The sequence below is a fragment of the Micromonospora sp. DT228 genome, assembly GCF_049841595.1.
In the GTDB taxonomy this organism is placed as follows: Bacteria; Actinomycetota; Actinomycetes; order Mycobacteriales; family Micromonosporaceae; genus Micromonospora.
Window position 1 is genome coordinate 1 of sequence record NZ_JBNCKO010000034.1, and the last position, 44,735, is coordinate 44,735.

At 70.1% G+C, this 44,735-nt stretch carries 33 protein-coding genes; 16 read left to right on the forward strand and 17 right to left on the reverse strand.

Annotated elements, in window-relative coordinates; genetic code table 11:
• Positions 1–69: 69 nt before the first annotated feature.
• From arsB to ACLQ29_RS34635, 4 genes are all read right to left on the reverse strand, one after another.
• Positions 70–1,146 (reverse strand): ACR3 family arsenite efflux transporter, encoded by a 1,077-nt coding sequence (gene arsB / locus ACLQ29_RS34620; RefSeq protein ID WP_425775576.1) that lies wholly within the window; start codon positions 1,144–1,146, stop codon positions 70–72.
• Positions 1,147–1,347: 201 nt separating this feature from the next.
• Positions 1,348–1,755, reverse strand: a complete 408-nt coding sequence (locus ACLQ29_RS34625) for an arsenate reductase ArsC (protein ID WP_425775577.1) — start codon at positions 1,753–1,755, stop codon at positions 1,348–1,350.
• Positions 1,756–1,993: 238 nt separating this feature from the next.
• A complete protein-coding gene (locus ACLQ29_RS34630) occupies positions 1,994–2,695 on the reverse strand; it encodes a helix-turn-helix domain-containing protein (protein ID WP_425775578.1) in 702 nt (233 codons plus the stop codon).
• Between the two features lie 90 nt (positions 2,696–2,785).
• Positions 2,786–3,163, reverse strand: coding sequence for an ArsR/SmtB family transcription factor (locus ACLQ29_RS34635; RefSeq protein ID WP_425775579.1), 378 nt, complete (start codon positions 3,161–3,163; stop codon positions 2,786–2,788).
• 288 nt (positions 3,164–3,451) lie between these two features.
• Here ACLQ29_RS34635 and ACLQ29_RS34640 point away from each other — a divergent pair, with 288 nt between their 5' ends.
• From ACLQ29_RS34640 to ACLQ29_RS34665, 6 genes are all read left to right on the forward strand, one after another.
• On the forward strand, positions 3,452–3,778 hold the full coding sequence (locus ACLQ29_RS34640) for an ArsR/SmtB family transcription factor (protein WP_425775580.1): 327 nt from the start codon (positions 3,452–3,454) through the stop codon (positions 3,776–3,778).
• The gene (locus ACLQ29_RS34645; protein ID WP_425775581.1) at positions 3,778–4,275 is read left to right on the forward strand and encodes a GNAT family N-acetyltransferase; all 498 of its coding nucleotides are present in this window, start codon (positions 3,778–3,780) and stop codon (positions 4,273–4,275) included. Before ACLQ29_RS34640 ends, ACLQ29_RS34645 begins: the two co-directional genes overlap by 1 nt.
• Before the next feature lie 76 nt (positions 4,276–4,351).
• The gene (locus ACLQ29_RS34650; RefSeq protein ID WP_425775582.1) at positions 4,352–5,767 is read left to right on the forward strand and encodes an FAD-dependent oxidoreductase; all 1,416 of its coding nucleotides are present in this window, start codon (positions 4,352–4,354) and stop codon (positions 5,765–5,767) included.
• A complete protein-coding gene (locus ACLQ29_RS34655) occupies positions 5,767–6,267 on the forward strand; it encodes a hypothetical protein (protein WP_425775583.1) in 501 nt (166 codons plus the stop codon). The genes ACLQ29_RS34650 and ACLQ29_RS34655 overlap by 1 nt, the downstream gene beginning before the upstream one ends.
• Before the next feature lie 397 nt (positions 6,268–6,664).
• Positions 6,665–7,564, forward strand: coding sequence for an ABC transporter ATP-binding protein (locus tag ACLQ29_RS34660; RefSeq protein ID WP_425775584.1), 900 nt, complete (start codon positions 6,665–6,667; stop codon positions 7,562–7,564).
• The gene (locus tag ACLQ29_RS34665; protein ID WP_425775585.1) at positions 7,561–9,192 is read left to right on the forward strand and encodes an ABC transporter permease; all 1,632 of its coding nucleotides are present in this window, start codon (positions 7,561–7,563) and stop codon (positions 9,190–9,192) included. Before ACLQ29_RS34660 ends, ACLQ29_RS34665 begins: the two co-directional genes overlap by 4 nt.
• Positions 9,193–9,525: 333 nt before the next feature.
• Here the strand turns inward: ACLQ29_RS34665 and ACLQ29_RS34670 are convergent, their stop codons facing one another.
• Genes ACLQ29_RS34670 through ACLQ29_RS34680 form a run of 3 tightly spaced genes read right to left on the reverse strand, consistent with a single transcriptional unit; the run spans position 9,526 to position 12,779 of the window.
• Positions 9,526–10,296: a hypothetical protein gene (locus ACLQ29_RS34670; protein WP_357073627.1), complete on the reverse strand. Its 771-nt coding sequence runs from the start codon at positions 10,294–10,296 to the stop codon at positions 9,526–9,528.
• Positions 10,297–10,332: 36 nt separating this feature from the next.
• A complete protein-coding gene (locus tag ACLQ29_RS34675) occupies positions 10,333–11,664 on the reverse strand; it encodes an HEXXH motif domain-containing protein (RefSeq protein WP_425775586.1) in 1,332 nt (443 codons plus the stop codon).
• Entirely contained in the window at positions 11,661–12,779 is a 1,119-nt protein-coding gene (locus ACLQ29_RS34680; protein ID WP_425775587.1) for an FxsB family cyclophane-forming radical SAM/SPASM peptide maturase, read from the reverse strand. Before ACLQ29_RS34680 ends, ACLQ29_RS34675 begins: the two co-directional genes overlap by 4 nt.
• 359 nt (positions 12,780–13,138) lie before the next feature.
• Here ACLQ29_RS34680 and fxsA point away from each other — a divergent pair, with 359 nt between their 5' ends.
• The 4 genes from fxsA to ACLQ29_RS34700 all read left to right on the forward strand — a co-directional run bounded on the left by fxsA (position 13,139) and on the right by ACLQ29_RS34700 (position 19,502).
• A complete protein-coding gene (gene fxsA / locus ACLQ29_RS34685; RefSeq protein ID WP_425775588.1) occupies positions 13,139–13,318 on the forward strand; it encodes an FxSxx-COOH cyclophane-containing RiPP peptide in 180 nt (59 codons plus the stop codon).
• Positions 13,319–13,378: 60 nt separating this feature from the next.
• Complete coding sequence (gene fxsT, locus ACLQ29_RS34690) at positions 13,379–17,215, forward strand: FxSxx-COOH system tetratricopeptide repeat protein (protein ID WP_425775589.1); 3,837 nt, start codon at positions 13,379–13,381, stop codon at positions 17,213–17,215.
• A 12-nt stretch (positions 17,216–17,227) separates the two neighbouring features.
• Complete coding sequence (locus tag ACLQ29_RS34695; RefSeq protein WP_425775590.1) at positions 17,228–18,229, forward strand: hypothetical protein; 1,002 nt, start codon at positions 17,228–17,230, stop codon at positions 18,227–18,229.
• Between the two features lie 94 nt (positions 18,230–18,323).
• Positions 18,324–19,502 carry a hypothetical protein gene (locus tag ACLQ29_RS34700; protein ID WP_425775591.1) on the forward strand — a complete coding sequence of 393 codons (1,179 nt, stop codon included), beginning with the start codon at positions 18,324–18,326 and terminating at the stop codon, positions 19,500–19,502.
• Between the two features lie 15 nt (positions 19,503–19,517).
• On the opposite strand, the gene ACLQ29_RS34705 is transcribed toward ACLQ29_RS34700, so the two are convergent.
• Positions 19,518–21,683 (reverse strand): hypothetical protein, encoded by a 2,166-nt coding sequence (locus ACLQ29_RS34705; RefSeq protein ID WP_425775592.1) that lies wholly within the window; start codon positions 21,681–21,683, stop codon positions 19,518–19,520.
• Between the two features lie 340 nt (positions 21,684–22,023).
• On the opposite strand from ACLQ29_RS34705, the gene ACLQ29_RS34710 reads away from it, so the two are divergent.
• The 3 genes from ACLQ29_RS34710 to ACLQ29_RS34720 all read left to right on the forward strand — a co-directional run bounded on the left by ACLQ29_RS34710 (position 22,024) and on the right by ACLQ29_RS34720 (position 26,021).
• The gene (locus ACLQ29_RS34710) at positions 22,024–23,919 is read left to right on the forward strand and encodes a RyR domain-containing protein (RefSeq protein WP_425775593.1); all 1,896 of its coding nucleotides are present in this window, start codon (positions 22,024–22,026) and stop codon (positions 23,917–23,919) included.
• A complete protein-coding gene (locus ACLQ29_RS34715) occupies positions 23,916–24,428 on the forward strand; it encodes a hypothetical protein (RefSeq protein WP_425775594.1) in 513 nt (170 codons plus the stop codon). The genes ACLQ29_RS34710 and ACLQ29_RS34715 overlap by 4 nt, the downstream gene beginning before the upstream one ends.
• A gap of 715 nt (positions 24,429–25,143) precedes the next feature.
• A protein-coding gene (locus ACLQ29_RS34720) for an IS5 family transposase (RefSeq protein WP_425775595.1) occupies positions 25,144–26,021 on the forward strand; the annotation gives its coding sequence in 2 pieces (ribosomal slippage) (positions 25,144–25,540 and positions 25,540–26,021; 879 coding nt in all).
• A gap of 18 nt (positions 26,022–26,039) precedes the next feature.
• On the opposite strand, the gene ACLQ29_RS34725 is transcribed toward ACLQ29_RS34720, so the two are convergent.
• The 3 genes from ACLQ29_RS34725 to ACLQ29_RS34735 all read right to left on the reverse strand — a co-directional run bounded on the left by ACLQ29_RS34725 (position 26,040) and on the right by ACLQ29_RS34735 (position 32,848).
• On the reverse strand, positions 26,040–28,898 hold the full coding sequence (locus ACLQ29_RS34725; RefSeq protein ID WP_425775596.1) for a glycosyl hydrolase family 95 catalytic domain-containing protein: 2,859 nt from the start codon (positions 28,896–28,898) through the stop codon (positions 26,040–26,042).
• Positions 28,899–29,075: 177 nt separating this feature from the next.
• Positions 29,076–31,967, reverse strand: a complete 2,892-nt coding sequence (locus ACLQ29_RS34730; RefSeq protein WP_425775597.1) for a glycosyl hydrolase family 95 catalytic domain-containing protein — start codon at positions 31,965–31,967, stop codon at positions 29,076–29,078.
• Positions 31,968–32,650: 683 nt separating this feature from the next.
• Positions 32,651–32,848 (reverse strand): hypothetical protein, encoded by a 198-nt coding sequence (locus ACLQ29_RS34735; protein WP_425775598.1) that lies wholly within the window; start codon positions 32,846–32,848, stop codon positions 32,651–32,653.
• 906 nt (positions 32,849–33,754) lie between these two features.
• Between ACLQ29_RS34735 and ACLQ29_RS34740 the strand changes: the two genes are divergently transcribed.
• Positions 33,755–35,431 carry a family 43 glycosylhydrolase gene (locus ACLQ29_RS34740; RefSeq protein WP_425775599.1) on the forward strand — a complete coding sequence of 559 codons (1,677 nt, stop codon included), beginning with the start codon at positions 33,755–33,757 and terminating at the stop codon, positions 35,429–35,431.
• 65 nt (positions 35,432–35,496) lie between these two features.
• On the opposite strand, the gene ACLQ29_RS34745 is transcribed toward ACLQ29_RS34740, so the two are convergent.
• Positions 35,497–38,553 (reverse strand): immunoglobulin-like domain-containing protein, encoded by a 3,057-nt coding sequence (locus tag ACLQ29_RS34745; protein ID WP_425775600.1) that lies wholly within the window; start codon positions 38,551–38,553, stop codon positions 35,497–35,499.
• A gap of 99 nt (positions 38,554–38,652) precedes the next feature.
• Here ACLQ29_RS34745 and ACLQ29_RS34750 point away from each other — a divergent pair, with 99 nt between their 5' ends.
• Positions 38,653–39,228, forward strand: a complete 576-nt coding sequence (locus ACLQ29_RS34750; protein WP_425775601.1) for a DinB family protein — start codon at positions 38,653–38,655, stop codon at positions 39,226–39,228.
• Between the two features lie 79 nt (positions 39,229–39,307).
• On the opposite strand, the gene ACLQ29_RS34755 is transcribed toward ACLQ29_RS34750, so the two are convergent.
• The 4 genes from ACLQ29_RS34755 to ACLQ29_RS34770 form a co-directional block, all read right to left on the reverse strand.
• Complete coding sequence (locus tag ACLQ29_RS34755; RefSeq protein ID WP_425775602.1) at positions 39,308–39,874, reverse strand: hypothetical protein; 567 nt, start codon at positions 39,872–39,874, stop codon at positions 39,308–39,310.
• A 57-nt stretch (positions 39,875–39,931) separates the two neighbouring features.
• A complete protein-coding gene (locus ACLQ29_RS34760) occupies positions 39,932–40,588 on the reverse strand; it encodes a response regulator (RefSeq protein ID WP_425775603.1) in 657 nt (218 codons plus the stop codon).
• The gene (locus tag ACLQ29_RS34765; protein WP_425775604.1) at positions 40,585–41,670 is read right to left on the reverse strand and encodes a sensor histidine kinase; all 1,086 of its coding nucleotides are present in this window, start codon (positions 41,668–41,670) and stop codon (positions 40,585–40,587) included. Before ACLQ29_RS34765 ends, ACLQ29_RS34760 begins: the two co-directional genes overlap by 4 nt.
• Positions 41,671–41,817: 147 nt before the next feature.
• Positions 41,818–43,254 carry a DHA2 family efflux MFS transporter permease subunit gene (locus tag ACLQ29_RS34770; protein ID WP_425775605.1) on the reverse strand — a complete coding sequence of 479 codons (1,437 nt, stop codon included), beginning with the start codon at positions 43,252–43,254 and terminating at the stop codon, positions 41,818–41,820.
• A 93-nt stretch (positions 43,255–43,347) separates the two neighbouring features.
• On the opposite strand from ACLQ29_RS34770, the gene ACLQ29_RS34775 reads away from it, so the two are divergent.
• Entirely contained in the window at positions 43,348–43,947 is a 600-nt protein-coding gene (locus ACLQ29_RS34775) for a TetR/AcrR family transcriptional regulator (protein WP_425775606.1), read from the forward strand.
• Between the two features lie 109 nt (positions 43,948–44,056).
• Here ACLQ29_RS34775 and ACLQ29_RS34780 read toward each other — a convergent pair whose 3' ends face one another.
• A complete protein-coding gene (locus ACLQ29_RS34780) occupies positions 44,057–44,545 on the reverse strand; it encodes a hypothetical protein (protein ID WP_425775607.1) in 489 nt (162 codons plus the stop codon).
• Positions 44,546–44,735 lie beyond the last annotated feature (190 nt).

The following is a 44,735-nucleotide window of genomic DNA, read 5'->3' on the forward strand; positions in this document are numbered from 1 at the left end:
GACGATCATGCGGTGGCCGTCCTCATTCCTGCGGGACCCGAGGTCACCTCACGAACGGCGGCTGCCGTACTAGGCGCTGCCCGCCTGGGTGGGGAAGAACCGACGGCGGGCGGCGAGGCTGACGTAGACGAGGGCGACCAGGACCGGCACCTCGATCAGCGGTCCGACGACTCCAGCGAGGGCCTGTCCGCTGGTGATGCCGAAGACGCCGATCGCCACGGCGATGGCGAGTTCGAAGTTGTTGCCGGCGGCGGTGAAGGCGAGCGTGGTGGTGCGTTCGTAGTTCAGGCCGATCGCCCGACCGATGGCGAACGAGCCGAACCACATGATCGCGAAGTACGCGAGCAGGGGAAGCGCGATGCGGGCGACGTCCCATGGCTGGGCGGTGATCGCGTCGCCCTGCAGGGCGAAGAGCAGCACGATGGTGAACAGCAGCCCGTACAGGGCGACCGGCCCGATCCGGGGCAGGAATTTCGCCTCGTACCAGTCGCGGCCCTTGGCGCGTTCGCCGAGTTTGCGGGTGAGGTAGCCGGCGGCCAGGGGGATGCCGAGGAATACCAGGACGCTGCCGGCGATGTCCCACCCGGAGACCGATAGTCCGGCCTGCTCCAGGCCGAGCCAGCCGGGCAGGACGGTGAGGTAGAACCAGCCGAGCAGGCCGAAGGCGAGTACCTGGAAGACGGAGTTGAGGGCGACCAGGACGGCGGCGGCTTCGCGGTCGCCGCAGGAGAGGTCGTTCCAGATGATGACCATGGCGATGCAGCGGGCCAGACCGACGATGACCAGCCCGGTGCGGTACGCGGGCTGGTCGGGTAGGAGCAGCCAGGCCAGGGCGAACATGACAGCGGGGCCGATGAGCCAGTTGATCACCAGGGAGGAGATCAGCAGGCGTCGGTCGGAGGTGACGGTGTCGAGGCGGTCGTAGCGGACCTTGGCCAGGACCGGGTACATCATGATGAGCAGACCGAGGGCGATGGGTACGGAGATTCCGCCGACCTTTACGCGGTCGAGGGCGTCGTCGAGGCCGGGGATCAGCCGGCCCAGGAGTAGCCCGGCGACCATGGCGGCGCCGATCCACAGCGGCAGGAGTCGGTCCAGCGTCGAGAGTCGGGGTGTGCTGCGCGACGGTGTGGCCAGTGTCGTCATGTGCTTGGTTCCTCTGGTGGTTCCTGGGTGGATGCGGCCGCCCGAAGGGCGGTCGACCCTGCGGCTCCGGTCGGAGGTTCAGTGGGTGTCGTGCATGGTCGGCAGCGTGTGGACGCCGTCGGCCGGTCCGGGACGCGGGTCTCGCCGGTGTGGGGGCAACCGCCCGCAGGCGGTGGGGCCGGCGGGGTGAGGTGCGAAGGGTCAGGCGGCGGTGCGCAGCTCGCCGAGGAGCTTCTCCACCCGCGCGCGGATCTCGTCGCGGACGGGGCGCACGGATTCGACACCCTTGCCGGCGGGGTCGTCGAGCTTCCAGTCCTCGTAGCGCTTGCCGGGGAAGACCGGGCAGGTGTCACCGCAGCCCATTGTCACGATGACGTCGGAGGACTCCGCGGTCGCGTACTCCAGCAGCTTTGGCGTCTGGTCGGTGATGTCGATGCCGACCTCGCGCATGGCCTCGACGGCGGCGGGGTTGACGGTGTCAGCGGGGGCGGAGCCGGCGGAGCGGACTTCGACGGTGTCGCCGGCGAGGTGGCGCAGCCAGCCGGCGGCCATCTGGGAGCGGCCGGCGTTGTGCACGCAGACGAACAGGACGCTGGGCTTGTCGGACATCACGAGCCTTCCTTGCGGTACGGGTTGCGGGGCCGGTTGACCGACACCGGACAGGAGTCGCCGGCGGGGTGCGGGCGGGATCGCTGTTGTGGTCCGAGCAGGCGGTAACGGCGGGCCGGACGCGACGGATTCACCAGGCCCCGATACGTCTGGTCCGCCCCCACGTGTCGCGCCGTCGTGCTCATGCGCTGTGGTTGGGTGCCCGGATCGCGCTCGGTCATCGCACAGGGCGCTGGTGTCAGTCATGACGGCCTGGCGACCTCATGGTGGTGGTGACGATGGGGGCGACGCGGTCGATGCGGGTGGCGAGGTCGGCGAACGCGGCCTCGAACGCGGCGTCGGTGTCGACGCGAACCGGGTCGGGCACCGACCAGTGCAGCCGGGGTCGGACCGGGGCGGTGAGTTCCTCGTGGGCGTTGTCGCAGACGGCGATGAGCAGGTCGTCGTCACGCACGATGTCCGCGACGTGCGCGGTGTTGGTCGCGTCCAGATGCAGCCCGTGGCGGTGGGCCACGGCGACGGCGCGCGGGTGCACCCGCTCTGCCGGCTGCGTTCCGGCCGATGCCGCGCAGGTGTCGGTGCGCTCCGACCAGAGGGCGGCGGCGAGCTGCGAGCGGGCGGAGTTGCGGGTGCAGACGAACACCACCCGACCCACGCCGGCCATCGGTGCCGGGGTCAGCGCGGTCAGGGCCTCGGGCTGCAGCTGCAGGTAGGTGCGACGGCGGTCTCCCTCGGATCGGCCGCGGACGACCAGACCGGCTTCGCTGAGGACCTTGACGTGGTGGGCGACCAGATTCGTTGGCATCTGAAGGTCGTGGGCGATCTCGCCGGGGGAGGCGTCGCCCAGGGTGAGCGCGTCGACGATCGCCAGGCGCGCCGGGTCGCCGAGAGCGGCGTGGATCCGGGCGCGCCCCTGTAACGAAGAAAGCTCAGTAGTCATTGACTCAACTATTATTGAGCAACTGTGGAGCTGTCAAGCGGCATCGAGGCGTGGGCCGATGGAGCAGCGGATCGTGGCGCCGGCGGCCGTCTATGAAACGGTCGCCGGGTTGACGGTGAGCAGCGCCGCGAGTTGGCGCAGCACCGCCGGTCGGGCGCGGTAGTACACCCACGTGCCGCGCCGCTCGGAGTCCACGAGGCCGGCCTCGCGCAGCGTCTTGAGGTGATGCGAGATGGTCGGGCCGCTGAGGCTGAAGGCGGGGGTGAGGTCACACACGCACGCCTCGCCGTTGTCAGCGGAGGCGATCATCGACATCAGCTGCAGCCGGACCGGGTCGCCGAGGGCCTTGAAGGCCGGCGCGAGCACCGCGGCGGTCTCGGCCGGCACACGGTGCTGCGCCAGGGGCTGGCAGCAGAACGCCTCGGCGGTCACGTCGGCGAGGGTGGGAGGGCCGGCTTGCTTCGACATTTCTCTAGGTTGACATCCCTCTAATCATTGTGCAACCGTCTGTTTCGACAGACGTCAAGATAGTGGGAAATTGGAGGAGATCATGTTCAGGCTCACGCGCCGACCGAGGGCATCCACCGTCGGTGTCCGATTTTGCGACTCCTGTGCCGAGGTCAGCACCGCCGAGCAGCGCGCGCAGCGCCGCTTCGACGCGGTACGGGCCGCCCACGCGAGCTTCGGCCGATGATCGCCGCTCGCGGTTGATAGGCTCAATCGTCTATCGGCGATGAACGATGAAGAGGTGGTGGGGTGGCCGAGCTACTCGATCGGACGACGGCGCAGACATACGCGTCGTGGTTTCGGGCCCTCGCGGACCCGACCCGGGTGCAGATCGTCGAGTACCTTGCCCGACACGCTCAGGCGATGAGCGTGGGGGAGATCGTCACCGCGATCGGCCTGGCGCAGTCCACCATCTCGCAACACCTGAAGATCCTCACCGAGGTGCGATTCGTCCTCGTCGAGCCGGTCGGCACCGCCCGGCACTACCGGATCAACGACGCCTGCGTCGACTGCTTCCCCTCCGCCGCGGACGTGGTCATGGGTCGACCCGCCCCCAGCCCGAACGGAACCTGCTGATGGCCGACATCACCGTGCGCCCCCTGCGGGACGACGACGCCGAGCGGGTCCTGGCCATCTACCAGGCCGGACTCGACGCCGGCAACGCCAGCTTCGAGACGACCGCACCGACCTGGCCGGTGTTCGACGCGGCGAAGCTACCCGCGCACCGCTTCGTTGCCGTCGACCCCCACGACACGGTGCTCGGTTGGATCGCGGTCGCACCCACCTCGGCCCGCGCCGTCTACGCCGGGGTGGTCGAGCACTCCGTCTACGTCGACCCCGCCGCGCAGGGCCGCGGCGTCGCCCGGCTGCTGCTGGACACGCTGATCGCCTCCACCGAAGCTGCCGGCATCTGGACCATCCAGTCCGGAGTCTTCCCCGACAACGCCGCCAGCCTCACCCTGCACCAGCGGGCCGGCTTCCGGATCATCGGCATGCGCGAGCGGATCGGCTGCCACCACGGCCGCTGGCGCGACGTCGTCCTGCTCGAGCGACGCAGCCCCGTCGTCACCTGACCAACCCAGCCCCTGCGCGATTTGGGGCCGTCTACCCGCGTGATTCGACAGTTATCAACACAGAGGAGTTTGCTCGATGAGCACCCTGAACGAGCTACCCGTCGTGGTCATCGGCGCCGGCCCGGTCGGCCTGGCCGCCGCCGCGCACCTGCACGAGCGGGGCATCGCCTTCACCGTCATCGAAGCCGGCGACACCCCCGGCGCCGCCGTGCGGCAGTGGGGCCACGTGCGGGTGTTCTCCCCATGGCGGTACAACATCGACCCGGCCGCCCGGCGCCTCCTCGACGACGCCGGTTGGGTCGGCCCCGACCTGGAGGGCCTGCCCACCGGAGCGGAGCTGGCCGGCACCTACCTCCAGCCCCTCGCGCAGCTGCCACAGCTCAAGCCGCACCTGCGCTATGGCACCCGGGTCGAGGCGATCAGCCGCCTGGGCCTGGACCGGCTGCGCACCGCCGGCCGTGAGTCCACGCCGTTCCTGATCCGCCTCGCCGACGGCGACGAACTGCTCGCCCGCGCCGTCATCGACGCCTCCGGCACCTGGGGCACCCCGAACGTCCTGGGCGCGTCCGGCCTGCCGGCCCGCGGTGAGAGCACTGTCGCGGCGTTCCTGGAGCACGCGTTGCCCGATGTTCTCGGCGCGGCCCGGGAGCGCTTCGCCGGCCGACACACCCTCGTCGTCGGGGCCGGCCACTCCGCCGCGAACACGCTGCTGTCCCTGGCCGAACTGGCCGAAGCCGCGCCAGACACCGAGGTGACCTGGGCGATCCGGACCACCTCACCGTTGCGCGCCTACGGCGGCGGGGACGCCGACGCGCTGCCGGCCCGCGGTGCCCTGGGCTCCCGGTTGCGCGCGCACGTCGACGCCGGCCGGATCCGGCTGCTCACCGGCTTCTCCGTGCACGCACTCACCCCGACAGACGGCCGGGTCACTGTGGTGGTGCGCCACGCCGACGGCGGCGACGAATCGGTCACCGTGGACCGGATCGTCGCCGCCACCGGCTTTCGCCCCGACCACTCGATCGCCGCCGAGCTGCGCCTGGACCTCGACCCGATCATGGGCGCCACCCGCGCCCTCGCGCCGCTCATCGACCCCAACGAGCACTCCTGCGGCACCGTGCCCCCGCACGGCGTGAACGAACTCGCCCACCCGGAAGCCGGCTACTACGCCGTCGGTATGAAGGCCTACGGCCGGGCCCCGACGTTCCTCATGGCCACCGGCTACGAGCAGGTCCGCTCCGTCGTCGCCGCCCTCGCCGGCGACTGGGCCGCCGCTCGCGACGTCCAACTTGACCTACCCGAAACCGGCGTCTGCAACAGCAACCCCGCCGACACCGCCACCGGCGAGGGCTGCTGCGGGCCGGCCCCCATCGCCGAGCCAGCGGCGCGCGGACTCGCCACCGGCATCTCCGGCGGGCTGCTGTCCACACCGTTGAACCTGGTCACCCTCGACGCCGCCCCCACCAGCGCTCAAGCCGGCGGCTGCTGCAGCTGATGCCCACCACCGCGACGGTGCCCGCCGACACCACAGTCGGCGGGCACCACGCCCACGGCTGGCGAATCGTCGCCGCCCTGGCCATCACCTCCACCGTCGGCTGCGGCACCCTCTACTACGCCTACCCGGTGCTGCTGCGCCCCATGGCCGCCACCCTCGAAACCTCCCCCACCGCCGTTACCGGCGCGCTCACCGTCTCCGTCTTCGCGGGCGCGCTCATGGCCATCCCGGTCGGCAGGTGGCTCGACCACCACGGCGGGCGGGCGCTGATGACTACCGGGTCGATCGCTGCCACCGCCCTGCTCGTGGCCTGGTCCCGGGTGCAGACCATCGGCCAGCTCTACGCCGTCATGATCGGCATCGGCGTCACCGGCGCGATGGTGCTCTACGGCCCCGCACATCAGCGACGCCGACACCTGCTGACCCCACACCCTCGGCCCACGCCCAGCGGCGCGCGATCGTCAAGGCCGCGATGCGCGACCCCCGGTTCTGGATCCTGACCGCAACGTTCATCGCGCAGGGCGCGGCCACCAGCACCATGACCGTCCACCTCGTCGGCTACCTGATCAGCCGCGGCAACCCCGCCACCTTCGCCGCCACCGCCACCGGCCTGCCTGGCGTCCTGTGTCGGTCACTGGCCGGCTCGTCCTCACCGCCGCCCGCCGACACCTACGCGTCACCACGATCGTGGCCGCCGTCTTCGCCACCCTGGTCGATACCGCGGCTGCGGCTGGATGAACCGCCGCTGTCGGGATCAGCCTCGCTGAGCGTCCGGAACCGTCCTGAGTGTCCACGCGGTGGCTTTCTGCCGGGTCAATGCGGGAGTACGGTGGGCTCTGGTGTGCCGGGAAGTCTGGTCGGCGGTCATATCCGTGTCGGCTGCTGAGGACTTCCGCCATGAACGATCTCGCGTTGCGTGCCATCAATCTGACCAAACGGTACGGCCGTTTCACGGCGCTCGACGACCTGTGCCTTGAGGTGCCCGCTGGTGAGGTGTTCGGGTTTCTCGGTCCGAACGGCGCGGGCAAGTCGACCACCATTCGCCTGCTGCTGGGGCAGGTCCGTGCCACGGCGGGGCAGGCATGGGTGTTCGACAGCGACGCGGCGGATGTCGCCCGAGCGCACCGGTCGTTGGCGTACGTGCCGGCCGATGTGGCGTTGTGGCCGCAGCTGACCGGTGCGGAGATCCTGCACCTGCAGGCGCGTACCGGGCCGGGCGTCGATCTGGCGTACCGGGATGAACTGGTGCGGCGGTTCGCGCTCGATACCAGCAAGCCGGCGCGTGCCTACTCGACGGGAAACCGGCAGAAGGTGGCGCTCGTCGCGGCGTTCGCGACCCGGGCGCCGCTGCTGGTGCTGGACGAGCCGACCAGCGGCCTCGATCCGCTGATGGAGCGCGAGTTCCGGCTCGCTGTCGCCGAGGCCCGTGACCGTGGGCAGACGGTGTTTCTCAGTTCGCACCAGCTGGCCGAGGTCGAGGCGGTCTGTGACCGCGTCGCGATCCTGCGGGCCGGCCGGCTCGTCGAGATCGCCACCATCGAACAGCTCCGGGGTCTGCATCGCGCCGAGGTGACCGTGTCGTACGTCGGCGTACCCCCGCCAGGTCTTGATCTGGTTCCTGGCGTCGACGCGGTCGAGCAGGTCAGCCCTGGGCGGCTACGGTTCTCGCTCATCGGGCCGCCGGCACCGGCGTTGCGGGCGCTCGCCGCGGCCGAGGTCACCGCGTTGGCAGTCCGCGAACCGAACCTCGAGGAGATCTTCCTCGACTACTACGGTGCCGCGGAGAGCACCAGATGATCACCAGGACGGTCCCGTCCGCCGTCGGACTCAGCGTGGCGGCCGCCCCCGGCAGAGCCGTCACCAGGCTGGCGCTGCGCCAGCTACGCCGCAGCGGCCTGATCGTGATCGTGCTCGTCGTCGCCCTACCGGCACTCGTCGCAAGCACGTACACAAGCGTCATGGCGGATCCCGCCGCGGCGGGCAGCATTGCCGCGCTCGCGGCCAACCCCGCCATCCGGACCCTGTTCGGCGAACCGATCGCCCTCGATCAGGCTGGCGGCTTCACGGTGTGGCGGGTCGGCACCTTTGTCGCTGTCCTCCTCGCCGCCTGGGCGATCCTGGCCACCACCCGCACCACCCGGGGTGAGGAGGACGCCGGGCGGTGGGACGTGCTGCTGGCGGGACGGGTGCCGCTGCGAGAGGTGGTGGCACGCCATCTGGGCGCAGTCGTGATCGTCCCGCTCGCCGGGGGCGTGGCCGTGGCCGTGGTGTTGCTGCTGGCCGGTACCGATCCTGCCGGCGCCGCCGTGCACGGTGCCGGTGTCGGTGTGCTCGGGTTGTTCTTCGTCGCCGTCGCCGGGCTGGCCGCGCAGGTGTTCCCGACCCGGACGGCCGCTACCGGAACCGCCGTGGCGGTGCTTGGTGCCGCCCTGCTGATGCGCATGGTCGGCGACGGCCTCAGCGGACTCGGGTGGCTGCGCTGGCTGTCACCGTTCGGGCTGCTCGCTCTCAGCGAACCGTACGCGCGGAACCGGATCGTGCCGCTGCTGATTCTGCTGGCCGCCGCGGTGCTGATGGCCGGCGTCGCCGTCGCCGCCGCTGGTCGCCGTGATGTGCGTGGCGGTCTGATCGCGGTCGCTGCCGGTCGCCGCCCGCGGCTGATGCTGCTGTCCGGTGTGGGTGCGTTCGCGGTGCGGCGCATGCTGCGGCCCCTCACCGGCTGGGCTGTGGGGATCGGCGCCTACTACCTGCTCATCGGCTTCACCACGGTGTCGGTCACCGAGTTCCTGACCGGCAACCCGGCCCTCGCCGAGGAGGCGGCGCGTGCCGGGTTCACCGCGCTCGGTGCGGTCGAGGGGTTCGCCGCGACCCTGTTCGCGCTACTCGCGTTGCCCGTCGGCGGGTTCGCGGCGGTCCGCGTGTCCGCCTTCGTCGCGGCGGAGAACAGCCGCATTCTCACGCTGCTGACCGCTCAACCGGTCACCCGGATCCGTCTGCTCGCCGCCGAGATCGCCGCCACGGCCGCAGGCGCGATCGCCCTGGTGAGTATCGCCGGGCTCGCCGTCTGGGCGGGCATCACCGCGACCGGAGGTGACCTCAACCTGCTGGCAGCATGGGGCGGGGCCTGGAACACGCTGCCGATCGTGCTGCTCAGCCTCGGCGCGGCCACTCTCGCCGCCGGCCGGGTGCCGCGGGCGGCGGCCTTCGCCGGATCGTTGCCCGCGACCGGGGGGTTCCTGCTCCTGGTGATCGCCGACAGCGTCGGCTCGCCCGGCTGGGTTCGCGGACTCTCGCCGTTCGCCCACCTGGCGCCGGTCCCGCTGACCCCGGTCGACTGGACCAGCACGCTGGCCATGATCACTCTGGGTGTTGCCCTGGGCGTGGCCGGTGTCCTGGGCTATCGGCGACGCGACCTTCGGGGTTGAGGAGGGACGCGGGTTTCGCGCAGGCGTTCCACCGCACGCCGGGGGTGTCCTGTTGGTAGACGTCCAGGATTTGTCACGGTTGGCATCGGCGGTGTCTCGGCGTCGTGGATCCGCCGGTAGAGCCAGCGCGCAGTTCCGCCGGCAAGCTCAAGGTCGGCCACCGAGGCCGCCTGGCAGGCCGCGAGGGCGTTGACCAGATGGTCGCCCTTTGCTTCGTACATGGAGTCGCCGGTGATTGCCTACGCCTGCGCCAGGGCGGTCAGTAGGTGCCCCATCGTGTGCCCGCGCAACGCCACGCCCGGGGCTTCCCGCGCTCTTCGAGCCGGCGCCCGCTCAGCCAGCCCCGCCCGAGCGCTGGATGAGGTGCTGCACCCACTTGTCGAACTTGCTGCTGGCACCACCGGCCAGGCTGGCCAGGTCCTGCTCGGTCACCGCGCCCCGGTCGGTCAGCGACACGATGAGGCTGCGCAGCCGCCGGTGGTCGTCCGCCTCGGAGGGTTCGACGGGGCCGCCGCCGCCGACCTGCCGTTGCAGGTCCTGGAGGATGTCCATCATCTGCGGCAGTGTCTCGATGACCTGCGAGAGACCGGTTTCGTGCGGGCTCGACGAGCCGCGCAGGTCCTGCAGGGTGAGCGCCACCGACATCGGGGTGACGATGTCGGCGTCGGTGGTGATCGAGTCGATGGCGCGGCCCAACTGTTCCTTGGCCGAGTGCACACTGTCCAGGTCGGTGTGGTCGACCAGGATCGTCCGCATCCCCTGCACGTCGAAGGGGAGCTGTTGGTCTTTTGCCATCAGCTGGACGAAGGGTTTGCGGAGCGCGTGCCGCACCGCCAGTTCGTAGAAGACGTTGGCGTTCTGGTCGGTGAGGTCGGCGATGACCAGGTCGTTCTGGATGATCCGGTCGAGCACCTGCGAGGTGATCAGGCCGGCGCGTTCGATCTCGTCACCCCGGATCGCCTGGTAACCCCGCGCCTCGACGACCGGGCGGATGACGTGTTTGAGGATCTGGTCGCTGCGGCGGCGGATCTCGGAGCCCTCCTGGCCGATCGGAGCGATGACGAAGCACTCACGTCGGCTGGGCTGCCCGTTAGCGTCCCCCATGCGGCACAGCGTAGAGGAGATCGGCAAGCCTCGCTGTCACCCCCGTCGGGCCTCGGCCCGCTCCCAGTGGGCGTGGTGCGCGGCGAGTAGCCGTCCAGCGTCGTCCACCGCGTGGGGAGTCACCGGTTCCGAGGCCCACCGGTCGAGGACCGGTGCCATTCCGTCGACCAGGCGCCTGCCGACCGGGGTCAGGCGTGGCTGCGCGGCCAGCACCCGTACGGTTTGCCTGGCCGCGCGGGTCCAGCGGACGAACTCGACCTCGGCGTGGTGCCGGGCGGCCCGGTCCCGCTCGACGAATCGTTGCCGTCGCCAGAAGCCGGCCACCCCCAGGTGGGCGTACGCGCCGTGCAGCAGGCCCTCCAGGGGGCGGGGGTCGGGTCGCCACGGCGCGTAGAACGACTCATCCGGACCGGGCTCCACCAGGGGGAACAGGTCGGTCAGCGCGGCCAGCTTGAGGTGTTGGATCTCGTGGGCGAGGGTGACCGCCGCCGAGCGGGGATCCGGCGGCAGGGACATCGCCACCGCGCCGAACCCGTGGTGGTATGTGCCGCTGCGGACCCCGGACCGCGGCGGGTCGAGGGGTACCAGCGCGTGTAGCGCCACCGACACCTCCTCGGCGACCGCCCGGTGCTCGTCGGTGAGCAGGCGCCACGCCCCGCGTAGTCGGTGCTGCCACCGGCCCGGGTCGCGCACCGAACCGGCGATCGGGTGGGTGCGGGCCCCGGCCGCCATCGGCACGTGCCGCCAGGTGGCGATGTCCAGCAGCAGCCGCAGCGCCAGCCCGCCGTGGGCGGCGCGCAGCTCGGGGACGGGTCGCCAGCGGTGGCCGGGCGGGTGGTCGTACCCGATCTCGGTCCGCTGCCCGGCGCAGCGCACCTCGGCCCGCCCGCCCGCGCAGCGCACGCGAGCGCGGGTCGCCGTGGGGTCGACCCGCAGGGTGCCGAGGCCGGGCAGGTCCAGCCGGCCCGGTGTGGCCGGGTCGAGCGGCACGTCCAGGTCGGCGTCCGCGCGGGCCCGCACCACCGCGGCGGCGGCGACCGCCGCGAGCAGACCGGGGTACGCCGCCGCTCGCTCGTCACCCCGGCGCAGCAGTGCGGCGGTGCCGAAGGCCCACGCGGCCACCGGGGGATGACCCCACGCCGCCTGGCGTTGGCCCTGCTCCAGGCCACCCACCACGCGGTACGCCGCCTCGACCGCCGCCCGGTCCGGATGGTCCACCCGATGGGTGAGGACGACAAGCGCCCGGACCAGCAGCAGGTTCTTGCTGTGCTGGGCGGCATGCAACAGCTCAAGGGCCCTCGGGCCGCCTCCGCCGGTGGCGAGCAGGTCGAGGACGGCTCGGGGTAGCCGGTGCCCGGCTGTCGTCACCGGTGCGCCTCCCGCAGTGCTGTCACGTCCCGCCGCAGGGTGCTGCGGATGTGCGCGATGAGTCGGTACAGGTCGGCGCAGTAGACCGACGGGTTGTCGAAGCCGCGGCCGGCGTGCCACCGGTGTGTGTAGAGGCCGCCGCCGCAGACCTGGCGCAGCTCGCAGACGCGGCACTGGGCGCAGAGCCCGGCTGCCCCGGCCTGCTGGGCCCGCACGCCGGGCTGGTCGAGCGCGGCGTCGAAGGTGTCCCGGTCGACGTGCAGGTCGGTGCTGCCGGCACTCGCATAGGCGGCGCCGAGGGTGTCGTCCATCTCGATCGCCCCGTCGGTCTCCACCACCGCCACGGCGACCGGGCTGAGCCCCACCCCGGCCAGCCGGGAGGAGCCGCCCAGCAACAGCTGGATGATCTCGTCGAAGAGGCGGACCCGGGTCCGTCGACTGTCGTCGGCGTACCACTCGTCGAAGACGGCGGTCAGCCAGTCCGCGTACGGGGCCTGCCGTGGGTCGGCGGGGCGGCCCGCGGGCGGCGACGACCAGGTGCCGTGCGGCAGCAGGAAGTCCATTATCGGGGGACTGTGGGCCAGCAGGCTGCGGTAGGTGTTGACCGGGTCGTTGCGCAGGTCCACGGTGCACAGCAGACCGTTGAACAGCCGCCGGTGCGATCCGGTCAACTGGTGCAGCGCGGCCTCGACCCGGTCGTGGCTGCCCCGACCGTCCGGCCCTCGCCGGTGCCTGTCGTGCGCGGCGCGGTCCCCGTCGAGGCTGACGCTGATCCCCACGTCGAGCCGGTCGAACAGACGCAGGAAGGGGCCGTCCAGGCGGACGCCGTTGGTCTGCACCGTCATCCGCGCGGGCACCGGGGCGGCACCGCGCCGCAGCAGCTCGACTGCCCGCTCGACACCGGCAACCCCGGCCAGCAGCGGCTCGCCGCCGTGCAGCACGACGCTCACCCCGCCCAGCCGGTGTCGGCGGGCGTGCTCGCCGATCCGCTCACCGGTGCGGGCCAGTGTCGCCGCCGACATCGTCCGGGGTCGGGATCGCCAGCGCTGGTCGGCCATCGCGTACACGTAGCAGTAGTCGCAGGCCAGGTCGCAGCGGCTGTGCAGCTTGACCACGAACTGTCGGAAAGGAGACGGACGCCGCACTGGCGTGGGGAGGACCACCGTGCCGGGTGACGGCCGGTGACCACCAACGGGTCCGGGCATCAGACGCTCCGCCGTCCTGTCGGTCACCGGTCGGGCCACCTGCCAGAGTGGAGCATACATCGACAGATGACGTTCCGGGTGCCACGAATGACCGGCCGGCGCCGGGACGGACCCGTCCTACCTGGTCCGGCCGCCGTCCGGGTGTCGGCCGTCGATGCGGCGCACGGTTATCATGAGCACACTCAGCGGAGCTGGCGACCGGTCAATGTCTGGCCCGGCGGTGGGGCCGACCGGGCGCGGCACGACACGGAGACAGGCGGTGGTCGGTGATGGACACCGAAGAGGACGACCTCCGTTCCGAGTTGATCGACCTGACCGACATGGACCTTGCCGAGCTGGACGCGATCCCGGGCGGTGTGCTCGTGGCCGCACTGGCACGACTCGATCGCCGCGCCGCCGCCGGCGACCAGTACGCAGGCTTCGAAAGCGCCCTCGATGGCGACGACTGACCCCACGGGTGCCGCGACGACGCAGGCAACCCGCACCACCGCCCGGGCCGGGGGAGACCGATGAAGATCAGTAGGGACGAGACGCCGGGTGTCGCCACGATCGTCTCGTTCGTGTCACCCGCCGACGACACCGGCCGCAGCAGCGCGGTGGCCAACGTCGCCTGGATCCTCGCCGGCAACGGCAAGAAGGTGCTCGCCGTCGACTGGTGCCCGAAGACCCCCCGGGTCTACGACTTCCTGCGCCCGGTGCAGGTGGACGCCGTCTCGGCGGCCCAGGAGCTGGGCGAGGACCTTGCCACCGCGCTCACCCCCGCACCGGACGTGCCGCTGGTGCCTCCCTCGACGGTGATCGCGCCGGCCGCGCCCGAGCAGGGCACCCTCTACCGGTACGCGGTGTCCGGCTCGACCGCGACGTTCAGCATGGTGGGGCTCGGCGCCACCACCGAAGGGCTGCCCACCGGGGATGCCGCCCGCATCCGACAGTTGCTTCAGCAGGCCGACTACGACTACGTCCTCATCGACGCCCCGGTAGACCTGAGCGCACCGGGAATCACGCACTGCGCGGTGCTCAGCGACGTCGCAGTGGTCTGCATGCCACCCCGCCGGCTGTCAGTGCAACACGCCGCCGGGCTCGCCAAGGAGCTGCAGCAGCGGGCCGCCGGCGGGATCCGGGTGCTCGCCGCGCCGACCCTGCACGAGGGCCTCGACCCCGGGCACGGTGGTTCCCGTGACTACGTCCGGCAGGCCTTCGGATGGCTGCTGGAGAAGCCGCCGGGTGACACCCTCGGCCCCGCCGCAGCGGGGATCGTGGAGGTGCCGGCGCACAACTACGACACCTTCGACGACGTGCTGTCCGTGCTCGGCGACGAGCCGGACGACGCCAACAGCCCGTTGGCCGCGTACGAGCGGATCACGGAGTGGATCAGCGGGGGCGAGGTCACCCGGGCGGCGCCCGTCGCGCAGCGGATCCGCCGACGTTACCGGCACGCTGTGCTGCTGGACCCGGCGGAGGATCTCGGCGACATCTCCGTGGCGTACGACCCGGTCGACCGGCCCTGGGCGGACTGGATCGGCGGGCAACTGCGCCGCGCCGGGGTCCGGCCCCACCTGCGGGCGGTGCGCCCCGGCGCGCAGCTCGACGTCGCGCCGCACGGCACGGTGCTGGCGGTTCTCTCGCCGGATCTCGCCGAGACCGCCGGAACGGACCTGGCCGGGCTGCGCCCGGACCTGGCCGGCCGGTCGGAGGAGGTCCTCGGCGTGCTGGTGACCGGCGAGGCGTGGCGGGAGCCGTTCGGGCCCGAACGGGTCGTCGACCTGCGCACGGCCGACGCCGTCCGGGCGCAGTCGTTGCTGCTGAGCCAACTCGGTCTGATCGCCCCCGCGCAACCGTCCGGCGACCTGCGCAACGTGCCACGCTTCCCGGCGGACCCGGACCGTCGGGTGCGGTTCAACGTGCCTCCCCGCAACCCGTCGTTCGTCGGCCGCGACGACTATCTTGAGCGGCTGCGCGACCACCTCACCAGCGAGGACGGCCCGGTGACCCTCACTGGTGGGGCGGGAGTCGGCAAGAGCGAGCTGGCCCGGGAGTTCGCCCACCGGTTCGCCTACGACTACGACGTGGTCTGGTGGATCCCCGCCCAGGACCGGGAGACCGTGCAGACCGGGCTCGGTGCGCTCGCCAACGAGATCAAGGCGGTGGACAGCACCGGTGCCGCCGAGGCCGCGCTGAAGGCGCTCTCCGCTGCCGACGGCGCGTTCCAACGCTGGTTGCTGATCTATGACAACGCCGACGACGCCGACGTGCTGACCGGCCTCCGGCCGCGAGACGGTGTCGGCCACGTCCTGATCACCTCGCGGGACGACGGCTCCTCCGGGTTGCCCGCTCCACTGGAGGTCGCCGCGCTGACCGGCGACGAGAGCGTCGCGATGCTGCGCCGGGTGCTCGGCATCAGCACCGAGGACGCCCGCTCGATCGCGGTGGCGCTGGAGCACCTGCCGCTGGCCCTGCGTCTGGCGACCGCCTGGATGCGGCAACGTGCCCTGGGATTGGAACGCGCCGGGGTGCCCAGCCTGGAGGCGGTGGGCCAGGGCGTCCGGGAGTTGCTTGTCGCGCTGGACGGGCAGTCCGACGAGGATCCGGACGAACACATCCCCGGATCGCACACCTCGAGCGTCGCCCGGGTCCTGCGGGTCACGCTGGAGGCGCTGCGCGCAACCCCCTTCGGGGACCTGGCCATCCGGTTGGCCGAGCTGAGCGCCTTCCTCTCCCCGGAGGGCATCGGGCTGCCACTGCTGCGGTCCACCTCGATGCTGACCCAGCTCGCCGCCGCGTCCGGCACCGACATGGACGAGTTGTTGCTCGACGCCGCCGAGGTGGACCTCGTCCTCACCGTCGGCGCCCGCTTCGCGCTCTACGACGTCGACTGGGGGCGCGGGTCGGCGTTGCGGATGCACCGCGCCATCCAGGTGCTGCTTCGCGAGGCCATCCCCGAGCCGCAGCGCCGTGAACGGCACCGGCAGGTCCTCCAGGGCCTCGCCGGCTACGCCCCGACCGACCCGGAGGCCGACGGTCGCCGCTACGCCGACGTCTTCGACGAGCTGCAACAGCACCTCGTCCCCACCGGCGCACTGGACTCCGACGACCGGCAGGTCCGGCACTGGGTCGTCAAGCAGGTGCGCCACCTGTACCTGTCCAACGACAGTGATGCCTGGCGTTCCGCGTTGCTACTGGCCTCCGCGGCCTGCGACCAGTGGGACGGCGGCGACGAGCTCGACCAGCTGACCATGCGGCTGTTCGTCCAGACGGCGAATCTGCATCGGGCACTGGGCAACTATCAGGAGGCGCTGCGCCTTGACGAACGGGTCCTCGGCGAACAGCGCCGCCGCTACGGGCTGCGCCACGTCCACACCCTCGTCGCCGGTCGCGGTCGAGGTGGTGACCTGCGCGGTCTGGGGCGATTCGAGGACGCCCTGGTCGAGGACCAGGCCACCTTCAAGGGTTTCCGCGAGATCGTCGGCGACGACCACCCGAGCACCCGGATGGCGGTGAACAACCTCGGCATCTCGTTCCTGCTCACCGGTGACGCCCCGGAGGCCCTGCGGCTGGCTCGCCAGGAACGGGACCGCCGGATGCTGCTGTTCGGCCCGGAGGACCCGCGGACCTGGCGGGCGTCGTGCCAGGTCGGCACGTGCGAGCGCGAGGTCGGCGAGTACGAGCTGTCCCTGGCCACCCTCAGGGAGGCCTTGGCCCGCATCCACGAGTTGCCCAGCGGCAGCCTCCTCGACGAGTTGCGGGTGCACCGCAGCCTCGCCGTCACCGAACGCCGCCTCGGTCTGATCATTCCGGCCAAGAAGCGAAGCGCCGAGACGTACAGCGGCTATGTCAAGAACCTCGGCGAGGACCACCCCCTCACCCGGGGCAGCCTGCTCAGCCTGGCAGCCGACTACTACCGGGCCGGTGACGCCGGGATCGCCGTGAAGAGCGCGATGCGCTGCCTGCGTGGCTACGAACGGAAGCTGGCGGCGGGACACCCCTTCACCGCCATCTGCTCGGTCAATCTGGGTCTGTTCCAGCGCGGTCTGGGGGAGTCCGACCAGGCCGTCTGGTATGGCGAGCGCGGTCTGCGGTCGCTGCGCGCCAAGCTTGGCGACGCGCACCCGTGGACCCTGGCGGCGAGCACCGCCCAGGCCGGCCATCTGGCCGCCAGCGGCGACCTGGGCAGCGCGCTGTCGACGCAGGAGGAGGCGCACGCGACCGCCCTGAACTACCTCGGCCGCGGCCATCCGGTGACCCGGGACGCCGCCGCGAACCTCTTGGCGGTCCGCGCGCTGCGCGACGGCACTCCCGGTGGTGCCGCCGTCCTGACCGAGACAGACATCGATGTGCCGCAGAGTTGAGGGAGTGACCTGGTGACCGATCCGGAACTGCACGACGTCCTGATCGAGGAGACGGCCGAGCAGGACGTCCCGGGTTTCCGAAAGAAGCGCGACCTCTGTCGGGGGTTGCTGCTCGGTGGCGGCGGCGTCTACCACGTGGCCCACTACACCACCGGGGTGCTCGACTTCGCGCTGGACCTGCTCGCCCACCCAGCCACCCCGGTACCTGCCGACGAGACCACCCCGGAGGAGCGGCGCGAGGTGTACCGCCGCGTCGGCGCCCAACTGGTCTACCGGGTCAGCGAGCTGAACCGTCGGCTGGGCGAGTTGCACAGCGGGGCGCTGATCCGCACCGTCGTGCAGACCCGCACGGGTCTCGTCTTCTGCAACTCGGTGGTGGGCAACGAACACGTGGTCGGCTTCGCCGCCGTGCCCGGGACGGACACCGCGCCGGTGGCCGACCCTGCTCGGGTCAGCGCCGTCGACCAGGCCGCCGCGCACGCCGCGACCGACCTGCGCCGGCTGCTGCGGCAGCGGTCGCAGAACCCGGGCGGCTGGGAAGGTGAGGTGGTCGACGAGCCGCTACCGACAAGCGAGCCGACGGACGGCTTCCAGCCGCACCTGACCGGGTCGTCCACGCCCGACGAAGCGTCCATGGCGGCGCTGCGCCCTGAGCGCCTGCACTACCTGAGCCACTACCGGGCGGGTGAGCAGGCGTGGGCCGTGGACATCCTCGGCCACCCCGACCTGGACACGTTCTTCAACCGGGGCGTCACGGTGGCGGATCGGCGCGACCGCTACCAGCGCCTCGCCGGTGACCTGTCGTTGCTGGCCCTACAGGTGGGCCGGGACCTGCGCCGGGCCGTCGCCGGAGACGTCACCCGGCTGGTGCTCGACGTGGAGATGGGCGCCGTCTACCACTACCGGCTCTCCGCCGACGACTACCTGGTGGGTGTCACGCTGGACCAGGACCGGGTCGCCGTCGCCGACCAGGAGATGGCGGCGGCGGCCCGACGGCTCACGCGGCCGGCCTGAACTCTGCCGGCGGTCCCCGTGGGTCGTGATTGAGGTGATCGCCCAGCGCCGATATCCTCGATTCGAATCAACGGGGGTTCGACGTGTCGGTTGGGTGGCCGTGACCGGACTGGGGAGATCAGCGGCAGTCGTTGCCGCCGCCCTGGCCGGGCTGCTCGTGGCCTGGGCCGGCGACGTGGACGGGCTCGAAGGCGCCCGCGCCTACCTCCTCCTCGCCTCGGTCCTGTTGGCGGTCGGCCTGGTCGGCAGCACCCGGGACATCAGCCTCGCCGAGGTCCGCGCCCACCTGGGCACCGTACTGCTGGCCGTCACCGTCGGCGTGGTCGCCAAGGCCGCGCTCATCGCCGCGGTCATGGTGCTGGTCTTCGGCGACCCCGCGTTCCTGGTCCTCGGCGTCGCCGTCGCCCAGATCGACCCGCTCGCGGTGGCCGCGATGAGCCGCCCCGACCGCACGTCCGCCCGGGCGCGCTCCATCCTGTCCATCTGGGCGTCCTTCGACGACCCGATCACAGTGCTGCTCACCGTCTACGTCTCCGCGTTCGCCCTGGACCTCAGCGGAGGTGGCGGCGGCGCGCTCGCCGGCGCGATCAGCGACCGGCCGCTGGATTTGCTGCTCGACCTGCTCGCCAACGTGGCCTTCGCCGTGGGCGCCTGGGTGCTGTGGCGGCTGCTCCGCGCCGCAGGCCTGCGTGACGACGCCCCCCGCCCCCGGGTCCGTACGGCGCTCAACTGGCTGGCCGTGGCGCTGCTGATCGCGCTGGTCCTCTTCGCCGCCTGGCAGTTCCTCATGCTCGGCGTCGCGCTGGCCGGGCTCTTCTTCCGTCCCCGACTGGGCCCCGTCGTCGGCCGTTCCACCCAGGCGGCGTACCTGGTCGCCACGTTCCTGCTCGGGATGTTGCTCGTGCACGGCGTCGACATCGTCCCCGGCGTGGTGCTCGGTCTGGCGGCCGTGGCGGCGCAGCTGGTGGTGTCGCTGCCGATCAGCCGCGGCCTGCCCACTGCCGACCGGCGCTACCTCGCCTGGGGGCAGCAGAACGGCATCACAGCTGTGATCCTCGCCCTCGTCCTCGAACGGGACTTCCCCGGAACGGTGGGGATCGTGGCGACGGCCATCGTGGTCATCAACATCATCCACGCCCTGGCCACGGCCATGCTGGACCGGCGCCTCCCCGACGGCCCCGGCAACGCCCCACCCGGGCCGGACGCCGACCCGACCGGGCCTCCCCGGATGCGTGACGGCCCGGCGGCGCGGGCACTGGAGCCGGAACGCTGAGCCCGGCCGACGCGCTCAACCGGCCAGCAACAACTGACGGACCCGACCGCCCAGCCCGTCGAAGACCGACCGGGCCTGTGACCAGGTGCGCGATCGTTCGACCGGGTCGCCGCCGTCCTCCGCGCCCGTGCCGGAGGCGGCCAGCCCACTGAGGGTGTCCAACTGGAACAGCGGCAGATACTCGGCGATCCCGTCGTACGTCTCGCAGAGCAGGTCCAACCGCTCCAGGTCAGTCGGTTGCGGACTCGCGCGGTGGCCGTCATACCACTGCTCGACCCCCTCGCGGAACGCTTCGATGAGGCGGCGGAGGACCACCGACGTGCCGACCGCGCGTTGGACGTCCCGGGAGCGCAGCAGCGACCGTAGCGCCTGCCCGCCGTCGGCGCCGCCAACGGTCGCGACCCGGTGCGGGGCGAACGCGTCGCGTAACCGGCGCTCGAACCCGGCGAGCTGATCCAGTGCGGCGACGGCCTCGACGAACATTCGTGCCACCCGCCCCGGCAGCGGTGACGTCACCCCCGTCGACGCCGGATGCTGCCCCGGGACGACGCCCAGCCGCCCGGCCGGGCCGGTGAGATCGTGCCGCAACTCGCCCCGCATCTCGTCGAGCTGGTACGACAGGTGTTCGATGGACCGTTGGGTGTTGCTCTGCTGGCGGTGGATGCGTTCGACCCGTTGGCGCACCGAGGTGAGCGCGTCCGCCCCGATCGCCTGCTCCAGCCGCCGCATCAGCGCCTTGACGCTGCCCGACAGGTCCTCGGCGAACGACTGCGGGTCGTGGACGATCGGCTCGATGCTGAACGTCCCGGCGAGTTCCGCGGCGAACTCCGCGGGCAGGTGACCGACGACCACCAGGATCACCTCGCTGTCCGGAACTGCCGCCCGGATCGCGACGACCCGCCGATTGAGGTCGTCGACCTCCTCGGCCTTGAGGACCGACTCGCTGAGCAGCACGCAGCAGCCGGCGTTGCGTTCCTCCAGGGGGATCCAGAAGTCCACAGGCAGGTCGCGCATCGATCCGACCAGGTGATCCCGCTGGTACGACCAGCCGTCCTGGGTGAGCACCCGCCGCACGTCGGCAGCGACGTCCTGCCGGTTGGCCAGGTCGAACTGGACCCGGACCACCTCGCGGACCATGACATGGGTGACAGGTGTGCCGGCCTGGGAGGCGCGCTGGAAGAGGTGGTAGCAGAGCCGGATCACCCGCCGGGGCACCCCGTCGGCGAGGTTCGCCAGGTATTCGGTGGTCTCCACTGTGAACGGCGCGAGTCGGGCCGTGCCGGACGCGCGCAACTGGGTCTGCCGGATGAACGTGCGGACGTCCTCGCCGGTCAGCGCCGACATCCGCACGATCGGCCCGATCCGCTGCCGTACGTCGGTGCTGAGGAGGTGCAGCATGTCGGGCAACCCGGCGATCACCAGGAAAGCCCCGGCGGAGGTGAACACCCCGAGCAGCCGTTGCAGGCGGGCCATCGTCTCCGGGCCGGGCCGGCCGCCCGCGGTGAGGATCTTGTCGAGCTCGTCGAGGACCAGTACGAAGCGATCGTGTCGTCGACAGTGCAGCAGAGCCAGCACGCCCATCGCCTCGACGGCGGTGGCCTCGACGTCCGCGCTTGCCGTCACCCCGGCGGCGACCAGCGCGGGGCCCGGGGGGTGACCCGAGAGCCAGTCCCAGGCGGCCACCTCGGTGTCCGAGTCGAGCAGCATCGCCAACGCGGTGCCGAAAGCCGGGTTGGTGGTGACCTCAGCGAGGCTCGCCCGCAGCCGTCCGACCAGACCGTCCGCCGAGCGGGTGGGGCCCGCGGGGTCGGGCAGATATCCGGTGAGCAGCTCCCGCACGGTGGCGCGGGACAGCCGGGACAGGAACCGCCGGTGCAGGGACAGGAAGGTGTCCCCGGGCGCGTCCAGGTAGATCGCCTGCCCGGCGGCTCCGGTGACGTTCCGGGCGTGGGCCAGCAGCTCGACAGCGAGGTGGGTCTTGCCGGTGCCGTAGTCACCGACGAGGGCGACCACCGCGCCGACGCCTGTGTGCAGGTAATCGTCGAGCTGGTCGGTCGCGTCGCGGACGGCGGCGGTGACCACCGTGCTCGCGCCCGTACCCTGCTCGGTCACCCGGGCCACGGCCGTCGGCGAGAAGGGATTGACCGGGCCTGCCGCCGGTGGACCTCCGGTTGCGTCCATCTCCGTGATCCTCCGGTAGGTCCGGCCTGGGCGCCAGGTGGCGGGGGACCGGAGGCCGACCCGCTCGTGCGCCCCCTCCAGCCCGTCTAGCAATCGTAGCCTTCGGTGGCCACCCCGGTGGACCGATCCGCACCTGCGCGCTGCGGTGTTCACCTGCAAAAAGGGCCGATCAGCCGGGGTGCCGATGGTCCGGTCGGATCGACTGCGTCGAATACGATGCGGAGTGGCCCGGTCTGGCCCGATCACGAGCCGGTCCGGAGGTGCGCGCGGACGGTGGGCATCGGCCCTCGGTCCGGCGACACTGGTGCGACGACGGTCCCCCGCACGAGGGAGTTGGTCGATGACGGGTCCGGTCCCCGGCGCGTACCGCCCGGCCGGAAGGGCACTGCGAATGGTCTTCGCGGTGATCGGCCTGGTCGCGCTGGTGCTCGGCTACGTCGGCTTCGACCGACTGTTGCGGGCCGAGCCGGGCGCGGGCCACGACCTGTACGACGTGGTCTACTACGACATCCAGCTCTTCGTGCTGGGCGCCGAGCCGTTGCAGGAGCCCGGCCCGTACCCGTGGCAGTTGCAGGTCGCCCGGTTCGCGGCCCCGCTGTTCACCCTGCTCGCCGTGGTGGAGGCCAGCCGACTGCTGTTGGCCGCCGAGATCCGGCGGCTGCGTGCCCGCCGGGCGGGGGGACACTCGGTGGTCTGCGGCGACTCCCAGTTCGCCCAGATGCTCGCCGACCGGCTCTTCACCGAGGGTGAGCGCGTGGTCGTCGTCCGCGCCGAGCCGTTCGGGCCACTGGAGTACCGACGCCGCCGCTACCTGGGGGTCATTGGGGATCCGACGAGTCCCGAGGTGCTGCGCGGAGCCGGCCTGCCGCATGCCCGCACCGTGTACGCCTGCACCGACGACGACGACCGCAACCACGCCATCGCCAACGCCGCGAGTCGCCTCATCCAGGACCGGCGGCAACCGGCCCGGGTCTACGTGCAGGTCCACGACCCGGAGATGTGCCTGTCGTTGCAGGCCAGACGACTGGGTGCCGCTGGTTCCAGCCGGCTGCGACTGGACTACTTCCACGTCGACGACGTCGCCGCCCGGGCCCTGCACCGCCACCACCCCCTGCCCTCGGCGCTCCGACGACCGGTGCGCATCCTCATCGCCGGTCGGGGCAGCTTTCGTCGTGCCGCGCTGGTGGCCAGCGCGCGGCACTGGCAGCTGCGCCAGACCGAGGCACCGGCCGGTCGGCCCCTGCCACCGCTGCAGGTCGACCTGGTCGCACCGGACGCCGCCGCCGAACTCGAACTGGCGAGCGCCCGGCACCCGTTCCTGTCCGGCGCGTGCCAGGTGCGGGCGTACGACCTGGACCTCGACGGTCTGGTCGGGTCGGGGATGCTGCGCCACGGCTACGACCGGCTCTACGTCTGCGCTGAGGACGAGCGGACCGGGCTCCAGTTGGCGTTGGACACGCCCGCCCTCTGGCAGCGGGCGGAGAGCACGGTGTTCGTACCGGTGTACCGGCAGGCGGCTCTCGCCGCCGCGTTCCACGGCGACCGGCGGCACGACCTGCTCGACGAGGTGCACGGGCGGCTCCAGCTCTACCCGGTGCTGACCCGGGCCTGCGACGCCCAGTTGATCGCCGAGGACCTCACCGAACGGCTGGCCCAGCAGATCCACGACAGGTACGTCCAGGCGCGGGTGCGCGCGGGAGTACGCCTGGGCGCGTCCCCCGCGATGGTGGACTGGGCCCGGCTGCCCGAGTCGCTGCGCCGGGCCAACCGTGCTCACGTGCAGGACATCGCGGCGAAGCTGTTGAGCCTCGGCTGTGTGGTGGCGCCTCGACACGGCACCACGGCCGGCACGGCGGACCCGGGCGCCAGCCGGGCCATCGACGACCGGATCGACGAGCTGGCCCGGTTGGAGCACGAGCGGTGGTGTCGGGAGCGACGGGGGGAGGGCTGGCTGTACGGCGAACCGCGCGACGACGCCCGCCGCCGGCATCCCACGCTGCGGCCGTGGGACGAGCTGGCGCCGGACGTGCAGGAGATGAACCGGAACGAGATCCGGGCGCTGCCGGAGGTGTTGTCCGACGCCGGCTTCGAGATGATCCGGCTGACCGCCGACCCGCCCGACCCGCCCGACCCGGCTGCCCCCGCCGACCCGCCGTCGCCGCCGCGGCAGGTAGTTGGCCCGGACGACGCCCCGCGTGCGCCGGGTGACCCGTCGGGCGAGAGGATCGGCGGATGACGCGGGACCCTCGGCCGGTCCGGGTGGGAGTCACTGGGCACATCAACCTGACCCCCGGCACCGAACGGCTCGTGTACGACGCCCTGCGTACCGAGTTGCGCCGGATCAGCGGGCGGCCGGTGCGGGGTGTCACCTGCCTGGCCGTCGGCGCCGACCAGGCGTTCGCGCGGGCGGTGCTGGCCACCGGCGGCGCGTACGAGGTGGTGCTGCCGGCGCCCGACTACCGGGAGCGGGTGATCCCCCCGGCCAACCGCGCGGCCTTCGACGACCTGCTCGGCCGGGCGGACGAGGTCATCCACACTGGATTCCAGCACTCCGGCACGGCGGCCTACGTGGCCGCCAACCGCGAGTTGCTGCGCCGGGTGCACCGGTTGGTGGCCGTCTGGGACGGGGAGCCCGGCTGTCACGAGGCGGCGACCGACCGGACGGTGAGCTGGGCGCGGCAGCGGGACATCCCGACCAGCATCGTGTGGCCAGCGGGCGCCCGGCGAACCGCCACCCCTGCCTGAGGACGCGTGCCGCGCGACCACGTCAGCACTGCCGTCGGCCGCGACCCGGGCCCGTAGGCGCTGCGCGCCCCGAAGCAGCACCCCGAGCAGCCGCGAAAGGACTGCTAGAAAGCGTTTTTGCCTGGATTCGGTCCGTTGCGTAGGACGTCGAGCTGTCGGGCAATGATTTTAGGCCTGTTTCATAAGGGCGGCCGGCCAGTTCTGACGAAACAGGCCTAGGGCCTGTGTCAAAGCCTTCGGTCGAGCCGAGGCGGAGTCCAGGCGGCGATCCGGCAAGGCGGAGATTCGTCCGGATACCGGTGTTGTATCCGGACGAATCTCCAACGCGGCCGGTCGTCGTCTGGGCCCGCCGCAGGCCGGCCAGGAGCTTTGACACAGGCCCTAAACGCGTCGTCCCTCGTCGGCAGCGGTGGGTGGGATCTGGATCCCACCCACCGCTGCCCCGAACCCGCAGACGCGTGCCCCGAGCACCGGCACCGCCACGTGGGCGCCGTCGAATGCCACGTCGACCGCAGCAGGACGAGCAAGCTACCAACCTGCCCCTGCGCGATCTGTAGCTGTCCGAAAGCCCCTAGGGCCTGTGTCGAAGTCGGTGGCGGGGTGCAGCGGTGACAATGTCTCGGCGTGGCGGTGATCGATAAGTAGCGAGGTCTCCGGTAGATGGTTCATCGACGAAGAAGACCATCAGCACGGAGACCTCGTGGCTACTTTAGCGGTGACGAGGCGGCATGACCTGACCGACGTGCACTGGGCAGCGCTGGAGCCGTTGCTGCCTGTGGGACGTAGGCCGGGTCGGCCGTCGGCGTGGACGAAACGGCAGCTCATTGATGGGATCAGGTGGCGGACCCGGGTCGGTGCGCCGTGGCGGGACATCCCGGAGTGCTACGGGTCCTGGTCGGCGGCGTACGCGGTGTTCCGTCGCTGGCAGCGTGACGGGACCTGGGCGAAGATCCTGACCACGTTGCAGGCCGGGGCCGACCAGGCCGGGCGGGTGACGTGGGACGTGTCGGTGGACTCCTCGGTTGCCCGGGCGCATCAGCACGCTGCTGGGGCGCGTAAAAGGGGGATCTGCAGGTCGAGCCGCCGGGCGGGGTGGCGGTCGAGCCGGCCGATCATGCGCTCGGGCGGTCGCGGGGTGGGTTGACCACGAAGGTGCACCTGGCGTGTGAGCAGGGGCAGAAGCCGTTGTCGATCGTGTTGACCGCCGGGCAGCGTGGGGACAGCCCTCAGTTCGTGGCGGTGCTTGACGGTATTCGGGTGCCCCGCCTGGGCGGCGGTCGGCCACGTACTCGCCCGGATCGGGTGTTGGCCGATAAGGCGTACACGTCGAAGGCGAACCGCCGTTACCTGCGCCGCCGCGGGATCGCCGCGACGATCCCGTCGAAGGCCGACCAGGACGCCAACCGGCGTAAGAAGGGGTCGAAGGGTGGGCGGCCACCAGCCTTCGACCCCGAGCGGTACAAGCAACGCCATGCCGTGGAGTGCGGCATCAACCGGCTCAAACGCCACCGCGCCGTGGCCACCCGATTCGACAAACTCGCCGTGCGCTACGAAGCCACCGTGCACATCGCCGCGATCAATGAGTGGCTCTGACCGACTTCGACACAGGCCCTAGATACGTTGAAGTTTGAATCGCTGGTTGGCGCCGGTGCCGGGTGTCCACTGGGAGATGCGGGCACCGTCGGCGGTCGACGCCTGCCACACGTCCATTGCCAGACCGCTTTGCCGGTTGATGAGTCTGACCACCCCGCCGCCCTGGTCGTCGACTCGCCATTGTTGGCTGGCGGCGCTGGATGTGTCGGGTTGCTGGGTGATGTCGGCACCAGTGCTGTTGCTGGCGGCCTGCAGGAACAAGCCGCTGTGCCGCGCCCTGATCCGGAAGTAGCCACTGTCCGCCGACACAAACTCGAACTGCTGGTTCTGTCCGCTGCCGCTCTGCCACTGGATCAGCAACCCGCCGGCGGCGGTGGACGCACCGTTGATGTCGGCGGCCTTGCCGCTGTGCTGGGCCACGAGCCGGTAGTACGCACCAGTCTCGACCGGCCCCGAGTTGACCCCGGACGCGCGGTAGGTGTGGCCGGCCTGGCCGGTGAACTCCACGAGATCGGCCTCGATCCGCGTCGGCTGGACGGCGCTGCCGCTCGTCTCGTCGCGCAGATCGAAGGTGCCGGCGAAGATCCGGTTGCGAACGCGGATGGGTCCCGCGCGGTCGGGAACGACGACGAGCTCGATTCGGCTGCTGCTCCACGTAGCGCCGACGGTGTATCCGCCGCGGCCCCGCAGCCCGGTGACCTGCCCGGTTGGCCAGGCGGATGGTAGTGCGGGCAGGAGGTGTAGTTCGCCGGCGTGGCTGTGCAGCAGCATTTCGGCGATGCCGGAGGTGGCGCCGAAGTTGCCGTCGATCTGGAAGGGCGGGTGCAGGTCGAACATGTTCGGCGCGAGCCGGTCGGTGCGCACCAGGTCGCGGAGGAGCTTGTGGGAGCGGGTGGCGTCTTCCAGTCGTGCCCAATAGTTGATCTTCCACGCGAGTGACCAGCCGGTGCCGTCGTCGCCGCGCAGTTCGAGGGTCTGTCGTGCGGCCTGGTGCAGCTGTGGTGTGCCGCGTTTGGTGATCTGGTTGCTGGGGTGCAGCCCGTACAGGTGGGAGACGTGCCGGTGAGTCCGCTCGGTCTCCACCCAGTCGGCGAGCCATTCCTGGACGTTGCCGCGGGACCCGACCCGCGTCGGTGGCAGGCGGTCCCGGGCAGTCAGTACCTGGGCGCGGTAGGTGGTATCCACGTTGAGGACTTCGGCGGCCCGTGCGACGCCATTGAACAGGTCGCGCAGGATCTGGTTGTCCATCGTCGGCCCCGCGCACACGCTGGCGTTCGTGTGATGACGCAGCTCGGGCGAGTTTGACGGGTTGGTGACGAGGTAGCCGAGCGTCGGGTGGCTGACAAGCGTGTCGAGGAAGAACTGGGCAGCGCCCTTCAGGGCCGGGTAGTTGGCGCGCAGGAACTCGACGTCCCCGGTGAACAGGTAGTGGTCCCAGATCATGGTGGCCAGCCAGGCCCCGCCGGTCTGCCACATCCCCCACAGGGCTTCGTCGACCACTGAGGAGCCGCGCCACGCGTCGGTGTTGTGGTGGGTGACCCAACCCCCCGCGCCGTACTGCGCCTGAGCGGTGCGGGCGCCGGTCACCGTCAGATCTTTGATCATGTCGAAGACCGGCAGGTAACACTCGGCCAGGTTTGTGGTGTCGGCCGGCCAGTAGTTCATCGGCAGGTTCGCGTTGATGGTGAACTTCGAGTCCCAGGAGGGGGCCATCTGGTCATTCCAGATCCCCTGCAGGTTCGCCGGCTGGCTGCCCGGCCGCGAGGAGGAGATCAGCAGGTAACGACCGTACTGGAACAGCAGCGCGGAAAACTGCGGATCGTTGACGCTCGCGTGCTGCGCGATCCGCACGTCGGTGGTCTGGTCGGCCGCCGTCGTGCGTCCCAGATCGATCGACACCCGGTTGAACAGCGCCTGATAGTCGGCCACGTGGCGGCCGCGCAACTGGTCGAAGCCGGTGCTGCGGGCCGCGTCGAGGTGCCGCCGCGCGATGCCCTGGTAGTCGCCGTTGACGGTCCGGTAGTTGACGTAACTGGAACCGATCGACACCAACAGGGTGACGCTTGTCGCGCCGGAGACCCGCAGCGTGCCGCCGGAACTGCTGACCGTGCCGCCGCTCACGGCGGCATTGGCCAGAGCAAGGAACCGGACCTGCCCGGTGATGCCCTCCATGTTGCCGGAAACACCGTCGAGGCCGATCGTGGCGGCGTCCGGGCTGGACACGGTCGTCCGTTGCGGGCTGCTGAACGTGGCGGTGAAGGTGATCGCGTTTGCCCGGTCGGCGGTCAGCCGGATCACGATCACCTGGTGCGGTGCGCTGGCGAACATCTCACGCTGAAACCGCACCCCGTTGAGCACGTAGCTGGTGGTAGTGGTGGCCGTGGTCAGATCGAGGGTCCGCTGGTACTGCGACGCCCCGCTGGCGCTGCCAAAAGCCAGCCGCAGGTCGCCGACCGGCTGGTAGGCCAACTGCCCGACCGGGCTGCCCAGCATGGTCTGGTTGATCAGATCCTGCGCCTGTGTCCACTGATCGGCGAAGACCCGCCGCCGAATCTCCCCCAGGTTGGCCGCACCGCGGGTGTTGGCCGAGTCGTACGGGCCACCGGCCCACACGGTGTCCTCGTTGAGCTGCAGCCGCTCGGTGTCGACATTCCCGAACACCATCGCGCCCAACCGGCCGTTACCAATCGGCAGAGCCCGCAGCCAATCCGTACCCGCCGGCTCGTCGTACCACAACGCCATGTCGTTGGCTGCCAGCACGTTCGGGGGTGCGGTCGACCCGGCCCGAGCGGCTGCGGTCCACCCCGCCGGCAGCAGCATGACACCAGCCCCAGCCGCCCCGGCGCCGAGAAGTTTCCTTCGTGTCACTTCGGACATGTTGTCTCCTTTACGCAGCCGAGCGATGCGGCGGCGGCCCCAGCCGCCCCGGTCGTGACGATCGAAGGGCAGAGAAGCGGAACGTTGACGAGGACGTCGCCTGAGTTTTCGAGGGTGTTACGGAGTTCAACATTCATCAGACGGCGTCGCTGCGACCAGTGCCTCTGACCGTCTGTCTCAGACATCAAGGATCTGCCATTCCTGGCTGATCTCGCCGCTGACCGGCTGCTGGACCGCCCTGGCGCCGTCCGCGGTGGAGCCGCCCTCGACACCGACACACCAGCCATTGCTCACATTGACGAACCGGTAGTATCCGCTTGTCGTCGCCGGTACGAGATTCCACCACTGGTTACGTCCGCCGTTGTCGGCCCACTGAACGAGTGCCGCGCCCTGGCCCGAGCCACCTGGACTGTCCAGGACCTTCCCGCTTTTGACACCGGACAGCCGGAATGAGCCGTCACTGTTGGGCAGCAGCCGCCACTGCTGGTTGGCCGCGCCAGTCCACGGCCACTGGATGATGGTTGCCCCGTCCGTGGTGGAGCCGCCGTTGACGTCCAGCACCTTCGCGCTGCGCCGGTTGACAAGTCGAACGACGCCGCTGGCGGCGGCGGCTGGCAGGCCTACGACGACCTGTATCTGTTGCCCGGCCGTCAACGAGATCACCCGGGCCTGCGGGCCGAGCGGCGAGGTGGTGACCGTCGCCGACGTGGTGATCGATGCCATCCCGCGCCGGCTGATCAGGGTGATCGCCTGGGTGATCGTCGAGGTGAGTGCCACGGTTACCGAGCGACCGGGCAGGTCCCAGGAGAGGCTGTGGATGCGGACCTGGTTGCGTCCGCGGACCCCGGTGATGGTGCCCCTGGCGAGCTGGCTGGGCACGGCGGGCAGCAGCTCGATGATGCCCGGCCTGGTGTAGACAAGCGCTTCGCTGAGCACGGCCGGCAGCGTGTTGGCCGCATCGGCGTTGTAGGTCTCCAGGTTCGGGTTGTGTGCCGTCATCAGCGACCGGAAGATCATGTTGTTGCCGATGATCTTCCGGAGGTTGCTGTAGACGCCGGCACCGTCCTTGAGCCGAGCGGAGGCGAGGGCGCGATGCAGGCTGCCGTGCGCGGAGGTGTTCTCGTCACCCCGCAGCGCCAGCGCCCTGAGAGCGGCGGTGACCAGCCCGGGGGCCTCCTCGGGATTGATCTCGTGCAGGGGCCACGCGCCGTACAGGTGATGGACGTGCCGATGGTTGTAGCGGTCCGTGAGCCCCGGCCAGGACCATTCGGCGAGGGCGCCGCTGCCGTTGACCGTGTAGGGCGGGAGCTTCGTCAGCAGGGCCGTCCAGCGTGCGACACCCTGACCGGCGCCCTGCTCGACACCGAGCGCGTTGGCAGCCTCGACGGCCGCCCGCAGGGCGTGTCTGCCGGCCTGGATGTCGCCGGTGGCGTTGATCGCCAGCAGGACGTTCGTGCTGGCCGGCGAGTTCTCCATCGAGAACGACGGCACGAACACCACACGGCCGGCCGAATCGGTACGGGTCAGGAAGTCCTCGTAGAACAGCGCCAGCTCCATCAGCGCCGGTCCCAGCTTCTCAGCCAGGAACGCCCGATCCCCGGTGACCTGGTGATACTCCAGCAGCGGGTAGAGCAGCCAGTCCGCGCCGCCGGTCCAGCACTGGCCGGGGAAGCCGGGGTCGAAGTGCAGCATGTACCCGTACTCGCCGTCGGTGCGCGATGGGGCCAGGAAGCCGCGGGCGCCGTACAGGTTGCGAGCGTTCGTGCGCCAGTGGGCGAGCTGCCCGAGGATCAGGTTGAAGTAGCCCTGCATGGCATCGCTGAGGTCGAGAATGTTGCCGCCGGCGACCTGCAGGTTGATGTTGGCATCGGTGGTGAAATCGTCTGCCCAGGCGCCATTCCAGGTGCCGGCCCAGATTCCGGTCAACCGCGGCGGCAGTACGCCGCTGGAGCTGATGAAAAGGTATCGGCCGCTGTCGTAGAGGCGCTCCAGCAGGGCCAGATCGATGGTGTTGCGGTTGGCGTTCTGCCGGGCGATCAGCTGGGTGGTCGACAGCTGCCGGTCGGCGGCGGAGACGTTCAGGTCCAGGCGGGAGCGGTCGTACATCGCCGAGTGCAGGCTGACGTGCCGGGTCCGCAGCTCGGCATAGTCGGCGCGCACCGCGGCCAGCGCCGCGTGCAACGGCCTGCTGTCCCAGGCCGTGGGTGACTCGTACCGGTCGAGTTTGGTCAGCAGGACGAGCCTGGTTGCCGCGGTGACGACGATGCTCGACCCGTTCGCGGCTACCGTGCCACCGGTGGCGACGACCCGGGTGACGCCCTCGAAGCCGAACGCGCCCTGCCCGGACGGGTAGGTGCCGCGCAGGTTCAGGTAGCCGGAACCGTCGCTGACGCTGGCCAGGGTGGTGAAACGGACCGAGCCGGGGACGCCCGCGAGGGAGGTGTTGACTCTCAGCGTCGCGTCGATCGATCGGCCGGATGCCGGGCTCAGTTCGTGTACGACGACGTTGTCGGCTCGGGAGGCGAAGGCGCGGCGGGTCCAGGTGCCGTTGCTGTCGGTCCAGGTGGAGGTGACCTCTCCGGTCCGGAAGTCGGTGCTGCGGGCGTATCCGTTGGCGGTGGTCATGCCGGGAGTGCTGATCTGCAACTCGAAGCCGGGGTGGTAGGTCTGGGTCCAGCGCAGGCTCCAGCCGGCCGCGAAGTCCGTGTTGGCTCCGGCGTAGTTCCCGGCCAGTGCCTTGTCTCGTACGCCGGCCAGCCGCCCGGAGATTGCTGGCGGGGTCACGCCCCGGCTGCCGTTGGGCAGCACGAAGCGGTGGTGATTGAAGATCACCTTTTCGAGGGTCGGCGTTCCGTACAGGACGGCGCCGTACTCGCCGTTGCCGGTGAGAAACCCGTCCGTCCAGGTTGTCGCCGCCGTCGCGTCGTAGATCCCACGCTCGGGTAGCGTGACCTGAGGCGCGGCGGCGGCGGCCCGTCCGGCGCCCACGGCCGGGATCAGGGCCGCCGAGCCGGCGGTCAGCGTGGCGGTGGCGAGCAGGCGCCTCCGGCTCACGGGCAGGTCTGTCATCAGAAGTTCCTCTCGACACCGCGCGCCGTCACTGGTTGCTGCGGCGTATCGACCGAGGCGATCGCGGCGTCGCCGGCCCGCCGCACCGTCAAGTCCGGTAGCCGCGACACTCTGCGTCGCGACCGGCAGGGCCGGGGCCGACCGGGAGTTGCCAGGGTCGGGCCGCCCGCCGTCAGGGGCAGGCCGAGCGGCACGGTCGCGGCCAGCCCGCTGACCGACGCCGACAATCGGCCACCCCAGCGGACGTTCCTGCGATGCACGGCAACCTCCGGTGACTCGCCCGGCAGCCTTACGGCTCCGGGTCAAGGCTTCGCTGCCGGAGGTGGTCGAATCGATTCGACGGTCCGCCAGCGTCGTCGGTCACCCGGGCGGGTGAACACGGCCGACACGTAGATGTGATTAACCGGCAACACGGGCGCTGAGTCAAGGATTTAGATCGATCTATCTTGTGTCGAAGCCTGAAATTCAATCAATCCCGACAAAAGCCGCAGCAAAGGTAGGATGAAAGGCCCCCTCGGCATCAGTTCACCCTGGAGATCATCGCGGACGCCGGTCACTTCCCGTGGATCGAGCAGCCCGACGCGTTCGACGCGGTCCGCGACAAGTGGTTCGCGACGCTGTCCGCCTGAAAGCCGGCACCTGATCTGCCGAGCATGACGCGGTGGGCCCGCCATCGGGTGCGTTCACTGGCGGCTCTCCCTGATCTTCGGCAGTGGCGTGCCGTTGTCGCACCGCGCCTTGATCTCGCTTTTGTTGTCCGTGTACAGCAGCACCACGCGGATCTCCCGGGCAGGACCCGATTCGTAATCCGTGACTCGGTAGCCGGAGAAGGGACCGACGTTCGCAACGTGAGCCTGGCCGCCGGTGCAGAGCACAGTCACCAAGCCACCGAGTGCCCGAACGGGTCTGCCCGGCTTCGCGGCCGCCGGTGCCGGTACGGCAGTGGCCGTCGCCGTCATCTGCTCGCCGCTCGGTGGCGCGGTAGGGCCGGGACTGGCCGACGACCCGGCTCCGAGGACAGGTGCAGCCGGCCCAGCCGGAGCGGTGGACGTTCGACTTGGTCCTGAAGTTGGTGCGGGCTCCGTGGAAGTCTGCCGGGGAGTGGGTGCCTCGGTGGCAGGCGCATCGGCGGCGCCCGGTGGGGTGGCGACCGGCGGCAAGCCGCTGCGACAGGGTCTGGCCGGGCAACAGTTCCATCACCACGTACGACACCTGACGCCCGGCAGCATCGGTGTGTTCGCCGAAGTCGTACACGCTCGTCACGTGGGGGTGCCAGAGGCCCGCTGCGGCCCTGGCCTCCGCACGGATGCGTTGTCGTGCGCCTTGCCAGAGCGGACTCGTCGTGGCATGGCGACCTGCTCCGACGCCTGTCACCAACCGTCCTGCACCACCGAAGAGCCCGACACCATGATCAGCCTCGTCGCATCGCATTGATGCTCTTGACACGCTCCAAATAGCACCGTTAACATCACCGAAACGTTGTTAGCGCTAACAGCCACCGGTCGCTGATCCGCGCCGGACGAGACCGAGTCGATGGGCGTGTGCGCCGGCAGCCCAACTGGTCGAGCGGAAATCCCTCTCCCACTCTTCGTGATCACCATCGAATGATGCCTCACATCCAGCAATTGACCACGTCAGTCCGGCCTATTCGTCACATCGGACTGCCCCGTTGTCAGCGCTAAATACGCCCAGACGGAAGGTGGGACCTAATGGTTGTCGAGAGGGCTGCTGGCAATCGACGTCGAGGGTTAGCGGCTATTGGCCTTGCTCTCGTGGTAGGAGTGGGCGTGGGTCAACTGACGCCGATCGTGTCGGCCTCGGCGGAGAAGCCCGCGCCGCCGGCGGCACCCGGCGTCGGGGCTCAAACCCCGTCCGCCAAGGTGCCACTGGCCGGCGTCGACATGGCTCAGACATACGTCAACCCGATCAATTTGCCCGGGATGGCCGTGCGCAACATCGTCGGGACGATGCCGCCTACGGACGAGTTTGTCGCAGACACTTCGCAAATCCCGGCCAGCTTGAACCTGGAGACGTGGACGGCAGCGTCCGGGCGGACTCTCGCGGGCCGATCCACCGCCGGGTTCGCCAGGATATCCGAGAACTCCGCACGTACCGGGGCGGACTGGTCCGCGCTGAACGTCGACGGGACCATCTATCTCTACGCGTCAGGCGCCATGCAGAGCGCGCCGAACAACAACCGCACTGTCTGGTCCACCACCGACTACCTGACGTGGACGCCCCATCAGATGAACCTGGGCCTGGTCGCACCAACCGTCGTGCAGCTCGGCGACAAGTTCTACATGGCCGGCAACAACACGCCGGTCTATCAAGCGGACTCGCCCACCGGGCCGTGGACCAGCATGGGAAGTTTCCTGCGCCCGAGCGGCCAGACGCTGAGCGTTGGCGACGTGCAGTTCTTCCCGGACACGGACGGTCGGCTGTACCTGACGTACAACATCGGCTCGCCGATCATGGGCGCCGAACTCGACCCGAACAATCCTCGGCAACTCATCAGCGACCCGGTCGTGCTGTGGACCTTCGACCCGCGCCAGGAGTGGCAGCACATCGGTGACAACAAGGCCACCTACACGCATGGGTACGTGGAGGGTTCGCAGCTGTTCAAGGTGGGGGACACGTACTACCTCTCGGTCGCGTCCGGTGGTACGGAGTTCACCACGTACGCGACCGGCGTGATGACGTCGAAGAAGCCACTGTCCGGGTTCAAGGTCACCCAGCAGAACCCGATCGGCTACGGAAACAACCACCCGAGTTCGGTATATCCGAACGCTGGGCACGGCAGTTTCGTACTCGACAAGTCCGGCAACCTGGTCTTCTTCTACACCTATGTGATCGCGTACGAGGAGTTCTTCGAGCGGCGACTGGGGATGGACATCTGCACCGTGAATCCCGCCGGTCCGAAACGGGGAGCGATCGATTGCGAGTTGTCCAACACGCCGCAACTGGCCCCGGGGAAGAAGATCTCGGGCCGGGACGACACCGGACTCTACAATGTGGCCACCAACAGCCAGGCGTACTGGGCAAGCAGCTACGCGCCCGGGCGCAACCCGTACTACGGAAGCGACCGCTCCCTCTCCACCTGGTGGGAGCCGGCTGACGGCGACACCGCGCCCACGTACATCAGGGGCTTCGGGACCGTCTTCCACATCTCCGCCGCGCAGATCCAGTGGAAGGAACTCGGACGCGCGTTCACCAAGGACAACGCGGTGCGGTACACGCTGGAGTACAAGGACATCGCCACCAACACGTGGCGGCCCTTGGTCGACAAGAGTACGAACTCCACCGCGTACACGGCTGACTACGTCACCTTCGACCGGGTGCTGACGAACGCAGTCAGACTGAAGGTCCTGGGTACGACCGAGAACGTCAAGGTCGGAGTCCACGAACTGAACGTCTTCGGGGAGAACTACAACCTGGCCGTCGAGAAGGGCATGCTCACTCGATAGTCCGGTCGCTGGGCCGTGCGGTGGGAGCGGGCGAGATCAACAGATCTCGCCCGCTCCTCCCTGTGCTAGGGGTGCCGGTGTGGCTTCCGTACTGTCAATTTCTGGTAATCGGCGGCGTGGGGCTGGTAGGTCGGGTTGCCGGAGTAGGCAACGTGGACCCGGTAGGCCCCGGGCTGCAGATCGGCGGTCGGCAGGTCGACGACGGCCCTACCGTCCGCAAGTGGCACGACGTGCACGGTGCCGCCGAAGGTGACGGTGACCTCGCCGGTCGGGGTCGGAGCGTGGTGCTTGCGCCCGCCCGGCTCAACAGTCACGTTCAATCTGAACGTGCCCCCGCGGACAACCGACGCCGGCGCGGCCTTCGCCTGGACCTTGACGGCGGCCGGGCCGGAGGGCACCCCGAACGATGCCGTACCGGCCGACGCTTTCAGGTAGTCGAAGCCGAGGTACTCGGCCTTGACCGTCCGGGCACCCGCCGGCAGACCTGTCGGCAGCGTGACCGTCGCTGTGCCGTCGCTGAGGTGGGCGATCTTCGACCACGAGCCGATGCTGAGCCGCACCTGACCGCCGGTCTCGAACCCGTCGGCTGCCGTGACTGTCACGGTGGCCGTGGTCGTCTGGGCGCCGTTCGCGTACGGCTCGACCGCCACCTCGGTGGTGGTCGTGACGTCGCTGTTCGGGATTCCGCGGATATCGTTCCACTCGCGGACGGTCAGCGGAATCACGGTGCCGTGACGCGGACGAACGACACCCGCGTTGGTCATCGTGATCGCCTTGGCGTTCCAGGTCGGCGCCTCGACGTTCTCGTGACACGCGGCCTGGTATCCGCCACCGTTCGTGTACCGGTCACCCCAGAGGTAGAACTGGTCGGGGCAGGAGGTGTCACCGGGGTTCGCCTTGAAGATGACCGGCCCCTCGTACCCCTGGTTGGCCACCCACGTCGTGCGCCCCAGAGCCGGCGCGACCAACGTCCAGTTGTCGATGTTGCTGTCCAGGAAGTCGGTGTGCTTCTCCGAGAAGATGTCCGAGCCCTGGTTGCCAGCCTCGTTCTTGGTCACCCGGTAGTAGTGGTCACCGACCCGGATCGCGGTCGTGTCGATCCGCGACAGCGGGGCCGGATCCTGCCAGACCCGGGGAGCGGAGAACGTCTGGAAGTCTCGCGTCGTGGCATACCACATCTGCGCGTTCCCCTGACCGGTGCGGTTCACGGGGTCGCTCCACAGTGACTGCGCCCAGAACACGACGTAGGCGCCGATCTCCTCGACCCACAGCGACTCTGGCGCGAAGGCGTTGCCCGCGTTGTCGGGCGCGACCTTCACGTGCCGCTGAGGGGTCCAGTTGACCAGATCGTGCGACTCGAACACCTCGATGTACTGGGTGTCGTTGATGGCGTATCCACCCTGGTCGTACCAATTCAGGTCAGTGGCAATCATGTAGAACGTGTCGCCGTCGGGTGAGCGGACGATGTGCGGGTCACGAAGCCCCTGGTCGCCCAGTTGGGAGATGAGCGACGGCCGACCTCCGGTCAGACCGGTCCAGTCCAGGGCGGTGTTTCCGTTGGAGGTGGCGAACATGATCTGCTCGCCGTCGGCAATTCCCTCGCCCTTGAAGTACCCCATGAAGTACCGCTCGTACTCCTCGGACCGCGGCATGGCGGCGATGGTCACCGGGAACGACTTCTGCTGCGAGGCCGTCCCCTTGGTGATGGTCGCCGTCAGGGTGGCGGCGACATCCTCGTGGCCGAAGGCCGGGCGGCTGACCGCACCCGTCGGGGTGACGAGGCCGGTGGTCGACTTCCAGGTGATCGTGGATCCGAACTCGCCCCTGGCCGCGAGGTCGAGGTTTCCGCGTACCCCGTCGGTGGCGTCCAGGGTCAGGTCGAAGGCGTCCCGGTCGACCGCCTGCGCATCGTCGAACTCGGCCTTCACCACGACGGGGATCTCCCGTGTGGTGACCTTCTGGGCGCCCTTGCGGACGGTCGCCGTGAGGGTGGCTGTCGCGTCGGGCTGTCCCCGCGCGGGCCGGGTGATCCTGCCGGTCACCGCAACCTTGCGTGCGCTGGGGAGGGCTGGTGGGGCGTTGACCTCGACGACCGACGGGTCCGAACTCGTCCAGGTGATGGTCGAGCCCGCCACGGAGCCCACCTTGGGCAGAGCGATATCGCGTACGAGCGCAGTGGTCCGGCCGAGGTCGATGGCCGCGGCGTCGGCGCGGACCCCAGCGGAGACGGTCTTCTCCGCCAGGACGAGTGTCTCGTCGAGACCCACCGCCCGGTCGTACACGCGGAAGTCCCGGATCGTTCCGCGGAACGAGTAGTGGCCCGACGTCTGCGAGCGACCGAGGAAGTTGCAGTTGGTCCCCGCGGCGTTCACCGACGGCGCCGTGGTCAGGTTCGCCGACGTCGCGTGCAGCACGCCGTCGAGGTAGAGCCTGCCGGTCGAGCTCGTTCCGTTCGAGTTCAGTGACTGGGTGTAGGTGACATGAGTCCACGCTCCCTCGAGCATGCGGACCCGGTTCTGTTGGAGGTTCGCCGGACCCACCGCGACGCGGAATCGCTGGGTGTTCGACGCGAAGATGGAGCCCTCGGCGCCGGTGTCGGCGTCGCACGAGCCGGACTTGCGGCCGAAGCCCCACATCTGGTGCTCGCCGACGTTTGCCGGGTCGACCCACACGTCGTAGTCGACGGTGAGGTTGGACATGCCGGCGGTAATGTCGTTCGGCAGTGCCACGTATGCGCCGTCGAGGGCGCTCTCGTAGGAGTCGGGGTTGAACCTGACCCCTTCGCCGGTCAAGGCCGCCTTCTCGGGATTCACGAGCGTGGCGTTCGCCGCCGCGCCCGCGCTACCCGAGTTGACAAGTGTCGTCCCACTGGTCTCGTCGAGTGCGAAGTGGTGCACCAGACCCTCGTCGAGCTGCTCCTCGGCGGCGTGCGAGGGCGTCGCCGCGAACGAGACCGAAAGAAGCGCACCCAGTGCCAGGACGGCGACCCCTCTACCCTTGCGACTCGGCCCGAGACGTGGCCTTCGCTGTCGCAGTCTCAACTGATCCTCCTCGATCGTGGTGGCGATCTCTCTAAGGTGGATGGAATTGATAACGCTAACTACGGTGTGCTGCCTGGTCAACGCAGTGCGTCGCGGCCACCCAGCTCGATCAGGTCGACACTGATGCCGGCCAGGGCCGTCGGGGCGGCGTGACACTCAACCGGGTGCCATAGTGCCGCCATGAAGGAAGACCTACACAGCTACTTGAAGGGCGGCCGCGACGCGCTGCTGTGGAAGCTCGACGGTCTCAGCGAATACGACATTCGGCGTCCGTTGACCCGGACCGGCACCAACCTGCTCGGTCTGGTGAAGCACTCGACAGCCACGGAGATCCTCTACTTCGGCGTCGTGTTCGGCCGGCCGTTCGAGCAGGAGCTGCCGTACGTCGGCGACGGAGCGGAGATCAATGCCGACATGTGGGCGACCGCGGACGAGACCCGCGAGGAGGTCGTCGCACTGTACCGCCGCGCGATCGCCCACGCCGACACCACAATTGAAGCCCTCCCGCTGGATGAGGTCGGCCGCGTGCCCTGGTGGGGCGACGCAGCCGCCACGTTGCACCACGTCTTGGTCCACGTCACCGCGGAGACACAACGGCACGCCGGCCACGCTGACATCGTGCGCGAACTCATCGACGGCGCGGCCGGGCTGCTACCCAGGTACGACAACCTGCCGTCCGCTGGCGAGTCATGGTGGCTGGACTACCGCCAGCGCGTGGAGCAGGCCGCCCTCGACGCCAGCAAACGCAGCAACTAGGTCACGTCGGCGACAGGCGTAGGACCTCGCGGTGCAGACCCGGATTCCGTGGCGATCGCTGTGCTAGGAATCCATGGCGTCACGGTGGCGGTGGGGGGCCCGGTACGCCGTGGGACCGCGACATCGACCGCAGCCCCAGATAGAGGAACGGCAACAGCAGGAACAGGTCCGCCAGGTGCGCGATGGACGCCTCCCGGGTGACGCGGCTCAGCGGGAACACGACCGCGCCCAGGCTGACCATGATGCCGACCGGAAGTGGTGTCGCGCGCACCCTGGCCAGCACGAGGCCCAGGACGAACAGGCTGACGGGAAACAGCGGTCCGCACGTCCAGTACACCGCGAAGGCGGCGAAGGGGTGCTCGCCAAGTCGTTCGACCGCATCGGCGTGCGAGACGGCGAACAGCCCCTCGTGAATGCTCTGCACGCCGTAGGCCACCCCGCCGATCGCGCCGAACACAGTTACCGGCAACCCGACCGCGACGTACTTCGGCGCCGTGGGCCGCAGCCGCTCGAACAACCCGATCAGCCCGATGAGCCAGCACGCGGTCGACAACACGATGATCGTGCCGGCGGTGACGCCTTGAGTGTCGTTCTGCCAGAAGAAGCCGGCGAGCAGATTCAACGCCGGACCCAGGATAAGAAACATGACCGGAACGCTACGAGCGGCGTACCCGTACCGGATCTGCCATCGGTGGGCGCCGGCCTACCGCGGTCGCGGTAGGCCGACAAGCCCGCTGCGGTACGCGAACACGACGAGCTGTGCCCGATCGCGAGCCCCGAGCTTCGTCATCGCCCGGTTGGTGTGGGTCTTCGCCGTGGCCGGGCTCATCCGCAGCCGGTCCGCCACCTCCACAGTCGACAGGCCGTCGGCGACGAGGCCGACCACCTCCCGCTCCCGCGGGGTCAGGCTGTCGAGGCCCGGTACTGGAGGACCGCTGGCGAAGGCGGCGATGAGCCGTCTGGTCACGGCGGGCGCCAGCAGCGCGTCACCGGCGGCGACCACGCGTACCGCCCGACGTAGTTCGTCCGGCTCCAGATCCTTGAGCAGGAACCCGCTCGCGCCGGCCTGCAGCGCCGCGAAGACGTACTCGTCCAACTCGAAGGTGGTCAGCACGACAACGCGTACGTTGGGCAACCTGGCATCGGCGAGGATGCGCCGGGCGGCCGTCAAACCGTCCGTGCCCGGCATCCGGATGTCCATCAGCACGACATCCGGCCGGTGCGCTCGGGTGAGAGCGATCGCCTCCTCCCCATCAGTTGCCTCCGCGACAACCTCGATGTCCGCCGCCCGCTCCAGCAGGACCCGGAAGCCCGCGCGTACGAGGGTCTGGTCGTCGGCCAGCAGGACTCGAATCGTCATACCGGCAGCCACCCCCGCACCTCGAAGCCTCCGCCGTCGGCCGGCCCCGCTCGAAGCCACCCGCCCAGCCCACCGGCGCGCTCGGCCATGCCACGCAGCCCGTTGCCGGCTACCGGGACGCCGCCCCGCCCGTTGTCACGCACCGTCACCGACAGTCCGTCGGGTCGGTATCCGACACGCACCTCGATCTGGGCCGCACCGGCGTGCCGCAACGCGTTCGTCACCGCCTCTTGAACGATGCGGTAGGCGGTGGTTTCCACGGCCCGCGGCAGCGCGCGCGGCTCGCCATCGCAGGTCACGACCGCACCTGTCGATTCGGCAAGCGCGGGCAGCCGATCGAGCGTGGGCGTCGGCGGTTCCGGCCCGGCCGCCGGGGTGCCGTCGCGCAGCACGCCCACCGCCGCGCGTAACTCCACCATCGCCTCGCGGCTGGCCCGGCGTACCTCGCGCAGCGCGGCTCGGGCCTGGGCGGGATCCTCGTCCAGTACGTCGGCCGCGACGCCGGCCTGCACCGACACCACGGCCAAGGTGTGCGCCGTGACGTCGTGGAGCTCCCGGGCGATGCGGATACGCTCCTCGACGACCCGCTGCTCGGCGGCCCGACTCTGGTCGGCCGCCAGCAACGCCAGCTGGGTCCGGCGCCCGCGCACCACCTCGCCGAGCAGCAACGCCGCCACGAACACCACCGTCGAGCTGTCCAGCGACGCGTCGAACGGCCTCGCGCCGGCCACCGCCACCCGCCCCTGGGCGTCCAGGAGCACGAACAGGGCCGCGACGACGAGACCCACGCGCTGCCGCGACGCCGCACCGACGGAGTACAGCGCGACCCACGCGGGCACCGCCGGCGCGCCACCCGGGTAGTGGAAGATGTGGTAGGCCAGGTAGAGCCCGCCCACGAGAATCAGCACACCGACCGGCCACCGCCGTCGAACGGGCAGCACGAACACCATCACGGTGGCGACACCGTACGCCCACAGGTCCGGCGCTCGGTCACCCAGCGCCACCGGCGTCGTCGCGAGCCGGTACGCGGTCAGCACGCCCACGGCCGCCACGATCATCGTCTCCACGACCCAACGCCGCATACCGCCAGACTGTACGGACCGCCGGACCCGTCGACATACCACGAACGTCGTATCCGCCTCGCCCGAGCGCCCGGCTCAGTGGGTTTCGGGTGTGCCGGTGTGCCGGTGTCGTCGCACAGTTGTCCCTCAGCGCTCTCCGCTCAGTGTTCAGTTGTCGACCGGGCTGGTTCGGGGTATCCAAAGGGCGAGTACGGCACCGAGGGCGACCACGGCCGCGCCCACCGCGACCGCCGGCCTCAGGCCGTCCACGAAGGTCGTGCCGGTGGCGTACCCGCCGTGGGCGGCGAAGACCGAGGCGAGCACGGCGACTCCGACGGCTACGCCGAGTTCGCGGACGGAGTTGTTGGTGCCGGAGGCGACGCCCCGGGCGCCTTCCGGAACGCTGGCCATGGTCGCGGTGCTGATCGGGGCGAAGGTCAGTCCCATCCCGATGCCAGCCAGCGCCAGTGGCACGGCGAGCACGCCGTAGGCGACGTCGGCCGTACTGACCAGGGCGAGCCAGCCGAGTGCGATGGCGAGGGCGCCCTGACCGGCGACGATCAGGTTGCGGACGCCGAGCCTGCCCACCAGGAGCCCGGCCAGCGGGGCAACCACCATCGGCGCCATGGTCCATGGCATCGTGCGTATCCCTGCCTCCAGTGGACTCAGTCCCTGCGCCACTTGGAAGAACTGGGCGAGCAGGAACACCGAGCCGAAGACGCCGACCGAGAACGTGAACGCCACCGCGTTGACGAGGCTGAAGGTGCGGGAGCGGAAGAGCCGCAGCGGCAGCATCGGGGTCGAGGTCCGCCGCTCCCACCAGAGGAAGCCGCAGATCAGCGCGGTGCCTCCGACCAGCGCCGCCACCACCCCGGGCGAGGTCCACCCGTGCTCCTCGCCGTGCACCACGGCCCAGACCAGGGCCAGCACGCCACCGGTGGAGAGGCCCAGGCCGGCCGGATCCAGCCGGGACGACGGGCCACGTGATTCGCGCAGGGTGATCGCGGCCAGTCCGATGGCGAGCAGTCCGACCGGTACGTTGAGCCAAAAGATCCACGTCCAGTCCAGCCCTTCGACCACCGCTCCGCCGACCAGTGGGCCGACAGCGACACCGAGACCGCTGATTCCGCCCCAGATTCCGATGGCGGCGTTGCGGAGCCGCTCGGGGACGGCGGCGGCGAGCAGGGTGAGCGACAGCGGCAGCACGGCCGCTCCGGCCGCTCCCTGGACTGCCCGGGCGGCGATGAGCATCCACGGTTCGGTGGCCAGGGCGCAGGTGGCGGAGGCCAACGTGAACAGGCCGATGCCGGCGAGGAAGAGCCGACGACGGCCGATCCGATCGCCGAGCGCGGCGGCGGTGAGCAGCAACGCGGCGAAGGGAAGCGTGTACGCGTTGACGAACCACTGAAGGTCGGTCAGGGAGGCGCCGAGTTCCGTCCTGATCACCGGCAGTGCCGTCGTCACGACGAGATTGTCCAAGGTGACCATGAACATCGGCACGCCGACGGCGGCGAGCACCGCAGCCAGGGATGGGCCGGCGGGCCGGTCGGGCGGGCCGGGAGGAAGTATGGCGGCGCTCTCGGTGACGGCGTCTGCACCGGGCATCAGGAACTCCTTGTTGTTATCCGATGATAACTAAGCTTCCGTCAAAGTAACTATCGACTGATAACATGTCAACGTCCCTCTGAAGGAGCACCGATGACCAGGACCCGGCTGACCGCCAGCGAGCGCGGCGAACAACTGGTGGCCGCGGCGGTCAAGGCGTTCGCCGCCGCCGGTTACGCCGGCACCACCACCGATGACGTGGCTCGGCTGGCCGGCGTCTCGCAGCCGTACGTGGTCCGGTTGTTCGGCTCCAAGCAGCGACTGTTCATTGCCACGGTCGAGCACGCCGCCGGCCGGATCGAGCAGGCGTTCCAGCGGGCGGCCGAACGGCAGGCGGACCTGCCGAGCTTGGCCACCGCATACGAGGAACTACTGACCGAGCACGACCTGCTCGCCGTGCTGCTGCACGGGTACGCGGCCAGCTCCGACCCGACGATCGGCGCCGCCGTACGCGTCTGTTTCGGCCGGATCTATCAGTTGGTCCGGGACGTGACCGGGGCGACCGCCGAGGAGACTCGCGAGTTCCTCGCCACCGGGATGCTGCTCACCGTCATGGCGTCGATCCGCGTCATCGGGTCGGACGCGGTTACGCCGGAACCGTGGATGTCGGAGATCGCCGCGACGATCTACAAGCCCGCCCCGGAAAGCGGGTCCGGACCTGACGGCGAGGCGGCGAAGCAAGCCGGCAGATAGTGGCGGGTGGCGAGAGGGCGCCGGCCCGGGCGCCGCGGGCCGGCGCGGACATACGAATCGGCGGTGACCGTCCGGGTGACGGTCACCGCCGATTGCGTGGTCGTACCGGTCAGGCGGCCGAGCAGGCGGTGTCCAGCTCCTTCATGGCGGCTTCCAGGGCCTTCTTGCTGGGCTTGGCGTCGGCGGACTTGTTGTACGCGTCGCTCAGGCTCATCATCTCGTTCTGGATTTTTTCCGAGGCGGCGCTGACTGCCTGGTTGGCACCCATCGAGTGCGCCAGGATCGCGACGGAGCCGGCGGCCCACTGGGCACTGACCGCGAAGTGCCCGGCTGGCGGGCCGATCTTCTCGGCCTTGGTGATCTTGGCCGCGTTGTCCTTGATGTCCTTCTCGATGTCGGCGCAGGCCTTCACTGTGACCGCGTCGATGGCCGCGGCGCTGGTCGCGGTGGTGGCCGCACCGCCGGTTGGGGCGGCGCTCGAGGGCACAGTGGACGGCGATGGTGCGGTGCCCTCAGTCTTGGGCTGCGGATCGCAGCCGGACATCGCGATCGCCGCCGCGACGGCCAGGCCACTCAGGACGAGTCGAGTTCGGTTCATCGATGCTTCCCCCATGATCTTCATGTTCGGCGCACGCTACCAGCCCCGGTCGATCGGGTGGGAGCAGTTAATGGGCCGACCAGGATCGAGCCCCAGGTGTCCGCTGGTGACGCCCTAGTACGACAGCCGCCATTCGTGATCATGGTTGGAATTCGAGGTTGAGGCGGCGGGCGTAGTGGGCTCGTCTGGC

Bases quoted from the DNA above. Each gene is read 5' to 3' on its own strand.
- ACLQ29_RS34635 (WP_425775579.1), bottom strand. From the start codon at position 3,163: ATGTCGAAGCAAGCCGGCCCTCCCACCCTCGCCGACGTGACCGCCGAG.
- ACLQ29_RS34715 (WP_425775594.1), top strand. From the start codon at position 23,916: ATGACGCGGGACCCTCGGCCGGTCCGGGTGGGAGTCACTGGGCACATC.
- arsB (WP_425775576.1), bottom strand. From the start codon at position 1,146: ATGACGACACTGGCCACACCGTCGCGCAGCACACCCCGACTCTCGACG.
- ACLQ29_RS34705 (WP_425775592.1), bottom strand. From the start codon at position 21,683: ATGGACGCAACCGGAGGTCCACCGGCGGCAGGCCCGGTCAATCCCTTC.
- ACLQ29_RS34655 (WP_425775583.1), top strand. From the start codon at position 5,767: ATGCCCACCACCGCGACGGTGCCCGCCGACACCACAGTCGGCGGGCAC.
- ACLQ29_RS34645 (WP_425775581.1), top strand. From the start codon at position 3,778: ATGGCCGACATCACCGTGCGCCCCCTGCGGGACGACGACGCCGAGCGG.
- ACLQ29_RS34760 (WP_425775603.1), bottom strand. From the start codon at position 40,588: ATGACGATTCGAGTCCTGCTGGCCGACGACCAGACCCTCGTACGCGCG.
- fxsT (WP_425775589.1), top strand. From the start codon at position 13,379: ATGAAGATCAGTAGGGACGAGACGCCGGGTGTCGCCACGATCGTCTCG.
- ACLQ29_RS34765 (WP_425775604.1), bottom strand. From the start codon at position 41,670: ATGCGGCGTTGGGTCGTGGAGACGATGATCGTGGCGGCCGTGGGCGTG.
- ACLQ29_RS34725 (WP_425775596.1), bottom strand. From the start codon at position 28,898: ATGTCCGAAGTGACACGAAGGAAACTTCTCGGCGCCGGGGCGGCTGGG.
- ACLQ29_RS34710 (WP_425775593.1), top strand. From the start codon at position 22,024: ATGACGGGTCCGGTCCCCGGCGCGTACCGCCCGGCCGGAAGGGCACTG.
- ACLQ29_RS34775 (WP_425775606.1), top strand. From the start codon at position 43,348: ATGACCAGGACCCGGCTGACCGCCAGCGAGCGCGGCGAACAACTGGTG.
- ACLQ29_RS34770 (WP_425775605.1), bottom strand. From the start codon at position 43,254: ATGCCCGGTGCAGACGCCGTCACCGAGAGCGCCGCCATACTTCCTCCC.
- ACLQ29_RS34650 (WP_425775582.1), top strand. From the start codon at position 4,352: ATGAGCACCCTGAACGAGCTACCCGTCGTGGTCATCGGCGCCGGCCCG.
- ACLQ29_RS34730 (WP_425775597.1), bottom strand. From the start codon at position 31,967: ATGACAGACCTGCCCGTGAGCCGGAGGCGCCTGCTCGCCACCGCCACG.
- ACLQ29_RS34750 (WP_425775601.1), top strand. From the start codon at position 38,653: ATGAAGGAAGACCTACACAGCTACTTGAAGGGCGGCCGCGACGCGCTG.
- ACLQ29_RS34630 (WP_425775578.1), bottom strand. From the start codon at position 2,695: ATGACTACTGAGCTTTCTTCGTTACAGGGGCGCGCCCGGATCCACGCC.
- ACLQ29_RS34660 (WP_425775584.1), top strand. From the start codon at position 6,665: ATGAACGATCTCGCGTTGCGTGCCATCAATCTGACCAAACGGTACGGC.
- ACLQ29_RS34670 (WP_357073627.1), bottom strand. From the start codon at position 10,296: ATGGGGGACGCTAACGGGCAGCCCAGCCGACGTGAGTGCTTCGTCATC.
- ACLQ29_RS34755 (WP_425775602.1), bottom strand. From the start codon at position 39,874: ATGTTTCTTATCCTGGGTCCGGCGTTGAATCTGCTCGCCGGCTTCTTC.
- ACLQ29_RS34780 (WP_425775607.1), bottom strand. From the start codon at position 44,545: ATGAACCGAACTCGACTCGTCCTGAGTGGCCTGGCCGTCGCGGCGGCG.
- fxsA (WP_425775588.1), top strand. From the start codon at position 13,139: ATGGACACCGAAGAGGACGACCTCCGTTCCGAGTTGATCGACCTGACC.
- ACLQ29_RS34665 (WP_425775585.1), top strand. From the start codon at position 7,561: ATGATCACCAGGACGGTCCCGTCCGCCGTCGGACTCAGCGTGGCGGCC.
- ACLQ29_RS34625 (WP_425775577.1), bottom strand. From the start codon at position 1,755: ATGTCCGACAAGCCCAGCGTCCTGTTCGTCTGCGTGCACAACGCCGGC.